Annotated in this window: 52 protein-coding genes, 2 tRNA genes and 1 rRNA gene; 52 read left to right on the top strand and 3 right to left on the bottom strand. The window is 39.2% G+C overall.

Annotated features, from left to right (window positions below):
• The first annotated feature begins 7 nt into the window (after positions 1-7).
• From rrf to rsmI, 11 genes are all read left to right on the top strand, one after another.
• A 5S ribosomal RNA gene (rrf, locus tag M3182_RS23245) occupies positions 8-123 on the top strand.
• Between the two features lie 428 nt (positions 124-551).
• Complete coding sequence (locus M3182_RS23240; RefSeq protein WP_251436136.1) at positions 552-755, top strand: sigma factor G inhibitor Gin; 204 nt, start codon at positions 552-554, stop codon at positions 753-755.
• Between the two features lie 201 nt (positions 756-956).
• The gene (locus tag M3182_RS23235; protein WP_251560286.1) at positions 957-2,399 is read left to right on the top strand and encodes an aminotransferase class I/II-fold pyridoxal phosphate-dependent enzyme; all 1,443 of its coding nucleotides are present in this window, start codon (positions 957-959) and stop codon (positions 2,397-2,399) included.
• 28 nt (positions 2,400-2,427) lie between these two features.
• On the top strand, positions 2,428-3,066 hold the full coding sequence (gene tmk, locus M3182_RS23230; protein ID WP_251560284.1) for a dTMP kinase: 639 nt from the start codon (positions 2,428-2,430) through the stop codon (positions 3,064-3,066).
• A gap of 145 nt (positions 3,067-3,211) precedes the next feature.
• Positions 3,212-3,541 (top strand): cyclic di-AMP receptor DarA, encoded by a 330-nt coding sequence (darA, locus tag M3182_RS23225; protein ID WP_251436129.1) that lies wholly within the window; start codon positions 3,212-3,214, stop codon positions 3,539-3,541.
• Between the two features lie 301 nt (positions 3,542-3,842).
• A complete protein-coding gene (holB, locus tag M3182_RS23220) occupies positions 3,843-4,841 on the top strand; it encodes a DNA polymerase III subunit delta' (RefSeq protein ID WP_251436126.1) in 999 nt (332 codons plus the stop codon).
• Position 4,842: 1 nt separating this feature from the next.
• On the top strand, positions 4,843-5,673 hold the full coding sequence (locus tag M3182_RS23215; RefSeq protein WP_251436123.1) for a PSP1 domain-containing protein: 831 nt from the start codon (positions 4,843-4,845) through the stop codon (positions 5,671-5,673).
• 13 nt (positions 5,674-5,686) lie between these two features.
• Positions 5,687-6,049 (top strand): DNA replication initiation control protein YabA, encoded by a 363-nt coding sequence (gene yabA / locus M3182_RS23210; RefSeq protein WP_251436121.1) that lies wholly within the window; start codon positions 5,687-5,689, stop codon positions 6,047-6,049.
• Positions 6,050-6,231: 182 nt separating this feature from the next.
• Positions 6,232-6,975, top strand: a complete 744-nt coding sequence (locus tag M3182_RS23205; protein ID WP_251436117.1) for a tRNA1(Val) (adenine(37)-N6)-methyltransferase — start codon at positions 6,232-6,234, stop codon at positions 6,973-6,975.
• The gene (locus M3182_RS23200; protein ID WP_251436114.1) at positions 6,962-7,249 is read left to right on the top strand and encodes a GIY-YIG nuclease family protein; all 288 of its coding nucleotides are present in this window, start codon (positions 6,962-6,964) and stop codon (positions 7,247-7,249) included. The genes M3182_RS23205 and M3182_RS23200 overlap by 14 nt, the downstream gene beginning before the upstream one ends.
• Positions 7,227-8,105 carry a 16S rRNA (cytidine(1402)-2'-O)-methyltransferase gene (gene rsmI, locus M3182_RS23195; RefSeq protein WP_251560290.1) on the top strand — a complete coding sequence of 293 codons (879 nt, stop codon included), beginning with the start codon at positions 7,227-7,229 and terminating at the stop codon, positions 8,103-8,105. Before M3182_RS23200 ends, rsmI begins: the two co-directional genes overlap by 23 nt.
• A 71-nt stretch (positions 8,106-8,176) precedes the next feature.
• Here rsmI and abrB read toward each other — a convergent pair whose 3' ends face one another.
• Positions 8,177-8,464 (bottom strand): transition state genes transcriptional regulator AbrB, encoded by a 288-nt coding sequence (gene abrB / locus M3182_RS23190; protein WP_251436111.1) that lies wholly within the window; start codon positions 8,462-8,464, stop codon positions 8,177-8,179.
• A 376-nt stretch (positions 8,465-8,840) separates the two neighbouring features.
• On the opposite strand from abrB, the gene metG reads away from it, so the two are divergent.
• From metG to M3182_RS23060, 26 genes are all read left to right on the top strand, one after another.
• Entirely contained in the window at positions 8,841-10,796 is a 1,956-nt protein-coding gene (metG, locus tag M3182_RS23185; protein WP_251560282.1) for a methionine--tRNA ligase, read from the top strand.
• Positions 10,797-11,217: 421 nt separating this feature from the next.
• Complete coding sequence (locus M3182_RS23180) at positions 11,218-11,985, top strand: TatD family hydrolase (protein WP_251560280.1); 768 nt, start codon at positions 11,218-11,220, stop codon at positions 11,983-11,985.
• Between the two features lie 237 nt (positions 11,986-12,222).
• On the top strand, positions 12,223-13,443 hold the full coding sequence (locus M3182_RS23175; RefSeq protein WP_251436164.1) for a resuscitation-promoting factor: 1,221 nt from the start codon (positions 12,223-12,225) through the stop codon (positions 13,441-13,443).
• Between the two features lie 363 nt (positions 13,444-13,806).
• On the top strand, positions 13,807-14,367 hold the full coding sequence (rnmV, locus tag M3182_RS23170) for a ribonuclease M5 (protein ID WP_251436102.1): 561 nt from the start codon (positions 13,807-13,809) through the stop codon (positions 14,365-14,367).
• Positions 14,360-15,241 carry a 16S rRNA (adenine(1518)-N(6)/adenine(1519)-N(6))-dimethyltransferase RsmA gene (gene rsmA, locus M3182_RS23165; RefSeq protein ID WP_251436099.1) on the top strand — a complete coding sequence of 294 codons (882 nt, stop codon included), beginning with the start codon at positions 14,360-14,362 and terminating at the stop codon, positions 15,239-15,241. Before rnmV ends, rsmA begins: the two co-directional genes overlap by 8 nt.
• A 313-nt stretch (positions 15,242-15,554) precedes the next feature.
• A complete protein-coding gene (gene yabG, locus M3182_RS23160) occupies positions 15,555-16,475 on the top strand; it encodes a sporulation peptidase YabG (RefSeq protein ID WP_432806641.1) in 921 nt (306 codons plus the stop codon).
• A 383-nt stretch (positions 16,476-16,858) separates the two neighbouring features.
• On the top strand, positions 16,859-17,122 hold the full coding sequence (gene veg, locus M3182_RS23155) for a biofilm formation stimulator Veg (RefSeq protein ID WP_251436093.1): 264 nt from the start codon (positions 16,859-16,861) through the stop codon (positions 17,120-17,122).
• Positions 17,123-17,748: 626 nt separating this feature from the next.
• Entirely contained in the window at positions 17,749-17,928 is a 180-nt protein-coding gene (locus tag M3182_RS23150) for a small, acid-soluble spore protein, alpha/beta type (RefSeq protein ID WP_251436090.1), read from the top strand.
• 265 nt (positions 17,929-18,193) lie between these two features.
• Positions 18,194-19,063 (top strand): 4-(cytidine 5'-diphospho)-2-C-methyl-D-erythritol kinase, encoded by an 870-nt coding sequence (gene ispE / locus M3182_RS23145; protein WP_251436088.1) that lies wholly within the window; start codon positions 18,194-18,196, stop codon positions 19,061-19,063.
• Between the two features lie 73 nt (positions 19,064-19,136).
• Positions 19,137-19,973 (top strand): pur operon repressor, encoded by an 837-nt coding sequence (gene purR, locus M3182_RS23140; RefSeq protein ID WP_251436086.1) that lies wholly within the window; start codon positions 19,137-19,139, stop codon positions 19,971-19,973.
• Positions 19,974-20,351 carry a 2-iminobutanoate/2-iminopropanoate deaminase gene (ridA, locus tag M3182_RS23135; protein ID WP_251436148.1) on the top strand — a complete coding sequence of 126 codons (378 nt, stop codon included), beginning with the start codon at positions 19,974-19,976 and terminating at the stop codon, positions 20,349-20,351.
• A 233-nt stretch (positions 20,352-20,584) separates the two neighbouring features.
• On the top strand, positions 20,585-20,872 hold the full coding sequence (gene spoVG, locus M3182_RS23130) for a septation regulator SpoVG (RefSeq protein ID WP_046525179.1): 288 nt from the start codon (positions 20,585-20,587) through the stop codon (positions 20,870-20,872).
• Between the two features lie 283 nt (positions 20,873-21,155).
• The gene (glmU, locus tag M3182_RS23125; RefSeq protein ID WP_251436084.1) at positions 21,156-22,529 is read left to right on the top strand and encodes a bifunctional UDP-N-acetylglucosamine diphosphorylase/glucosamine-1-phosphate N-acetyltransferase GlmU; all 1,374 of its coding nucleotides are present in this window, start codon (positions 21,156-21,158) and stop codon (positions 22,527-22,529) included.
• A gap of 15 nt (positions 22,530-22,544) precedes the next feature.
• Complete coding sequence (locus M3182_RS23120) at positions 22,545-23,501, top strand: ribose-phosphate diphosphokinase (RefSeq protein WP_251436082.1); 957 nt, start codon at positions 22,545-22,547, stop codon at positions 23,499-23,501.
• A 509-nt stretch (positions 23,502-24,010) separates the two neighbouring features.
• Positions 24,011-24,649 carry a 50S ribosomal protein L25/general stress protein Ctc gene (locus M3182_RS23115; protein WP_251436080.1) on the top strand — a complete coding sequence of 213 codons (639 nt, stop codon included), beginning with the start codon at positions 24,011-24,013 and terminating at the stop codon, positions 24,647-24,649.
• A 106-nt stretch (positions 24,650-24,755) separates the two neighbouring features.
• Positions 24,756-25,316, top strand: a complete 561-nt coding sequence (gene pth / locus M3182_RS23110) for an aminoacyl-tRNA hydrolase (protein WP_251436078.1) — start codon at positions 24,756-24,758, stop codon at positions 25,314-25,316.
• A gap of 90 nt (positions 25,317-25,406) precedes the next feature.
• A complete protein-coding gene (gene fin / locus M3182_RS23105; RefSeq protein WP_251436075.1) occupies positions 25,407-25,637 on the top strand; it encodes an anti-sigma-F factor Fin in 231 nt (76 codons plus the stop codon).
• Positions 25,638-25,773: 136 nt separating this feature from the next.
• Positions 25,774-29,319: a transcription-repair coupling factor gene (gene mfd / locus M3182_RS23100; protein WP_251560278.1), complete on the top strand. Its 3,546-nt coding sequence runs from the start codon at positions 25,774-25,776 to the stop codon at positions 29,317-29,319.
• A gap of 306 nt (positions 29,320-29,625) precedes the next feature.
• Positions 29,626-30,162, top strand: coding sequence for a stage V sporulation protein T (gene spoVT, locus M3182_RS23095; protein WP_285869316.1), 537 nt, complete (start codon positions 29,626-29,628; stop codon positions 30,160-30,162).
• A gap of 383 nt (positions 30,163-30,545) precedes the next feature.
• Positions 30,546-32,162 carry a putative polysaccharide biosynthesis protein gene (locus M3182_RS23090; RefSeq protein ID WP_251436070.1) on the top strand — a complete coding sequence of 539 codons (1,617 nt, stop codon included), beginning with the start codon at positions 30,546-30,548 and terminating at the stop codon, positions 32,160-32,162.
• On the top strand, positions 32,159-33,622 hold the full coding sequence (gene yabN, locus M3182_RS23085) for a bifunctional methyltransferase/pyrophosphohydrolase YabN (RefSeq protein ID WP_251436068.1): 1,464 nt from the start codon (positions 32,159-32,161) through the stop codon (positions 33,620-33,622). The genes M3182_RS23090 and yabN overlap by 4 nt, the downstream gene beginning before the upstream one ends.
• Before the next feature lie 10 nt (positions 33,623-33,632).
• Positions 33,633-33,899: an RNA-binding S4 domain-containing protein gene (locus tag M3182_RS23080; protein WP_251436066.1), complete on the top strand. Its 267-nt coding sequence runs from the start codon at positions 33,633-33,635 to the stop codon at positions 33,897-33,899.
• A gap of 77 nt (positions 33,900-33,976) precedes the next feature.
• Positions 33,977-34,279, top strand: a complete 303-nt coding sequence (yabP, locus tag M3182_RS23075; protein WP_251436064.1) for a sporulation protein YabP — start codon at positions 33,977-33,979, stop codon at positions 34,277-34,279.
• Positions 34,276-34,917 carry a spore cortex biosynthesis protein YabQ gene (gene yabQ / locus M3182_RS23070; protein WP_251436062.1) on the top strand — a complete coding sequence of 214 codons (642 nt, stop codon included), beginning with the start codon at positions 34,276-34,278 and terminating at the stop codon, positions 34,915-34,917. Before yabP ends, yabQ begins: the two co-directional genes overlap by 4 nt.
• A gap of 17 nt (positions 34,918-34,934) precedes the next feature.
• Positions 34,935-35,309: an FtsB family cell division protein gene (locus M3182_RS23065; RefSeq protein WP_251436060.1), complete on the top strand. Its 375-nt coding sequence runs from the start codon at positions 34,935-34,937 to the stop codon at positions 35,307-35,309.
• A 115-nt stretch (positions 35,310-35,424) separates the two neighbouring features.
• Positions 35,425-35,871: a S1 domain-containing RNA-binding protein gene (locus M3182_RS23060; RefSeq protein WP_251436058.1), complete on the top strand. Its 447-nt coding sequence runs from the start codon at positions 35,425-35,427 to the stop codon at positions 35,869-35,871.
• 385 nt (positions 35,872-36,256) lie between these two features.
• Here the strand turns inward: M3182_RS23060 and M3182_RS23055 are convergent.
• Positions 36,257-36,328 (bottom strand) — tRNA-Glu (locus tag M3182_RS23055).
• Between the two features lie 62 nt (positions 36,329-36,390).
• Positions 36,391-36,464, bottom strand: a tRNA-Met gene (locus tag M3182_RS23050).
• 199 nt (positions 36,465-36,663) lie between these two features.
• On the opposite strand from M3182_RS23050, the gene spoIIE reads away from it, so the two are divergent.
• The 15 genes from spoIIE (at position 36,664) to dusB (ending at position 51,974) form a co-directional block, all read left to right on the top strand.
• A complete protein-coding gene (gene spoIIE, locus M3182_RS23045; protein ID WP_251436056.1) occupies positions 36,664-39,135 on the top strand; it encodes a stage II sporulation protein E in 2,472 nt (823 codons plus the stop codon).
• 86 nt (positions 39,136-39,221) lie between these two features.
• Complete coding sequence (locus M3182_RS23040; protein WP_251436053.1) at positions 39,222-39,962, top strand: VWA domain-containing protein; 741 nt, start codon at positions 39,222-39,224, stop codon at positions 39,960-39,962.
• Entirely contained in the window at positions 39,931-40,908 is a 978-nt protein-coding gene (gene prkT / locus M3182_RS23035) for a serine/threonine protein kinase PrkT (protein WP_251560288.1), read from the top strand. Before M3182_RS23040 ends, prkT begins: the two co-directional genes overlap by 32 nt.
• 67 nt (positions 40,909-40,975) lie before the next feature.
• A complete protein-coding gene (gene tilS, locus M3182_RS23030; protein WP_251560276.1) occupies positions 40,976-42,403 on the top strand; it encodes a tRNA lysidine(34) synthetase TilS in 1,428 nt (475 codons plus the stop codon).
• Positions 42,387-42,935, top strand: coding sequence for a hypoxanthine phosphoribosyltransferase (gene hpt, locus M3182_RS23025; RefSeq protein WP_251436139.1), 549 nt, complete (start codon positions 42,387-42,389; stop codon positions 42,933-42,935). Before tilS ends, hpt begins: the two co-directional genes overlap by 17 nt.
• 106 nt (positions 42,936-43,041) lie before the next feature.
• Positions 43,042-45,018 carry an ATP-dependent zinc metalloprotease FtsH gene (gene ftsH, locus M3182_RS23020; protein ID WP_251560274.1) on the top strand — a complete coding sequence of 659 codons (1,977 nt, stop codon included), beginning with the start codon at positions 43,042-43,044 and terminating at the stop codon, positions 45,016-45,018.
• Positions 45,019-45,137: 119 nt separating this feature from the next.
• Entirely contained in the window at positions 45,138-45,917 is a 780-nt protein-coding gene (locus M3182_RS23015) for a type III pantothenate kinase (protein ID WP_251436045.1), read from the top strand.
• Between the two features lie 33 nt (positions 45,918-45,950).
• Positions 45,951-46,829 (top strand): Hsp33 family molecular chaperone HslO, encoded by an 879-nt coding sequence (hslO, locus tag M3182_RS23010; RefSeq protein ID WP_251436043.1) that lies wholly within the window; start codon positions 45,951-45,953, stop codon positions 46,827-46,829.
• Positions 46,830-46,852: 23 nt separating this feature from the next.
• Positions 46,853-47,725, top strand: coding sequence for a peptidyl-prolyl cis-trans isomerase (locus M3182_RS23005; RefSeq protein ID WP_251436040.1), 873 nt, complete (start codon positions 46,853-46,855; stop codon positions 47,723-47,725).
• A 151-nt stretch (positions 47,726-47,876) separates the two neighbouring features.
• Positions 47,877-48,800, top strand: a complete 924-nt coding sequence (gene cysK, locus M3182_RS23000) for a cysteine synthase A (protein ID WP_251436038.1) — start codon at positions 47,877-47,879, stop codon at positions 48,798-48,800.
• Between the two features lie 270 nt (positions 48,801-49,070).
• Entirely contained in the window at positions 49,071-49,913 is an 843-nt protein-coding gene (folP, locus tag M3182_RS22995; RefSeq protein WP_251436035.1) for a dihydropteroate synthase, read from the top strand.
• Positions 49,906-50,265, top strand: a complete 360-nt coding sequence (gene folB / locus M3182_RS22990; protein WP_251436031.1) for a dihydroneopterin aldolase — start codon at positions 49,906-49,908, stop codon at positions 50,263-50,265. Before folP ends, folB begins: the two co-directional genes overlap by 8 nt.
• Before the next feature lie 2 nt (positions 50,266-50,267).
• Positions 50,268-50,780 (top strand): 2-amino-4-hydroxy-6-hydroxymethyldihydropteridine diphosphokinase, encoded by a 513-nt coding sequence (gene folK / locus M3182_RS22985; protein ID WP_251436028.1) that lies wholly within the window; start codon positions 50,268-50,270, stop codon positions 50,778-50,780.
• Positions 50,732-50,950, top strand: coding sequence for a helix-turn-helix domain-containing protein (locus tag M3182_RS22980; protein WP_251436025.1), 219 nt, complete (start codon positions 50,732-50,734; stop codon positions 50,948-50,950). The genes folK and M3182_RS22980 overlap by 49 nt, the downstream gene beginning before the upstream one ends.
• Before the next feature lie 19 nt (positions 50,951-50,969).
• Entirely contained in the window at positions 50,970-51,974 is a 1,005-nt protein-coding gene (gene dusB / locus M3182_RS22975) for a tRNA dihydrouridine synthase DusB (RefSeq protein ID WP_251436023.1), read from the top strand.
• Positions 51,975-52,149: the final 175 nt, after the last annotated feature.

Genomic DNA, 52,149 nt, shown 5'->3' with positions numbered 1-52,149 from the left:
TAAATAGTCTGGTGACGATGGCGAGAAGGTCACACCCGTTCCCATGCCGAACACGGAAGTTAAGCTTCTCAGCGCCGATGGTAGTTGGGGGATTCCCCCTGTGAGAGTAGGACGTCGCCAGGCAAACTAAAAGACAACCGTTACTGGTTGTCTTTTTTCATTTGCAGAAGAACTGATACAAGGAAGCGAAGGAACATTCTAAGTGCTTTAATAAAAGGTAAATAGGTCAAGTTTGTATTAAACAGTCACACCCGATTCTGCATCGATATCTTGTTAACAACTATTCAATAATTTAAACAAGCTAACTCAATAAGCAATAAGCTTATGCTCTATTAACATCTAACCAAAAATATTTCTAACCTGTTCAAATCATTAAGGTTAGGAAATGCCCAACTTTTCTTGATATGAATACTAAATTTACATATAGACATACAATGAAAACTTGGCTGTTACATACAATATAAATCAAGTAATCTCTATAAATGATTATTCGAAAAATTGTATACAAAAGGGAGTGCCGGGGCAGAATAGGTGTATGGAGGTGGAGAATTATGGCTAGGTTATTAGCTACAGATCATCTGGGGGAATCTTGTGTCATCTGTGAACAAGTCAAGTCGACTGGTATACATCTATACACTTCATTTATCTGCGCGGAGTGTGAAAAGGGAATGCTACAAACTGATACAAGTGATCCAAAATATAAATTTTATGTTGAACAGCTAAGGAAAGTTACAAAGCCAGAGATATTTTCATAGAACATCTTCACTGAAAAAAGGAAGTTTAACTTACTAATTTCTAAAGATATAAATAAGGCTCAACATGAGCTTTATTTTTTTTGCATAATAATGTGAAAGTAATTACGACTTTAAATTTTTTATGGATAAGTCTCTTTTTGATTAATTCATATTTAGTTTTGATAAAATAAAGATTATGTCAATGAATGAGTTGGTGAATTAATGAGTCAAAGTCAGATGCCTTTACTTAACCGGTTAATCGCACATAACAATAATCACCCGCTTTCTTTCCATGTGCCAGGACACAAGAACGGGCAACTGTTTCAAGGGAATGGACGGGTCTATTATGAGTCTCTGCTTCATCTAGATGCAACAGAGCTTACGGGCTTAGATGACCTTCATGCTCCAGAAGGAGTAATTCATAGCGCGGAAGAATTACTTTCGGAACTTTATGGCGCCGGAAAGAGCTTCTTTTTGGTAAATGGGTCAACTTCAGGGAATTTAGCAATGATTCTAGCTACATTAAAAGAAAATGATGTTGTATTAGTACAAAGAAATTCTCATAAGTCGATAATGAATGGGATTCAACTTGCTAAAGCACATCCTGTTTACATACATCCCGAATATGATGACGAAACCATGGTGGCATCGGGGGTTGGACTAGAGACTGTTAAAGAAGCATTAAAGGCAAATCCTCATGCCAAGGCTTTAATTCTTACCTATCCGAATTACTATGGGATGGTTTACAATCTACAAGAAATTATTAAACTAGCACAAGATTCACAGATCCCTGTTTTAGTGGATGAAGCACATGGTGTCCATTTTGTGGCTGGAGACCCATTTCCTCCTTCGGCTTTGGAATTAGGAGCAGACATAGTGGTTCAATCTGCACATAAAACATTGCCAGCTATGACGATGGGTGCTTTTCTGCATTATAATAGTAAAGTTATCTCTTTATCGAGGGTAAGCTATTATTTACAGGTTTTACAATCAAGTAGTCCATCCTATCCTATCATGGGGTCTCTGGACTTTGCACGAAGCTATTTAGGAACTTTTACACTGGAAGATAAGCAATACTTATTAAATCAGCTAACTGCGTTTAGGAAAGAGGTTAACAACATTGAAGGCTTAAAGGTTCTTTGGAGAAAGAATGAAGACCCATTAAAGTTAGTGCTTCAATCCACGGATGGGTTAAGTGGATATGAACTTCAAAGCTTATTGGAATCACAAGGTATATATAGTGAACTGGCTGACCCCATTAATGTTTTATTGGTTCTCCCAATGGTAAAACAGGATTCTCCGTTTCCGTTCAATGTTGCAATAGAACGAATGAAGCAGGCAATGTTTAAAACTGGAAATTATCTGGATGGTGCCAGGCACCATCCAGATAATTTCCATGTCTTTAGGGGGGATTCTTTTAGCAGTTTGGCGGTATCGTATAAAGAAATGGAACAGATGCAGCAGGTTGGCATGTCTCTAGACATTGCGATTGGGGAGATTTGTGCGGAGACAATAACCCCTTATCCTCCGGGAATTCCGTTGCTTCTTCCTGGAGAAAGGATTCAACAGTTTCATATCAGCTACATAAAGCGTTTGTTGGAATTGGGAGCTAAGATTCAGGGTGGAGCTCAATTAATTAATAAAAAAATAAAAGTGCTAAAATAGAAATAGCATAATTTTTTGGAGGACTTAAATGAAGCAGGGTGTATTTATTAGTATAGAAGGTCCAGAAGGTGCCGGTAAGACAACGATTATTAATATGTTAACAGAACAGCTAGAACTCGAGGGGCAACAGGTTATTTCAACTCGTGAGCCTGGTGGGATTGATATTGCGGAACAAATCAGGGAAGTAATTTTAAATAAGAGTAATACGGCAATGGATTCCCGGACAGAAGCACTTCTTTATGCAGCTGCGCGCAGGCAGCATCTTGTTGAGAAGGTAAGGCCAGCATTAGCTGAAGGGAAAATGGTCTTATGTGATCGGTTTATTGATAGTTCCTTAGCCTATCAGGGGTATGCACGTGGGCTTGGGATAGATGAAGTCTATTCCATTAACAAGTTTGCCATTGAAAATATGATGCCGAGCATTACGCTATACTTTGATTTAGATCCACGAATTGGTTTGGAACGGATCAATAAAAATAAAGGAAGGGAAATAAACCGTCTTGACCTAGAGAATGTAGAGTTCCATGAAAAGGTAAGAGAAGGATATTTGCAATTAGTAGAGAGATTTCCTGAGCGTATGGTAAAAATTGATGCCTCTAAACCGGTAGAAGAGGTGTTTAAAGAAGCCAAAAAACGAATAGAACAATCAACTTTTAGAAAATCTTAAAGAGCATATCTTTAAGATTTTTCACTTTCTAGCTATTTATTTTGGGTGGAAATGGAATATTTTACTTCTCCCCTGCTTAGAAATAAAATTACTGTTATAATGAGCTTAAACATATCGGTAGAAAATGATAATGGAGGGAATCAAGTTGAAGCTAATTTTAGCTGTTGTTCAGGACCAAGATAGTAATCGCCTGTCAAAGGCTTTAGTAGATCACAATTTTAGAGCAACAAAGCTTGCCAGTACGGGTGGGTTTTTAAAGTCTGGAAACACAACCTTCATGATAGGAACAGAAGATATCCGTGTAGATAAGGCATTGCAAATTATACGAGATAATTGCCAATCGCGTGAGCAATTAGTTGCTCCTGTATCGCCAATGGGTGGAAATGCAGACTCTTATGTTCCATACCCAGTAGAAGTTGAAGTAGGCGGAGCCACTGTATTTGTTTTACCGGTTGAACAGTTTCACCATTTTTAAAGGCTTGTATTACTAAATACGAGTCATGGATATAAAGAGTAGATTTTTTGTATGTAAAGTAGATGCTATTTTTTCATTAAGATCTGTTTAAAGCTGACGTTGATTTCCACTGATAGGCACTTAGGGGGAGCTCCTATGGGGTTCGCCCTTGGTCTTGCAGTCTACGTTACGTACTTTCTGCTCTAATCAAATGATTCGAAATCAACACTATACCTTAAAACAGAAAAATAAATAGGCTATAAAAGCCAATGAATAAGGGCTATTTAAAAACATTATATAGAGCTAAGAGAGTGATGGCAGATTGGTAAAAACGTGGGAAGAATTAGAAACTCTTCAGCCTAGAGTGTTAAAAATGCTGAAAAATAGTTTGTTAAAGGGAAGAGTTGCACACGCTTATTTATTTGAGGGAATGAGAGGAACGGGTAAGAAGGATATTGGCTATTTATTGGCGAAGAGTTTATTTTGTCATGAACCAGTTGAGGGATATAAACCTTGTGAAAACTGCTCAAACTGCAAACGAATCAATCATGGAAACCATCCAGATCTTCACTTTGTAGAACCCGATGGACTTTCAATAAAAAAAGGTCAAATACACGATTTGCAAGAAGAGTTCTCAAAAACAGGGGTAGAATCAAAGAAGAAACTATATATGATTGTTCATGCAGATAAAATGACAACGAATGCTGCCAATAGTTTGCTAAAGTTTCTTGAGGAGCCGCATGCGGGGACAACCGCTATACTAATCACCGAACAAGTGCAGCAGATTTTGCCGACAATTCTTTCGCGGTGCCAAATTATTGGATTCACACCATTATCTCCTAAAAATTTGGAAAAACGCTTAGAGGAAAATGGAGTAAACCCATTAACCGCGCCAGTTCTCGCACAATTAACGAACAACCTCGAAGAAGCACTGGAAATCAATCAAAATGATTGGTTTGTACAAGCACAAAAAATAGTGGTAAAATTATATGAAGTGTTGCGCAAAAACCCGCTTGAAGCAATGGTGACGCTTCAGGAAGTTTGGTTTCCACACTTTAAAGAAAAGGAACAAATCGACCGAGGTTTAGATTTATTACTTCTTATTTTTAAGGATTTACTATATATCCAGCTTGGTAAGAAAGATCACATTGTTACCCTAAGCGAACGTTCCCGCTTGGAGCAGTATGCGCTACAGACATCTGGACGGCGTCTGACTGAACAAATGGCTGCAATTCTTGAAGCGAAGCGGAAATTGCATGCCAATATGAACCCCCAGCTTCTCATGGAAGAGCTGGTGTTAAAATTGCAGGAGGGATCTTGACTTGTATGATGTAGTCGGTGTCCGCTTTAAAAAAGCGGGGAAAATCTATTATTTTGATCCCGGTGAACTAGCAATTCAAAAAGACGACTTTGTCATTGTAGAAACAGTCAGAGGAGTGGAGTTCGGTAAGGTCGTTATCCCTAGAAAGCAAGTAGGAGAAAATGACGTCGTGCTTCCGCTGAAAAAGGTCGTCCGAATTGCAGATCAGAAGGATCGCCTTATAGTTGAGGAAAACAAAGCCGCAGCAAAAGAGGCTTATGAAGTTTGTGGCCAAAAAGTAAATGAACACCAACTAGATATGAAACTAGTGGATGTTGAATATACCTTTGATCGAAATAAAGTGATATTTTACTTTACAGCTGACGGAAGAGTTGACTTCCGCGAGCTCGTCAAAGATTTAGCAGCTATTTTTAGGACAAGAATTGAGTTGCGCCAAATCGGAGTAAGAGACGAAGCGAAAATGCTAGGGGGCATTGGTCCTTGTGGAAGAATGCTTTGTTGCTCTACCTTCTTAGGGGATTTTGATCCGGTCTCAATTAAAATGGCAAAAGATCAAAATTTATCATTAAACCCCACAAAAATATCAGGCCTCTGTGGACGCTTAATGTGCTGCTTAAAATATGAAAACGATGAATATGAATCAGCCAAAGAGATGTTACCGGATCTTGGTGAGTTTATTGAAACTCCAAATGGACGCGGAAAAGTGGTCGGTTTAAATATTTTGCAGCATGTGATGCAAGTTGAATTCCCAAATCAGGGACGTGTGCTCGAATATACACTTGAAGAAGTACTGAAGGAAGGCGCCGTTTCAATACAATCATCCACAGATTAATGAGGTGGAAAAAGTGGATAAAAAAGAGATCTTTGACTCAGTCAGTAATATGGAAACTCAAATCGGAAATCTTTATGTTCAGCTGGGTGAGTTAAAGCAGCATTTAGCGGAAATTCTTGAGGAAAATAACTCTTTAAAGCTTGAAAATGAACATTTAAGACGCCGTCTGGAGCAAACAACAGAAAAGAAAGTAATGAAGCCAATAAAAGGCTTTAAGTCGAAGAATGAAAATCGAAATTCAGTCGACATCGGAGAAGGGTATGACAATCTCGCGCGCCTTTACCAAGAAGGTTTTCATATTTGTAATTTGAATTTTGGAAGCCCTCGGAATGAAGGGGATTGCATGTTTTGCTTATCCTTTCTTAATAAAAAATAATCCGCAACCTTCCTCAAATTTGGGGAAGGTTTTTTTAAAAGGATAATATGCGAGGATTAATTAAAATAGGCTGTTTTCGTAAAGAATGCTGTTAAAATCCTAAGGCCGATTTTAACGAGAAATAAGCTTTTTTCTTCTTTATAAACGAATTTCGAATGGAATGAAAATTATGGAGGGTTGTTATGGTGGAATTAAAAGGAGATGAAAGACTAGATTATCTTTTGGCAGAGGACTTGCGCATCATTCAAAGCCCTTCTGTATTTGCCTTTTCACTTGATGCAGTTTTGCTTGCTAAATTTGTCTATGTTCCCATACAAAAAGGAAAACTTGTTGATTTATGCTCTGGAAATGGGGTTATCCCACTTTTTCTTAGTACGAGAACAAAAGGATCCGTCTTAGGTGTTGAAATTCAAGAGCGGCTTTACGATATGGCGGTTAGGAGCATTGAGTACAACAAGTTAGGTGACCGGATTTCAATGATTCATGGCGACCTAAAAGAAATGCCGCAGCAGCTCGGTTATGGAAAGTATGATGTCGTAACATGTAATCCACCTTATTTTCCAACACCACAAAAGAAAGAAATCAATGGGAATGAACATTTAGCAATCGCGCGCCACGAAATCCTTTGTACACTAGAGGATGCGATCAAAGCCTCAAGTCAGTTGGTTCGACAAGGAGGTAAGGTGGCATTTGTTCATCGTCCAGGAAGATTAATTGATATTGTTGAGCTAATGCGTAAATATCGTTTAGAGCCAAAGAGAATTCAGCTGGTTTATCCCAAGCTCGGTAAGGAAGCAAATACTCTCCTTGTTGAAGCCATTAAGGGTGGGAACCCAGACTTGAAGATAGAAAAGCCTCTATTTGTCTATAATGAAAACAATGATTATACTCCGGAGATACGAGAAATTTTGTATGGAGCAGAATGAGCATTATTTTTATGTACTTCTATGCCAAGATGGGAGTTATTATGCGGGTTATACGAACAATCTAGGACGGCGGATTCGGATGCATAATGAAGGAAAAGGGGCAAAATATACGAGGGGAAGAGGACCAGTAAAACTGATTTACTCAAAGTCCTACTCAACCAAAAGTGAGGCCTTAAAGGCAGAATATGCTTTTAAACAGCTGGCTAGAGCAAAAAAAGAAAAGTTTTTAACAAGAGAGTTGGGTGAAGAAATTGCAACAACAAAAGAGCTTTGAACGAGAAGAAGAAAAAGGAATTCTTTATCTTGTGCCGACCCCGATTGGCAATCTAGAAGATATTAGTTTCCGGTCATTAAGAATATTAAAAGAAGTAAATGTGATTGCAGCTGAGGATACACGAAACACAAAAAGGCTTTGCAATTACTTTGAAATTGATACACCTCTAGTGAGCTATCATGAGCATAATAAGAAGATAAGTGGTCCGAAGCTAATTGAACAACTAAAAGAAGGAACAAAAATAGCGCTTGTCAGTGATGCTGGCCTACCGACGATTTCTGACCCTGGTTACGAGCTAGTCTGTTTGGCAATCGAGGAGGGATTAACCGTTGTTCCTTTGCCAGGAGCAAATGCTGCACTAACAGCTCTTATCGCCTCAGGTATTCAAACCCAACCCTTTTTCTTCTATGGATTCTTACAACGAGGCAAAAAGGATAAACGAAAAGAACTAGAACAATTGGCGAGACAAACATCAACGTTAATCTTCTATGAGGCACCTCATCGCCTACGTGAAACATTGCTTGTTATGGCAGAGACACTAGGAGAAGAAAGAAAAATTACTCTATCGCGTGAATTAACAAAGAAATTTGAGGAATTTATAAGGGGAACGATTAAAGAAGCCGTTGTATGGGTAGAAAGTAATGAGGTACGAGGAGAGTTCTGTTTAATTGTTGAAGGTGGAAGCGGTGAACTTGTAGAAGATCAAAACTCTTGGTGGCAAGAGTTAAGCATTAACCAACATGTAGAGCATTATATACATACGAATAATATGACATCCAAAGCAGCAATTAAACAAACAGCTAAAGATCGGGATATGAATAAACGGGATGTTTATCAGGCTTTTCATATTGAGTAAGGTTAGCAAAACATCCTTATGAGCAAAAAAAAGAGCTTCTCCGTTTTTGGAGAAGCTTTACAATAGAATTTTTAAGCTTTTGCTGGTTCGAATGAACCTTGAATTTCCTTTAGTAATTGTTCGGCACCTTCGCGGCTTAGAACTAATTTTCCACCAGCAAGTGAAATGTTATTATCAGAAACTTCACCAGTAATATGGCAAGTCATGTTTGGTTTGTATTTTTTTAAGATGATGCGATCATCGTCCACATAAATTTCAAGAGCGTCTTTTTCAGCAATACCTAACGTTCTTCTTAACTCAATTGGAATAACAACACGACCTAATTCATCAACTTTACGTACGATACCAGTAGATTTCATTTGTAAATTTTCTCCTCTCTCAATTAAAAGTTTCTCTATGTTTTCGTCAATATTCGACATTTATTTTATAGTCTTAATAATACCAGCCATTCCCAAATACGTCAATTACTTTATTTTGGTTTATTCTAGAAAAATTTAACAAGTGCATAGAATGTGTTCATATCAAGTTTTTTTCTTAAGTTTCTACAAAAAGAACAAAGAAATAAAGTAAATACCACTGTAATAATGTTATTTATTCCATAACATTTCCAGTTCATGAATCGCCTCGGTTCGACAAAATTCGACAAATATGTCGACAACATGGAAATGATAAAGGAAGAATTGTATAATAAGACATTAGAATGATTCTGGTTCTTTAGCCAAGGAGGTATACAAAATGAAGGAAAATGGAAAGACGTTTTATTTAACGACGCCCATCTATTATCCAAGTGGGAATCTACATATTGGACATGCCTATACAACTGTTGCTGGAGATGCAATGGCACGTTATAAGAGACTGCGTGGTTACGACGTCATGTTCCTGACCGGAACGGATGAGCATGGCCAAAAAATTCAAAGAAAAGCAGAAGAAAAGGGAATTACTCCTCAACAATATGTTGATGAAATCGTAGCTGGTATTCAAGAGCTATGGGGGAAATTAGATATCTCTTATGATGACTTTATTCGGACGACTCAAGACCGTCATAAAGAAGTTGTTGAAAAGCTATTTGCTCGTTTAGTGGAACAAGGAGATATTTACCTTGATCAATATGAAGGTTGGTACTGTACACCATGTGAATCCTTCTATACAGACCGTCAGCTTGAAGATGGAAATTGTCCAGATTGTCATCGACCAGTTGAAAAAGTAAAAGAAGAATCATATTTCTTTAGAATGAGCAAGTATGCTGACAGACTACTTCAATTTTATGAGGAAAACCCTGAGTTTATCCAACCAGAGTCTCGTAAAAATGAAATGATCAATAACTTCATCAAACCAGGACTTGAAGACCTAGCTGTATCTAGAACAACATTTGATTGGGGAATTAAAGTCCCTGGGGATCCTAAGCATGTTATTTATGTTTGGATTGATGCATTGTCGAATTATATTACAGCATTGGGGTATGGCAAAGAAGACGATTCGAAGTATTTGAAGTATTGGCCGGCAGACGTCCATCTCGTTGGAAAAGAGATTGTTCGTTTCCATACGATTTATTGGCCAATTATGTTGATGGCGCTTGATTTACCTTTACCTAAGAAGGTTTTTGCTCATGGTTGGCTATTGATGAAGGACGGAAAAATGTCGAAATCTAAAGGGAATGTTGTCGACCCAGTTACACTTATTGACCGCTATGGACTCGATGCACTACGTTATTATTTGCTTCGTGAAGTTCCATTTGGTGCAGATGGAGTCTTTACACCAGAAGGCTTTGTTGAAAGAGTAAACTTTGATTTAGCCAATGATCTTGGAAATCTGTTGAATCGCACAGTAGCAATGATTGATCGTTATTTTGACGGGGTAATCCCTGTTTATAATGGCTCAAATGGTGAATTCGACAAATCACTGCTTGAAATGAGCCAGCAAACGGTGAAGAAATATGAAGAAGCAATGGAGAAAATGGAGTTTTCTGTCGCTTTAACAGCGGTTTGGCAATTAGTTAGTCGAACAAACAAATATATTGATGAAACACAACCATGGGTACTAGCGAAAGAGGAAGCGAATCTAGAGGTATTGGGAAGTGTAATGGCTCATTTGGCTGAATCATTGCGACAAACAGCTGTTCTGTTGCAGCCATTCCTGACTCAAACTCCAAAGAAAATCTTTGCTCAATTAAATGTCCTAGATGGGGAGTTAACAAGCTGGGAAAGTTTACAACAGTTTGGAGTGATTCCTGAAGGAACAAAGGTACAAAAAGATGAGCCAATCTTCCCGCGTTTAGATGTTGAGGCGGAAGTTGCTTTTATCAAGGAAAAAATGCAAGGTAGTGCACCTGTAGCAGAGGAGAAGCAGGAGGAAAAGCCTGAAACACTCCCTGAAATCACAATAGATGATTTCATGAAGGTGGAACTGCGTGTTGCTGAAGTAATTCATGCTGAGCCGGTTAAAAAGGCAGACAAATTACTGAAACTTCAATTGAACTTAGGGTACGAGAAACGTCAAGTTGTTTCGGGAATTGCGCAGCATTACAAACCAGAAGATCTCGTTGGTCGTCGCGTCGTTTGTGTAACAAACTTAAAACCAGTAAAATTGCGCGGTGAACTTTCGGAAGGGATGATTTTGGCAGGTTCAAAGGACGGCGAACTATCGCTTGCAACAATTGCTGAAGCTCTTCCGTTAGGAGCAAGAGTAAAGTAATCACCCCTTCACAATTTTATTAAAAGCTAAAGCCACTCATTAGAGTAATAAGGTTTCAATTAAACATAGAAATGTTTCATTTGTAACATTTCTATGTTTTTTTGTTAACTTTCACGATATTTAATTGACTTTGTACTTAGAAAATCGTTATGATTTTGTCAAAATTTTAAGTTTGTTTTGTGTCTTTCAATAACTGCCCATATTTGGAAATGAATATTTCAAGTAAAATAAGGACATAAATAGCAAACTAGATTAGAATAGTATATTGAGTTTGACTGTATTGTCTATCTAGAGAAATTGAAACATAAAAGTTTTTCAAAGAAAAAGTGCAAAGATTTTAATGAAAGAGGATTGTCTAGCTCTAGGCTATATGCTGCTGAGCAGGGCGCTTGCGCTTTTCTTATAAAAGGAGTTTTTCAAAATGCTATTTGATACGCATGTGCATCTAAATGCGGAGCAATTCAACGATGATTTGCAAGAAGTAATTGATCGCGCACAGGCGGAGGGTGTTTCTCGAATGGTTGTGGTTGGCTTTGACCGCCCAACAATAAAGAGAGCAATAGAATTATGTGAAACATATGATTTTTTATATGCAAGTGTAGGTTGGCATCCAGTAGACGCGATTGATATGACCCCTGAAGACCTTGATTGGCTGAGAGAATTATCCGCTCATCCGAAAGTAGTAGCTCTTGGAGAAATGGGGTTGGATTATTATTGGGACAAATCCCCAAAGGACGTTCAAAAAGAAGTGCTAAGGAAGCAAATCCAGTTGGCGAAAGAGGTCAAGCTCCCGATCATTATACATAATCGTGATGCGACAGCGGACATTGTTGAAATCTTAAAAGAAGAAGGTGCCGCTGAAGTAGGAGGAATTATGCACTGTTATAGCGGGAGTGTTGAAATTGCTAAAGAGTGTGTAGAAATGAATTTCTATATTTCTCTTGGGGGACCTGTTACATTTAAAAATGCAAAGAAACCTAAGGAAGTAGCTGAGGCAATTCCACTTGATCGCTTATTGATTGAAACAGATTGCCCTTACTTAGCGCCACATCCGAACCGCGGAAAGCGAAATGAACCAGCATATGTTAAGTTGGTTGCTGAACAAATTGCGGCCTTAAAAGGGATTACTTATGAGGAAGTAGCAGAAGCAACAACTTTAAATGCAAAAAAATTATTCGACATAAATTGATAGAAAATGCTGTCGTTTTAACGGAAGGCTTGTCTTATTTTTTCTTAAATTCATCGGTTCTACACCAAATCTTTGGTACATAGGATAACCATGTCGACAAGTCCTCCTTCCCTTTTTTAACAGAATCTTGCATAATAGGGCTTATCATTTGGGGAAGCTATTGGGTTGACACGTCGGCAGATAACTCTATATAATCACTCGAGAGAAAAGGAGGCGTTTTTCATAGCAACCGAGAATATGAAAAACCTGTTTTCCAAGTCTTTGAGTAAGAAAAAACTGGCAATTATTTCTGCTAGTTTGCTAGTGTTTGTTGGTGTTTTAGGAATCTTCCTTTACGAAGGAACCAAAAAGACCGTTGCACTAACACTAGATGGCCAAGAAAAAACTGTAAAAACACATGCAGATACAATCCAGGAATTATTTGAAGAACTAGAAATTTCTCTTGGCGAGGAAGACTATTTATCATTAGCTGCTACCTCAAAGGTTGAAAATAACCTTGAAATTGAGTGGAAGCCGGCAAAACAGGTACAGTTGGTAGAGGACGAGAAAAGCAAGACATATTGGACTGCTTCAGACACGGTTAAAGAATTCCTAGAAGAAAAAGATATTGCGTTAAAAGAACACGACAAGATAAGCCCAACCCCAGATACAGAAATTGAGCAAGACTTAAAAATTGATATTCAAAGAGCATTCACCGTAAAAGTAGTTGTCGGTGGAAAAGAACAAAAAGAATGGTCTACTTCGACTACGGTCGCTGACTTTTTATCACAGCAAGGAATTGAACTCAAAGATATGGACCGAGTTGAACCTGCACTTACAGAACCTGTAACAAGTGACACCTTAGTAAAGGTGATTCGAGTTGAAAAAGTCACCGATGTAGTGGAAGAACCAATTAAGTTTGCTACAGTTACGAAAAATGATGGCAGTTTAGAAAAAGGCCAACAAAAAGTTGTATCAAATGGTCAAGAAGGCTTAGTTGAGAAAAAATATGAAGTCATCATGGAAGACGGCAAAGAAGTATCAAGAGAATTGATTAGTGAAACGAAGGTAAAAGATAAACAAGATAAAGTAGTTGCAATGGGTACAAAAGAGATTGCACAACAAGTTTCAAGAAGTGCTCCCTCTAAATCGGCTAATACTCAAGCAAAAGCAGCTAGTTCTTCTGGTGGAAAAGAGTTTTATGTCAATTCCACAGCCTATACGGCGAATTGTAATGGATGTTCAGGAGTAACGGCGACAGGTATAAATTTAAAAGCGAATCCAAATGCAAAGGTCATCGCAGTTGACCCAAGTGTCATTCCATTAGGTTCTAAAGTCTATGTTGAAGGATATGGGTACGCAACAGCTGCCGATACTGGTTCAGCGATTAATGGCAATAAAATCGATGTCTTTTTCCCTTCGAAGTCTCAGGCTTATCGGTGGGGCAATAAACGTGTAAAAATTCAAGTAGTTAATTGATGATGCAGGGGAGAAATCCTCTGCATTTTCATTTTTTCAATTTAAGGTATAATAGGTAAAGTGATTCGTGATGATAATGGGAAGAGTAAATTCCTTCTATATATATATAGACGTTTATGTTTCAAAAATGTTTCAATTTTTTTATTTTTATCTCTTTTCTCGAAGATTGTTGCTTTTTAAAGGAAATATTGAATGGTTTAGCTATGATTCCATTCCAAAGTTCGTTTGCAAATTGAGGAAAGGGTTCACAAACTAGAGGTTCCGCAGAGAAAGGCTTATTTCTCGTTAAAAATGACTTTAAGATTGTAACAACAAACTTAACGAAAACAGTCTTATTTTTTTACAAAGGATGACAGAAACTATATGAAGATAAAAGAAGTTATTGTGGTTGAAGGGAAAGATGACACAACAGCAATTCGAAATGCCGTAGAGGCAGATACAATTGAGACGAATGGATCTGCGATCAATCAGGAAACAATTGAGATGATTCGTCATGCGGAGAAAACACGCGGAGTGATTGTGTTTACAGACCCGGACTTTCCAGGAGAAAAAATTCGAAAAACGATCGCAAAACAAATCCCTACTTGTAAACATGCATTTATTCCTAAGGAAAAGGCTCTCCCAAAAAGAGGACGCGGACTGGGGGTTGAACATGCTTCCCCAGATGTAATTCGTGAGGCGTTAAAAGATGCCCAAACAATGCAGGAGCATGTAAAAGAGGAGATAACGCGAGAGGATCTCCTTGATGCCGGCTTAATCGCTGGGGAAGGCGCAAAGGAGAGACGAGAAAAACTCGGGAAAATCTTGAAGATTGGATATACAAATGGGAAACAGTTACATAAACGTTTGATGATGTTTCAAATTACGGTCGAAGATTTTGCAAAGGCAATGACTGTAATTAGACAGGAGGAAGAGGATGCATAAGGATATAGCAACACCAGTTCGGACGAAAGAGATCCTAGATAAATATGGTTTTTCTTTTAAAAAGAGCCTTGGACAAAACTTTTTAATTGATACAAATATTTTAAACAGAATTGTCGATCATGCAGAACTAACAGAAAACTCTGCGGCTATTGAAGTAGGGCCGGGTATTGGGGCTCTAACAGAACAGCTAGCGAAGAGAAGCAAGAAAGTGATGGCTTTTGAGATCGACCAGCGCTTATTGCCCATTCTAGCCGATACATTATCTCCATATCCAAATGTGAAAGTGATTCATCAGGATGTGTTAAAAGCTGATGTTGAAAGCTATATTAAAGAAGAACTCGCAGGATTTGAGGATATTATGGTAGTGGCGAACCTTCCTTATTATGTTACAACTCCAATCCTTATGAAATTATTGGAAGAGAAATTGCCGATCCGTGGGATTGTAGGGATGTTGCAAAAGGAAGTAGCTGATCGAATTGCAGCAAAACCTGGTACTAAGGAGTATGGTTCGTTGTCCATAGCTGTCCAGTATTATACTACGGCTGAGACGGTAATGATTGTTCCTAAAACGGTCTTTATACCACAGCCAAATGTTGATTCAGCCGTGATTCGATTAATAGTAAGAGATGAGCCAGCAGTGAAAGTGATTGATGAATCGTTTTTCTTTCAAGTGACAAGAGCCAGCTTTGCACAACGGAGAAAAACCATTTTAAATAATTTAACAAGTCAATTGCCAGACGGAAAACAGAAAAAAGCTCAAATTATCACTGCGTTAAATCAAGCGGGAATTGAGGAATCAAGACGAGGAGAGACACTTTCCATTGAAGAGTTTGGGAGACTTAGTGATACGCTATATCCAATCTTCCATACGTAATGAAGCCCTTAAAGAGGGCTTTTTTTATTAGGCTCTTTTCTTAAGTATTGTTACTTTTTATAGAATAATCTAGCTATGATCCATTCCAAAGATTGTTTACAAGATGAGAAGGGAGCCGACAAACTAAGTTGTAACGCAGAAAAAAAGCTTATTTCGCATTAATAACAACATCAGGATTTTTACAACAAACCTTACAAAAAAACAGCCTATTATTCCGTAAGAGAGCATTGTTGATTACGGCGTTAGTACATTCTTCTCTAAAAAACGAAATGGGTTGTGGTTTCACATTCAAATGGGTGACTGCATAACTTAAATGAAGAACAATACTCTTAGGCAAAGCCGTTTTGGAGTGAAGAAATTGGGAATACAACTTAGGGATATAGTAGGTAGAATCTCATATAATTGTGATATTATTTTTCGCGTTACAGATATTCAAGAAGTAAATGGCGTAAAAATGGCCATTCTCTTCGGAGAGGATTTTCGCCTAGTCGCTGATGCTCCATATGAAGACTTAGTGAAGGTAAACCCAAGTGAGCGGAAGCGTTTAACTGAGGAAAGCCGCTCTCGTGAACAGCAATCTTATATTTTGTTCCAGCAGGATGTGGATTTACTTAAGCAAAAGCAAGAGTATGAAGCAACTGAATCATATAGCAATAACAGTGGCTATTTCCAGTTACCGGGAAGAGTACTGCACCTCGATGGGGATCCCAATTATTTAGAGAAATGTTTAATGCTATATGAGAAAATAGGTGTACCAGTTTACGGCATTCACTGTAGTGAAAAGGAAATGCCAAATAAAATTAGTGATTTGCTAGATTATTACCGCCCGGATATCTTAGTCATTACCGGACATGATGCTTATTCAAAAGCAAAAGGAAAGCCGGAGGATTTGAAGGCATATCGTCATTCAAGGCATTTCGTTCAAACCGTTCAAGCAGCCAGAAGGAAAGTGCCACATCTTGATCAATTAGTGATCTTTGCAGGAGCTTGTCAGTCTCATTTCGAGTCCCTAATTCAAGCGGGGGCAAACTATGCTAGTTCTCCATCACGAGTGAATATCCATGCTCTAGACCCTGTGTATATTGTTGCAAAAATAAGCTTTACACCATTCGTTGAAAGGGTTCATGTATGGGATGTTCTGAAAAACACACTAACTGGGGAAAAGGGTCTTGGCGGAATAGAAACGAGAGGCGTGTTAAGACTAGGGATGCCCTATCAACAGCCACAAGAGTAAAAGGGGATAGCCGCTTTGTAGAAGCGGCTCTTTTTTATGGATATTCATTCTGTCGCTGTCTCTCAGCCCAAAAGAGAAAGAGAGGCTTTTCTTGCTTCAACCTTTACATGTTATACCGTTTTAGAGATAGGAAATATTTATAAGGGATTCAATCCAATTTTCTTTTTTGAATCAACCTATCTTTGAAAACTACTTTGATAATAGCTTATTGAAACAATTTACATAATTTCTCTGTATATAGGATAAGCTATCATTGTTGAAAAATAGAAGAAAATGAAGAAGGAAATATGTTGACATTTAATTTTCAATCCTGTTATAATTTTATGTTTTGTTTGACGAAAAACATGTCAGTGTGTTATACTTGACATAGTGAGGTGGACAGAATGCCAAAAACATTATTGGACATTAAGAAAGCTCTTGATTCAAATTTAGGCAAAAGACTTTTGCTAAAGGCGAATGGAGGACGGAGAAAGACAATTGAACGTTCAGGTATTTTAGCAGAAACCTATCCCTCAGTCTTTGTTATTGAACTAGACCAAGAGGAAAATTCTTTCGAACGAGTATCATATAGTTATGCAGATGTTTTAACAGAAACGGTACAAATTACTTTCTATGAGGATACAGCAGGAAATATTGCTCTTAGCTAATAGAGCATAAACCAGGCAGTGGACAATTGTTTACTGCTTTTTTGTTTTCTAATAATATATACAATCCCCAGCTAAAACCCTAAGAATAACCTTATCTCAATTGGAGAGGTCCAGGCCATACGCCGCTGAACAGGGCGCTTTCGCTTTTCGAGGGATCTAAAGGGAGAGGGTTTTACTTAGAGAGTGTCTAGCTGCAGCACCCTAGCGGCTAGTGTCCTTCCCTCTCCGCCCTCCGATAAGTCAACATCGATTCGCCTCCGGCTCTTCGTGTTTCCTTTATCCCGTTCCAACGGGCAGTAAATGCTTAACTGCCCGTAAGAACCCGATTGATTATTCTAAGGGCTAAAGCCCTAAGAATAACCTTATCTCAGTTGGAGAGCTCCAGGCCATACGCCGCTGAACAGGGCGCTTTCGCTTTTCTTTGTCCAGCTGCAGCGGCTAGCCCCTCGAGTCGCTTCGGTCCGTCAGTTGAAGTCAAAGAACGACTTCATCTGCCGGCCCTCCAGCGCTTGTCGGGGCTGTACGAGCCGCCTCCGCTTTTCGAATTAGGATAATTTAGGATTACATAACTGGGTGAAATGGTACGATACTAATGTTACTGCAGCGGTGAAAGGAGCTGGTTTCTCGTGGGCAGAAGAAGAGGGATTATGTCTGATCAGTTTAAAGAAGAGCTTGCAAAGGAACTTGGTTTCTACGATGTCGTCCAAAAGGAAGGCTGGGGAGGAATTAAAGCAAAAGATGCAGGGAATATGGTGAAAAGGGCCATTGAACTTGCTGAACAGCAGCTCATGAATCAGCAGAAATAACTTTTCGTTTACAGGCAAGAAAGCCGTAATAGCCTTCTAGATCAAATCAAAGATACCGCTGCAGGATGGTCGGGGATGTTTCCCCGGCCTTTTTGCTAATTGGAAGGGTCATTAAAGCTTCTTCTAACTACGATTTTACTCAAAAAGTCGTGAAATCGTGTCAAATTCACGATTTCTTCTACCAAAATTCTTCCTTAGAGCGTTTTTATGGTAAAATAGGACAAAAAATGGACAGCGTTGAATTTTTTAAAAGTAGGTGGAAGGATTGAAGCTTTTAATAAAGGCACCGGCAAAAATCAATTTGTCGCTCGATGTACTACATAAGCGGCCTGATGGTTATCATGAAGTTGAAATGGTGATGACGACAATTGATTTAGCTGATCGGATCGAGATGAGTTTACTCGACCAAGATCGCATTAGGATAAATTCACAAAACCGCTTTGTTCCGGATGATCAACGGAATTTGGCCTATCAAGCTGCTCGGTTGCTGAAGGAAGAGTTTAATGTCAAACAAGGAGTTGCCATTGCAATTGAGAAAACGATTCCAGTGGCTGCTGGTTTGGCGGGTGGGAGCAGTGATGCTGCTGCGACTTTGAGAGGTTTAAATAAACTCTGGGGACTTGGCCTTAGTCTAGATGAACTGGCTACTCTAGGGGCTAAAATTGGCTCTGATGTTTCATTTTGTGTATATGGCGGAACCGCACTGGCAACAGGAAGAGGAGAAATCATCAAAGAGTTGCCTGCCCCGCCAACTTGTTGGGTCGTCCTAGCTAAGCCGTTTATTGGGGTTTCCACAGCAGAAGTTTATCGCCGGTTAAACATCGCTGGAGTGAATCACCCAAATACAAAGGAAATGATTCAGGCGATTGAGGAAAAGAATTTTCGGAGTGTCTGTGAAAATGTAGGAAATGTGCTAGAAGAGGTAACCCTTGACCTTCATCCTGAAGTCGCATTAATTAAAGATCAAATGAAGCGATTTGGTGCTGATGCGGTTCTTATGAGTGGGAGTGGTCCAACTGTCTTCAGTCTAGTTGAACATGATTCACGAATGCATCGGGTCTATAATGGACTAAGAGGTTTTTGTGACCAAGTTTTTGCGGTCCGGATGCTTGGGGAACGACACTCAATCGATTGATTTCTTCAAGGCTTGAAAAAATCCGTAAATTAATGATATATTTATTGATAATATTCGGATTTGGAGGTTATTCATGAAATTCAAGCGAAGTGAACGTTTGATTGATATGACGCATTATTTATTGGACCATCCACGTGAATTAGTTCCCCTTACCTATTTTGCAGACAAGTATGGTTCTGCAAAATCATCAATAAGTGAGGATTTGGGGATTATTAAGGAAACGTTTGAGGCTCGTGGTATCGGTGTTTTACAAACGGTTTCTGGAGCAGCTGGGGGTGTTAAATTCCATGTTCAAGTGACCGATGAAGAAGCCTTGAAGCTCATTGACCAGCTATGTAGCATCTTTGCAGACTCCGACCGTTTGTTACCTGGGGGGTATTTATATCTCAATGATATCCTAGGAGACCCTAAGATTGTAAAAGCGGTTGGAAGAGTGATAGCTTCCGCTTATGCGAACGCAGAAATAGATGCGGTGATGACAGTTGCTACGAAGGGGATTTCAATTGCCTATGCAGTCGCTGGGCACTTAAATGTACCTGTTGTCATTGTGAGACGCGATCCAAAGGTTACAGAAGGCTCAACCGTAAGTATCAATTATGTCTCAGGATCGACTAAGAGGATTCAAACGATGGTGTTATCAAAAAGGAGTATTTCTGAAGGGTCCAAAGTATTAATTGTGGATGACTTTATGAAAGCCGGAGGGACAATCAATGGAATGATTGACCTATTGCAAGAATTCAGTGCCACTGTTGCAGGAATCGCGGTTTTAGTTGAGTCGGAAGAAATTGAAGAACGATTAGTCGATGATTATCTCTCTTTGGTGCGTCTTTCAGATGTGAATGTAAAGGAAAAGAAAATAAGTGTAAGTCAGGGAAACTTTTTTACCATAAAAAATAAGGGGAGCGTGTAAATCGTGAAAAGTGTTCATACGAATCAAGCACCAGCAGCCATTGGGCCATATTCTCAAGGAATCATTGTGAATAATTTATTTTACAGTTCAGGACAAATTCCGTTAACTGCTGAGGGAGTAATGGTTGATGGAGATGTAAAAGAACAAACACATCAAGTGTTTAAGAACCTTATTGCTGTTTTAGAAGAAGCAGGGTCTTCGTTAGAATCCGTTGTAAAAGCAACTGTTTTTATTAAAAGTATGGACGAATTTGCCTTGATAAACGAGGTATACGGAGAATATTTTCACACTCATAAACCAGCTAGATCTTGCGTAGAAGTAGCTAGACTTCCTAAAGATGCTCTAGTCGAGATTGAAGTTGTTGCGCTCGTTAAATAATACGAGCGTTTTTTTATTATCAAAATTGGGGTTAAATTCGAGAGAAGTTGTATATAATCGATAAGGTTAATGAGGCTAATTACCTATATGGAAGAGATAAAAGAGTTCAACTTCCTGTATTTTATGAAAGTTGAGTATAAAATTAAAAATATTTTTTCTCAAAAGAAGGAAAATTGAATTGCCTGTTGAATTAGTTAACTAGAATTTTATCTTAATTGAAGGTGGTGAACGTAATGGAAGTTACAGATGTAAGATTGCGCCGTGTAAATACAGATGGACGGATGAGAGCGATTGCTTCAATCACACTTGATAACGAATTTGTTGTTCACGATATTCGTGTCATTGATGGGAACAATGGGCTTTTTGTAGCTATGCCAAGCAAACGCACTCCGGATGGAGAATTCCGTGATATTGCTCATCCAATTAATTCCGGTACACGCGGTAAAATCCAGGATGCTGTTTTGGCAGAATACCACCGTTTAGGTGAACTTGAAGTTGAGTTTGAAGAAGCAGGTGCATAGAAGAGTTTTCTTTTTTCAACAGGGGCCTACTCATAAGTAAGGCTCTTTTTTATTTACCCCGTTTACTCCACATTAAACCTATTCTCATCATTTTTTTTTAAAAGGCCCTAGTAATCGTTATCCAATATTGAGTTCAAAACAGGCAAAGCTGATGGTATAAACTAAGAATTAATAGATAAGAAATAACACTAACAAAAAATTCTCACTCTTCTCGTTATGTTGAAATGAATTGCAATTTAGGATATATTCTTAATGGATAAAAAGGTAAATTGGAGGCCTGTTGATGTCTAATCGTTATGCCATTATTTTAGCAGCTGGACAGGGAACAAGAATGAAATCAAAGCTATATAAAGTATTGCATCCTGTCTGCGGAAAGCCTATGGTTCAACATGTAATCGACCATGTAAAAAGCCTTAACATAAACGATATTGTGACAATTGTCGGACACGGTGCCGAAAAAGTAAAGGCTCAGCTAGGAGATTCAAGTATGTATGCTCTACAAGAAGAGCAGCTTGGAACAGCGCATGCTGTTATGCAATCTAAAGAAATGCTTGCAGGAAAAGATGGAACGACGATTGTTGTCTGTGGAGATACTCCCCTTATTAAAGGAGAAACCATGGAAGCGTTATTCCGTCATCATGAAGAAACTAGTGCCAAAGCCACGATTCTGACTGCGCGCGCAGAAGACCCTACAGGTTATGGAAGAATTATTCGCAATGAGCAAGCACTTGTAGAACGGATTGTTGAGCATAAAGATGCATCTGAATCAGAACGGGAAATCAACGAAATCAATACTGGAACCTATTGTTTCGATAATAAGGCCCTATTTGAAGCACTTGAGAACGTTGGGAATGATAATGTGCAGGGAGAATATTATCTTCCGGATGTCATTGAGATTTTAAAAGAACAAGGCGAAACGGTTTCTGCTTATGTAACGGACAGCTTTGAAGAAACGTTAGGAGTTAATGATCGAGTAGCTTTGTCAGAAGCTGAGCGGATTATGAGAAAGCGAATCAATGAAACGCATATGCGAAATGGTGTTACATTGATTGACCCTGCTAATACTTATATTGGTTCAGATGTAAAAATAGGTTCGGATACAATCGTCTATCCAGGAACGACGCTTTCAGGCGAAACGGTAATTGGATCAGATTGTAAAATTGGACCAAACACAGAAATCAATAATTGTGAGATTGGCGACCAGTCAGTTATTCGTCAATCATGCGCATTTGATAGTAAAATTGGTTCGGAAGTAAATATAGGACCATTTGCTCATATTCGACCACAATCCGAAATTCATGATGAAGTGAAAATCGGGAACTTTGTCGAGATTAAAAAAGCTACATTTGGAAAAGGAAGCAAAGCCTCTCATCTAAGCTATATTGGGGATGCAGAAGTTGGCAGTGACGTCAATATAGGATGTGGATCGATCACAGTCAATTATGATGGAAAAAACAAATTCCTAACCAAAATTGAGGACGGGGCTTTTATCGGTTGTAACTCGAACTTAGTGGCTCCTGTGACTGTTGGGAAAGGTGCCTATGTAGCTGCAGGCTCGACGATCACGGAAGATGTACCTGGAGAAGGTCTTGCAATTGCTCGTGCTCGCCAAGTGAATAAAGAAGATTATGTTGGAAAATTAAATTCAAAGAAATAACTTGGAGGTTCCATAATGACGAATCAGTATTTAGACCCAAATTTAAAGGTTTTTACGTTAAACTCAAATAAAGCACTTGCTGAAGAAATTGCAAAGGTAATCGGTGTAGAGTTGGGGAAATGTTCTGTTGCTAGATTTAGTGACGGAGAAATTCAAATCAATATTGAAGAGAGTATTCGCGGCTGTGACGTATATGTTATTCAATCGACAAGCGCTCCTGTAAATGAGCATATCATGGAGCTTCTGATTATGATTGATGCCTTGAAGCGCGCTTCAGCTAAGACCATCAATGTTGTGATTCCATACTATGGATATGCTCGTCAGGATCGTAAAGCTCGTGCGAGAGAACCTATTACTTCAAAGCTTGTGGCGAATTTACTTGAAACGGCTGGTGCTACACGTGTGATTACGCTTGATCTCCACGCGCCACAAATCCAAGGTTTCTTTGATATCCCGACAGATCAATTAATGGGTGTACCAATTTTAGCAGACTACTTCAAGAATCGTGAATTTGCTGGTGATGTGGTAATCGTTTCACCTGACCATGGTGGTGTGACAAGAGCAAGAAAGATGGCTGAGCGTTTAAAAGCTCCAATCGCTATTATTGACAAACGTCGCCCACGTCCAAATGTGGCAGAGGTAATGAATATTGTCGGTAATATTGAAGGGAAGACAGCGATTCTTATTGACGATATCATCGATACAGCTGGTACGATTACACTGGCTGCCAATGCACTTGTTGAAAACGGTGCAATTGAAGTGCTTGCTTGCTGTACACATCCAGTTCTATCTGGCCCAGCAATTGAGCGTATTCAAAATTCTCAAATCAAAGAATTAGTTGTGACCAATTCTATTGCTCTTCCAGCAGAGCGAAAGATTGATAAGATTGTTGAGCTCTCCGTTGCACCATTACTAGGAGAGGCGATCATTCGCGTCCATGAAGAGCAATCGGTCAGCACATTGTTTAATTAGGAATAAAGGTGAAAAGAAGGCTGTGGAAATAGCCTTCTTTTGTTATTATGGAAGACGTTTGCTTCTTTTGACATAATTTGTTTAGACTCTTTACTCAAGGCTTTTTTAGGAAAGGTTGTTGTTAAAATCCAAGTACCGATTTTAACGCAATAGTACCCATTTCGTATGTTTAATAAAGTTTGCAAACCCTTTTCTTATAAAAGAAGCTCTTTTTTGTATAACCTAGCTCATTCAGTCGCTTTTCTGTGTTCAAAAGCAACAAAGTTTGAGAAAAGAGCGTTTCTCAAAGATTTTTGCTTTTTAAAGGAAATATAGAATGTTTTTGCTATGATTCCATTCCTAAGTTTGTTTATGAAAACAGCCTTTGTTTATTATGATGAAAAGTAAAATGGAGGCTAGCTTTTCAAATTATTTCGTATCGAATTGAAATCACACGTTTAGATTCCAAGGTAATAGGGCATTTTTTTAATGATAAGCCAAAATTGCAATTTGGAAGGGGACGTATATAAATGAGTGCGATTTTAAAAGCCAATGACCGTAGTGAATTACAAAAATCAAGTTTGAATAAACTTCGTGCATCTGGTCAAATACCAGCGGTTGTTTACGGAAGCAATATGGAAAGTAAGCCTGTTTATGTAGAGAGTACTGAATTTGTAAAAACAATCCGTGAAGTTGGTCGAAATGGGATCATTTCACTTGATGTTGATGGGAAGCAAACAGATGTTATGTTAACGGATTATCAGCAAGATTCAATAAAAGGCCATTTTCTTCATGCGGACTTCTTTGCTGTTGATATGAAAGCAGAGCGTGAAGCAACAGTACGATTAGCACTTGTTGGTGAAGCGGCAGGAGTGAAGGATGGGGGCGTAATGCAACAAGCCGTACATGAAGTATCTGTTACAGCAACTCCAGCCAATATTCCACAAGCCATTGAACTGGATATCAGCGATTTACAAGTAAATGAAAATTTAACAGTTGCAGATTTGAAGAATAAGGGCGGAAGTTATACAATTAATGATGATGAATCATTAGTGTTAGTGACAATCCTTCCTCCGAAGCAAGAGGAAGAAATTAACTCTGGTGAACAACAAGAAGCAGGAACACCAGATAATGAGGAAGGTCGAGAGACAGAACCATCAGAAGGTTAGAAGAATAGACGTAACCAACTAGGTTGCGTCTTTATTTGCGATAGAGAGCAACACTATGTTTTTCTAAAGCTGATGTTGGTTTATTTTAGAAGCAGGTGGGGAAAAGATGAAATTAATTGTTGGTTTGGGAAACCCAGGGAAACAATATGAAAAAACACGGCATAATGTGGGTTTTGAAGTGATAGATGAACTTTCCAACCGCCTCAATATTTCCTTAAGTCAAGCCAAATTTAAGGGGATGTATGGAGCGGGAGTGGTAAATGGAGAAAAGATTATTCTATTAAAGCCGCTAACCTACATGAATTTATCAGGTGAGTCGATTGGTGCCGTAATGAATTATTATGATATTGATGTGGATGATTTACTAGTGATTTATGATGATTTGGATTTGCCAACGGGAAAAATCCGCCTTCGCCAAAAAGGTAGTGCAGGTGGCCATAATGGAATCCGTTCAACGATTGCTCATACGGGAACGCAGGAGTTCAAGCGGATTAGAGTAGGAATAAGTCGCCCGCAAAATCGAATGCCAATTACAGATTATGTGCTCGGAAAATTCTCAAAAGAAGAGCAGGCAGAAATCGATCAAGCTGTTGATAAAGCATGTAAGGCTTGTGAGGCGTGGGTGGACCTCCCATTTCTCCAAGTAATGAATCAGTATAATCAGTAATATCTAAAGGGAATGGGAATAAAATAGCAGTGAATAAGTTCCTCCAAATCCGTAAATAATAAGAATGACAGATTCGGAGGAGGGACTTGCATGGCTATGCATTATTATTGCCGTCATTGCGGAACAAACATTGGTACATTGGACAATACGCTTATTCAAAGTGAGTCTCTAGGCTTCCATAAGCTGACAGATGAAGAACGCCATGATATGATAAGCTATGAAAGCAACGGGGACATTCAGATAAAATCAATCTGCGAAGATTGTCAGGAATCATATGAACGAAATCCAAGCTATCATGAAAATGACTACTTGATTCACTGACACGCTTTGGACTACTAATCCAAAGCATTTTTCTGTTTCTATATGGATTCGTTCTATAACTTTGAAAACAAAGCTAGAATATTCTAGCTCCAGTGCAAACTCGCCTGGAGCATTCTTTAGTGAGGGAGAGGATGGGATGCAAGGGCTTAAAGCTCTTTTTAGTCAACAAGATGATGTCCATTCCGTCATATCGGGAATGGAGGTAGGCTTAAAAGAACAACTTGTAGCTGGACTATCCGGGTCAGCAAGGGCTGTTTTTTTAGCGTCTATTTATGAGAAAACAAACCGTTCTGTCCTTGTCGTAACACATAATTTACTTCAAGCACAGAAAATGTATGATGATTTAACGGGTTTACTCGGGGAAAATAATTTATACTTGTATCCAGCAAATGAACTGATTGCTGCAGAGTTAAGCATTTCGTCGCCGGAGTTGAAGGCTCAACGAATTGAAGCACTCAATTATTTGGCGAGTAACAATAAAGGAATTGTTATTGCCCCAATGGCTGGGTTACGCAAGATTTTACCACCAAAGCAAATGTGGATGCGTTTTCAAGTCTCCTTCTCGGTTGGGGATGAGATTGAAATTGAACAGCTGTTAAAACAATTTGTCGATATGGGATATGTGCGATCAGATTTGGTTGCCGCACCTGGAGAATTCAGCGTTCGCGGAGGAATTATTGATATTTATCCATTAACAGCCGTTGATCCATTTCGAATTGAATTATTTGACACGGAGGTTGATTCCATTCGTTCCTTTTCTTTAGAAGATCAACGCTCTAAAGAAAAACTTGATTCTGTTCAAATTGGTCCGGCAACTGAAAATGTTTTAGATCCTAGTCAGGTGGAGCAATTAATTACAGGCCTTGAATCTGGTTTGAGTAAGAGTCTAAAAAAGCTCAAAGACGAGAAAGCCAAAAGTCAACTAATGCAAAACATTGAGTATGAGTTGGAATTATTACGAAACGGTCAAAAACCGGATCAATTATTTAAATATTTGTCACTCGCCTATGGACAACCTCACAGTTTACTAGATTACCTGAGTGAAGAGGGGTTTCTTTTCATAGATGAAGTAGGTCGTGTTCAGGAAATGAATGAATCATTGAATAAGGATGAAGCAGAATGGTATACCGACCTTTTAAGCGCAGGGCAAATCATTCATGATATTCAAGTTTCACACCAGTTACCTGATTTGCTTCAAAAAACAAACAGATCGATCATCTATACGAATCTGTTTTTAAGGCATGTTCCAAATACAAACCCACAAAACATCGTCAATACTTCTTGTAAGCCAATGCAAAATTTCCACGGACAAATGAATGTGTTAAAAGGAGAAATTGAGCGTTGGAAGAAAGGCAATTATACGGTTGTCCTAATGGGAGCAGATGAAGAACGGGCTTTAAAACTTGAACGAGTTTTAGAGGATTATGAGATAGAGGCAATCCGCATCCCTGATTCTGAATCAATCTTGATGGAAAAGGTTCAGATTGTAGAAGGTAGCTTGAATACCGGATTTGAAATGCCAATCCAAAAGTTGGCTGTTTTGACGGAAGAAGAGTTGTTTAATAAAAAGGTTAAGCGAACTAAACGTCGTCAAAAGCTTTCCAATGCCGAGCGGATCAAAAGTTACTCTGAGCTTAAAGTTGGCGATTATGTTGTCCATGTAAATCACGGGATAGGAAAGTATCTAGGAATCGAGACGCTAGTAATAAACGGTGTTCATAAGGATTACCTAAACATTCGTTATCAGGGTACAGACCAGCTTTATGTACCGGTTGAACAAATTGATTTGATTCAAAAATATGTGGCTTCAGAAGGAAAAGAGCCGAAGATTTACAAACTCGGTGGGAATGATTGGAAACGAGTTAAGAACAAAGTTCAATCATCGGTCCAAAATATTGCAGATGACTTAATTAAACTTTATGCAGAGCGTGAAGCAAGCAAAGGTTATGCATTCTCTCCCGATGGTGATATGCAAAGAGAATTCGAAGCTGCATTCCCATACGAAGAGACGGAAGACCAACTACGTTCTATTCTAGAAATCAAGAAAGATATGGAAAGGGAGCGACCAATGGATCGCTTGCTTTGCGGGGACGTTGGATATGGGAAAACAGAAGTTGCTATCCGAGCTGCCTTTAAAGCCATTGCTGATGGGAAGCAAGTTGCTTTGCTTGTTCCAACGACCATTTTGGCTCAGCAACATTATGAAACGATGCGCGAAAGATTTCAGGATTACCCAATCAATATTGGATTGTTAAGCCGTTTTAGAACGAGAAAACAGCAAAATGAAACCATTAAAGGTTTAAAAGCTGGGACGGTTGATATTGTGGTTGGTACTCATCGTATTCTTTCAAAGGATATTACCTATCGAGACTTAGGTTTGCTGATTATAGATGAAGAACAACGCTTTGGGGTGACTCATAAAGAAAAGATTAAACAATTAAAAACCAATGTCGATGTATTAACACTTACGGCTACTCCAATTCCAAGAACTTTGCATATGTCAATGTTAGGGGTACGTGATTTATCGGTAATTGAAACCCCTCCAGAAAATCGTTTCCCAGTTCAAACGTATGTAATGGAATATAATGGTGGGCTTGTTCGTGAGGCAATAGAACGTGAACTTGCGCGAGATGGCCAAGTATATTTCCTCTATAATCGTGTTGAAGATATTGAACGAAAAGCGGAAGAGATCTCCATGCTTGTCCCTGATGCACGTGTGACCTATGCCCACGGGAAGATGACTGAGAATGAGCTCGAATCAGTCATGCTCGGTTTCCTTGAAGGAGAGTTCGATGTTTTAGTAAGTACTACCATTATCGAAACAGGGGTCGATATCCCGAATGTAAATACGTTAATTGTACACGATGCTGACCGGATGGGGTTATCGCAACTTTATCAGTTAAGAGGTCGTGTAGGTCGTTCAAATCGCGTTGCATACGCGTATTTTACGTATCGTAAAGATAAAGTTTTAACAGAAGTAGCCGAAAAACGATTGCAGGCCATTAAGGAATTCACTGAGTTAGGCTCTGGATTTAAAATTGCGATGCGTGATTTATCGATCCGTGGCGCAGGAAATCTTCTAGGGGCAGAACAACATGGATTTATCGATTCTGTTGGATTTGACTTGTATTCACAAATGTTAAAAGAAGCAATTGAAGAACGAAAGCCTGGTTATGAACAGAAGGTTCGTCGCACGGTTGAAATTGATTTAGAAGTGGATGCTTATCTTCCGGATAAGTATATTGCAGATGGTCATCAAAAGATTGAAATGTACAAGCGTTTCCGTGGCCTTGAAACGATAAAGGATATTGAGGAATTACAGGAAGAAATGATTGACCGCTTTGGTGATTATCCAGAGGAGGTTGAAAATCTCTTTAAAGTTTCTGAGTTGAAGATATTTGCGGAAATGGCTGGGGTCGACTCGATTAAACAAGCAAAACAAGATATCACCATTTTGGTGTCTGAAGATGGGACGCAACGCATCGATGGTCAAAAAATCTTTAAAATCAGCGATAAATACCGAAGAAATGTAGGTTTAGGAATGGACGGTAGTAGGTTGAAGATGGTGGTTCATACTAAGTCACTAAAGCAAGAAGAATGGCTATCGATTACGTTTGAAATGGTCAAAGGTCTTCATGATTCAATTCGAGATGAAGAAAGTTCGGTGACAAAATCAAGTTAATGGTTGGTTGTGAGTGCTCATTTCATAAATTGAACAGGACCAACTTAAGATCCTTACGAAGCGGCCTTGTAATCAAAATGTAAAACAGTTAAGGTTTCAAATTCTGATACGAGGGTATTAAATACTATCAGTTACAATGGAATGTTTAACCACTTTTGGGATTGAGTTAAGAGAAAATCTTCTCTGATGTGAATAGAACTTTCCAGATGAAAGATACTAAGTTCAATCATGGTAATGGTGGATAAAAAAAGGGGTTCAACCATCATTGTCAAAAACAATCATCAGATGAAAGTGAGGCAACGTTGGATGAAAGCAACTGGTATTGTTCGTCGTATCGATGATTTAGGTCGAGTGGTGATTCCGAAAGAAATTCGGAGAACACTAAGGATTCGTGAGGGTGACCCATTAGAGATTTTTGTTGACCGTGATGGCGAAGTTATTTTAAAGAAGTATTCGCCAATTAGTGAACTAAGTGATTTTGCAAAGGAATATGCAGAAGCTTTATATGATAGCTTGGGTAATCCGGTTCTTATATGTGACCGTGACTCTTTCATTGCTATCGCTGGAGGTTCAAAAAAGGATTATTTAAATAAAAACATAAGCGATTTAGTTGAAAAAACGATGGAAGAACGCTCATCTGTTTTGATGACACAACAAGGAACAGTCACACTTGTTGATGGTATTGAAGATGAGATTGCTTCCTATACAATTGGTCCAATCATTGCGAATGGTGACCCAATTGGATCTGTGATTATTTATTCCAAAGAAGGCTCCTTAGGAGAAGTTGAACAGAAAGCTGTTGAAACAGCAGCGGGATTCTTAGCAAGACAAATGGAACAATAAACATATGTTTTCGAGGTAGAGGAAAAGGGGGCTAATCCCAAAGGCATATAGCTTTTGGGGTTGGGCTCTTTTTCCTTTGGTTAAGCTCTTTTTTCAAACCTTGTTGCTTTTTAGATATTAAGAGAAAAATTTAGCTGTGTTTCACTGGACAGCAACGTTAAATCAGAAGAAAAGAACCAGTAAACCTAGTATGAACGCACAAAATGGCCTATCCTGCGTTAAAATCGACTTAGGATTTTACAACAATCCTTACGAAAATAGCCTTTGTTTAAATACTAGTAAGGGAACGATGAAAACAGTTCTCCAATTAGTTCCGCCGTCATTTTGCTTATCTCCTTTATGGTATAATACACTGACAATGAAGACTTGGAGGAAGTTGGGGAATGAAACCCATATCAGGTTCGCAGGAGTTGTTCAGGGGTGCAATGATTTTAACGGCAGCAGCCTTGATAACGAAAATTTTGAGTGCAATTTACCGTGTCCCATTTCAAAATATCGTCGGGGACATAGGTTTTTATATTTATCAGCAAGTTTATCCTTTCTATGGGATCTTGCTTATTCTTGCTACACAGGGATTTCCAGTAGTTATTTCAAAGTTATATAAAGAGACGCTAGCGTTAGGAGACCAATCTGGAGCCATAAGATTGTTATCCATTTCACTGTATTTGCTAACGTTTGTGGCACTTCTCCTTTTTTGCGTTTTTTTCTTCGGTGCTCAATGGATAGCCGTCATAATGGGGGATGAACAGTTAGCAGGATTGTTTCGTGTTATGGCCTTCCCATTCTTGCTTTTTCCGTTCACATCCGTGTTTAGGGGGTATTTTCAAGGTGCTGGGAATATGATCCCGACCGCAATTTCTCAGGTGGGGGAACAACTTGTTCGCGTCATGACCATTCTAATTCTTTCATACTTGTTCGTCCGTAATGGCTATTCTTTATATACAGCAGGAAGTGGCGCTGTGTTTGGTTCAGTGACAGGAGGAGTCATTGGATTCCTCATTCTAGGAACACTTTTCTTTCGATCGTCTAACGGTGTTCTTTTACATACCTATGAATTTAAAAAATTACGAACAGACTTTTGGCCGGTCTCAAAATCTCTGTTAGTTCAAGGATTTGCAGTAAGTGTGAGTGGCATGGTTTTAATCTTATTTCAGTTAGCAGATGCCCTCAATCTATTCAATCTTCTTTCTGCCACAAACTTGTCTCAAGAGGAGGCCAAGACTGCAAAAGGTGTTTTTGATCGTGGGCAGCCTTTAATCCAATTAGGAACTGTTGTGGCAACATCCATTGCTTTAACCGTTGTCCCAGCAATTACGGGAGTGAAAGATAAGAAGGTTGTCATTGAAAATATTCGAATTGCTCTAAAGTTAAGCATGTTGGTAGGGGCAGCAGCTGCAATTGGATTGGTGAGTATTATTGAACCAACGAATATTATGCTTTTTAAAAATAGTGAGGGAAGCCTCGTCCTTGGTTGGATCAGTTTATTAATTTTACCAGGTTCCGTTATTATTACATTGATTGGTATTCTTCAGGGAGTGAATCAGTTCCTTTACCCTGCGGTCATTGTTGCCTTTGGGTTTGGTTTAAAGTTCCTTTTGAATTACGTTCTGGTCCCTATAGGTGGAACAACAGGAGCGGCAATGGCTTCAATTATTGCTTCGCTTGCAATTATGATTGTTCTTATTATAAGAGTGAGAAAAACGGTGGGAGAGCGGCTGTTATCTACTAGTTTTCTATTGAAAACGTTGCTGGCTTCTGCTGTTATGGCTGGAGTGATATCTATTTATTTGCGTTTAACAGAGTTAATTGTTGTTTCCACTCTTCCGCTTCGATTGGTTGCCACCTTTCAAGCGTTAACCGCCGTAATGATCGGTGCGTTAGTGTATCTTGTTCTGGTTATGAAAACAAGATTATTGGGAGAAAAAGAACTTGAACTGCTTCCAATGGGGAGTAAGTTACTAGTCTTCATGCCAAAAAAGACAGGAGTCGATAAAAAGTGAAGAAAATTTTAGTGCTTGGTTTAGGAGCCGGTGATATTAACCAGATTCCATACGGGGTCTACAAACATTTAGTAGAAGCTGAGCATGTTTTTTTGCGAACAAAAGAACATCCAGTTGTTGCAGATCTTGAACGTGAAGGGATGAAGTTTACTTCGTTTGATTCTATATATGAAAAGCATAGCGATTTTCCTGCTGTTTATGAGGAGATTTGTGAAACACTCTTAGCGCAGGCAGAGAATGTTGATACAACTGTTTATGCTGTGCCAGGTCATCCATTAGTGGCTGAACGTACAGTACAACTCTTATTAGAGAAGGGACCTGAACGAGATGTTACAATTGAAGTTGGCGGAGGACAAAGTTTCTTAGATGCCATGTTCCAAGCGCTCAAAATTGATCCAATTGAAGGGTTCCAACTTGTTGATGGCACAGATTTATCTAAGGAAATGATGCATCTAAAAACACATACCATCATCGGACAAGTATATGATCGTTTTGTTGCCTCTGAGGTAAAGTTGAGTTTAATGGAAAAATTACCAGATGAGTATTCAATTGCTATTGTGACAGCAGCTGGTAGTAAAGAAGAGGAGATTATCTGGATCCCGTTATACGAATTGGATCACAAAGTAGAAGTGCATAACTTAACCTCTGTATATGTGCCACCAGTACAACAAGAACAAATCCTATACCGGGAGTTTAGTAAGCTTCGAGAGATTATTGCTGAGCTTAGAGGCCCTAATGGCTGCCCTTGGGATAAAAAACAAACGCATGTTTCGTTAAAAAAGTACTTAATTGAAGAAGCTTATGAATTGATTGAAGCAATCAATGAAGAAGATATTGATCATATGATTGAGGAACTTGGAGATGTTCTTCTACAGGTAATGCTGCATGCGCAAATTGGCGAAGATGATGGTTATTTTTCAATTGACGATATCATTGAGGGAATCTCAGCAAAAATGGTTCGTCGTCATCCCCATGTCTTTGGTGAAGTTGAAGCAGATAATGTCGAACAGGTTTTGCAAAATTGGGAGCAGATAAAACAAGAGGAAAAAGGAGGCAATATTCAAAAGTCACTTCTTGAAGGAGTGGGCAAAGGATTGCCGAACTTATTAAAAGCAGTTGAGTTGCAAAAGGAAGCAGCAAAGGTAGGTTTTGATTGGAAGGAAATAGGTCCTATTCTCGATAAAGTCAAGGAAGAGCTAAGAGAGTGGAATGAGGCAAAAGATAACCATGATTCAACTGAAATGGAACTTGAATTTGGAGACTTATTATTTGCTCTTGTTAATGTTGCAAGGCATTATAAAATTGACCCAGAAGAAGCCTTGTTTAAAACCAACGAAAAATTTAGTCGGCGTTTTCGTTATATAGAGGAAAAAGTGGCTCAAAATGATAAGCCATTCGCCGAATATTCACTTGAGGAACTGGATGCTTTTTGGGTAGAAGCAAAAAAACAAGGAAAATAGGTGAACTGTTGTGAGATTAGATAAATTTTTAAAGGTTTCAAGGTTAATAAAACGCAGGACAATGGCAAAGGAAATATCTGATCAGGGACGAATTTTGGTAAATGGCATAGCAGCAAAAGCTAGTACCAATGTTAAAGTAGGCGATGAGCTTACGATTCGTTTTGGACAAAAGCGTGTAACAGTGAAAATCGAGCAAATTGTTGAAACAACAAAGAAGGATGAAGCAGCAAATATGTATACAGTCGTGAAAGAAGAACGACTTTCCGAATCAGAGTAAAAGAGGCTTGTTCTATTTAGTTCCTCATAATCATACATATGTACAAACCGTGTATAACGCGATTGTGAGGGATGAAAATGAGCCAGTACTTTGAACCGAATCAACAAAAAAACAATGCTCCTGATCATGATGTCATCATGAGAGGGAGGCGAACACTGGAAATTTCAGGGGTAAAACAGGTAGAGAGCTTTGATAATGAGGAATTCTTGCTTGAAACGGTGATGGGGTTCCTCGCAATCAGAGGGCAAAACTTACAAATGAAAAACCTGGATGTTGATAAGGGAATTGTTTCGATTAAGGGAAGGGTCTTTGATTTAGTTTACCTAGATGACCAACATGGGGAGAAAGCTAAAGGGTTCTTTAGCAAGCTGTTCAGATGACACTGACAACCCAATTCCTTACCATGATTACCATGATTGGGATGGGCAGTCTCTTCGGTGCTTCGTTAGATACGTATAACCGTTTTCTTCAACGGCGCCGGAGAAAGAATTGGATTGTGTTCTTAAATGATGTTTTGTTTTGGATTCTCCAAGGGCTGTCCATCTTTTATGTTTTATTTATGGTAAATGAAGGTGAACTTCGATTTTATATTTTTTTAGCATTACTATGTGGATTTGCAGCCTATCAAAGCCTCTTAAAACGCGGGTATTTAAAATGTTTAGAGTGGGTCATCTCGCTGATGATTTCGACATATAAGATAACGGTTAATTTAATTCATAACCTTATCTATCGTCCACTCCGCTTTCTTTTATTATCAATTGTTTCTCTAGTCGTATTTACCGGCAAAGGACTATTCTTGCTATTGAAGATGATATTATCTATTGTTACTTGGATTCTTAAGGTAGTGTGGAAGCCGTTCGAGCTAATCTTTTCACTTCTTTGGAAACTTTTGCCGAAAAGGATTAAAAAAAACGTCGAGAAAATATATAATAAAATGGCAGGATTTACTCGTAAATTCAAGAAATACACAGTTAATATATTAAATAAGATAAAAACCATTATAAAAAGTAAAAAATAAGGGAGGACCGCGAGGAAATGAATGCCATCCGAAAACGGAAGATCGCCAAGATTGAAAATGAATATGTACAACAAAGTGAACAGGCTATGATTTTGGAGAAACGAAAACGAAAGATGCTATTCAGACGCCTCGCTGTCTTTTCTGTCTTTTTCTTGATTGTCTCCATTATAATGATTTCTACTTTTCTTTCTCGAACCTCAGCATTAGAGGAGAAATTAGCAGAGCGTGAGCAATTGGAACAACAATTAGCTAATTTAGAAAGAGAACAAAAACACTTAGAAGAAGAGATAGTCAAATTAAATGATGAAGAGTATATTGCGAAATTAGCAAGAAGAGACTACTTTCTTTCTCAAGAAGGCGAAATCATCTTTAATATCCCTGAAAAAGAGTAGGTAACCGTCCAAAAAGAGCAGTTATTGACACTCTTTTTCCTGCTTTTGTATAATATAAACTAAGTTTGATTTTTTAAAGTTTCACTTTATTTCTTTAAGGAGGATAAATCTTTTTATGTCAATCGAAGTAGGCAGCAAGTTGCAAGGGAAAGTAACAGGCATTACGAATTTCGGGGCATTTGTGGAGCTGCCGGGAGGATCAACAGGATTAGTTCATATCAGTGAGGTTGCAGATAACTATGTGAAGGACATTAACGACCACTTAAAAGTCGGTGACCAAGTTGAAGTGAAGGTTCTTAATGTTGAAAAGGATGGAAAGATTGGTTTATCAATTAAAAAAGCGGTTGACCGCCCAGAAAAACCAGCAAGATCAGAACGTTCTGATTCAAAGCCATATTCCCAGCGTCCTCGTCATGGTAGAACAAATGACCATCGTAATAGCCGCCCTGAAAATTTTGAAGCAAAAATGGCAAAGTTTTTAAAGGACAGTGAAGATCGTCTCTCTTCGCTTAAACGAAACACTGAATCCAAACGTGGTGGACGTGGAGCTAGAAGAGGGTAACTTGCTGCTGAATATTCTATATAGATGGAGCATTGAAAAGACAAGTCACGTTAGACTTGTCTTTTCATTTTACTCTAGAAATTATAATCATTAAGGAAAGTATCATAAGCAGCTCTAAATAAAAACAAAAGGCTACTTTTGTAAATATTGTTGTTAAAATCCTAAATCCGATTTTAACGCATAATTAGTCATATTGTGAGTCCATCCTAAGTTTACTGGCTCTTTTCTTCTGATTTAAAGTTGTACATTGAAAACATAGCTAATTCTTTTCTCTTTATCTAAAAGCAACAAAATCTGAGAAAAGGATCAAACAAAAAAAGACATAGAATCAATAGATTCTATGTCTTTTTTTGTAAGCGTACGGTCGCTTCCGCTTTTCTTATGATGACCCCTACGGGATTCGAACCCGTGTTACCGCCGTGAAAGGGCGGTGTCTTAACCGCTTGACCAAGGGGCCATAATTTTGATTTCGAAGCGCTCCAGTTCATACGTCGCTGAACAGTCGCCTTCGCATTTCTATAGCGGCGGAGGGGATCGAACCCCCGACCTTACGGGTATGAACCGTACGCTCTAGCCAGCTGAGCTACACCGCCAAAATATTCCTTGATAGGCACAAGTTATATAATACTGAGATTATATAAATCTGTCAATAAAAAATTGAAAGAATTTTGTCGTTGTTTTTTACAGAAACAGTCGAAAGAAAATAGCAGGTTTGTCCTTCTTTTTGACAAAATTTTGACAATCTCTTCTTTATAATTGAGGACAACTATCAAAATGCAAGGAGTGTATGGTATGCAAAATGTAGAAAGGACTGTGGTGAAGCCTGCAAGTGAAGCTAGTCTTGCCAAACCAAGACTTGTTTTTTCGGATATCTTAGTTAAACTTCAGACAGCAATCGAGAGCTTTTTCCTCAGAAAAGGATATATCTTTTTGATTATCGGTTTCCTCTTGGGACGTGCACTAATCTTAGCTAAGTTAACGCCGTTTAGCCTTCCCTTTTTTGCGGCTGTCTTTTTTATTCGAAGAGATCGTGCACCAATTGCCCTCCTTGGTCTCGTTGCGGGAGCTGCTACTCTATCATTGGGGGAGGCTGCTCTAACCTTTGGAACCATTCTTCTTTTCTTGGTTCTTTACCGCTTAACTGGTAAATGGGTGAAGAATGAACTGAAGGGGCTACCGGTATTGGTGTTTGTCACTATACTGACTATGGAAATGGTGCAGACGATTATAGTAGAAAGTGGATTGAGTGTTTATGGTGGTGCAATGGCAGGAATTGAAGCGGGACTTGGATTGATTCTTGCGTTTATTTTTTTTCAAGGTATTCCATTATTAACAGTTAACAAAAGAAAGCAAAGCATGAAAACAGAGGAAATTGTCTGCTTGATCATTATGTTGGCTTCGATTATGACTGGCACAATTGGTTGGACAGTTTATGGGATTTCAATTGAACATACATTCTCTCGTTATCTTGTTTTAGTCTTTTCTTTTGTTGCAGGTGCAACGGTAGGATCAACGGTCGGTGTAGTAACCGGATTAATTTTTAGCCTAGCGAATTTATCTAGCTTCTTTCATATGAGTTTACTAGCCTTTGCTGGTTTGCTCGGAGGACTTTTGAAAGAAGGCAAAAAATTTGGTGTTTCAGCAGGGTTGTTGGTGGCAACGTTGCTCATTGGTATGTACGGAGAAACAGGAACTGCTTTAAATCAAATGCTAATTGAGTCCGGTGTGGCAATCCTTCTGTTTCTATTAACGCCAATCTCGTTAACCTCAAGAGTGGCTAAATATATTCCAGGAACAGCAGAATATACTGCTGAACAGCAGCAATATATGCGGAAAATGCGTGATGTCACGGCGCGGCGAGTGGCTCAATTTTCTGATGTTTTCCAAGCTTTATCAAAGAGTTTTTCAACCATTGAAGAACAAACGGACCAAGAAGAGCCTGATCGGGATTTAGATTATTTCCTGAGCAATGTTACTGAAAAAACTTGTCAGACATGCTTTCGAAAGGATCATTGTTGGGCAAGGAACTTTAATACAACCTATGAATATATGAGCGATATTATGCATGAATTAGATCAAACAGGGGTAGTATCTCCACGGTTAGCTCGAGAGTGGGACAAGCATTGTACACGTTCGAAAAAGGTCAATGACATTATGCAGCAACAATTATCGTTTTATCAGGCCAATAGAAAACTAAAGAAACAAGTCCAAGAAAGTAGAAAACTAGTAGCAAATCAGTTGCTTGGTGTATCCGAGGTTATGGGCGACTTTGCCAAGGAAATCCAGCGTGAACGCGAAAATCACCATAAACAAGAAGAGCAAATTTTAAACGCGCTCCAGGAATTTGGAATCCATATCGAAAATGTGGAAATCTATAGCCTCGAGCAAGGAAATGTTGATATTGATATGACGATCCCTTACTGCGGTGGCCATGGTGAATGTGAAAAACTGATTGCACCGATGCTCTCTGATATTTTAGGAGAAACCATTCTCGTAAACTCCGAAGAATGCTCAACAATCCCAACCGGATTCTGTCATGTTACCTTTAGATCAGCGAAAGCTTATACCGTTATGACAGGGGTGGCTAATGCCGCTAAAGATGGTGATTTAGTCTCAGGAGATAGTTATTCCATGATTGAGCTAGGTGGTGGAAAATATGCGATTGCCATTAGTGATGGGATGGGGAACGGAGAGAGAGCACACTCAGAAAGTCAAGAAACATTAAAGCTTCTCCAACAAATCCTGCAATCAGGAATTGAAGAAAAAGTAGCAATTAAATCAGTGAATAGTATTCTATCATTGCGAACAACGGATGAAATCTTTTCAACCCTTGATTTAGCGATGATTGATTTACAGAATGCTTCCGCTCGCTTCTTAAAAATTGGTTCGACTCCGAGCTTTATCAAACGGGGAAATAAAATCTTGAAAGTACAAGCGAGTAACTTACCGATGGGAATATTACAAGACTTTGAAGTAGATGTTGTAAGTGAACAGTTAAAGGCAGGCGATTTGCTAATAATGATGAGTGATGGTGTCTTTGAAGGACCAAAGCATGTTGAAAATTATGATTTATGGATGAAACGAAAAATCAGTGAACTAGAGACCAATGACCCTCAAGCGATAGCGGATTTACTTATGGAAGAAGTAATTCGTTCCAGGTCAGGGATGATCGATGATGATATGACAGTTGTTGTAGCTCAAGTCAATCATAATATTCCAAAGTGGGCCTCAATTCCTGTACAACCAATGACGAAAGAGGCATAACGCTTATTTTATGTAGGTAAAGTATAATTTATCCGTGTCTCGTCGAAAATGGTAGTAAATTTTGCGCTACGAAGGGAGATTTTTCGATGAGAACGGGTACTTTGAAACAAATCCTGTTGATTACGGATGGTTGCTCCAACCAAGGGGAAGACCCAATCGCAATGGCAGCACTTGCTAGAGAGCAAGGAATGACCATCAATGTAATTGGAGTAATAGAGCAAGATGTTATTGATGATCAAGGATTAAAGGAAATCGAGGGAATTGCTTTAGCTGGTGGGGGAGTAAGTCAAATTGTATACTCTCAGCAACTATCGCAAACGGTTCAGATGGTTACGAGAAAAGCAATGACCCAAACTTTGCAAGGGGTTGTAAATAAGGAACTCCAACAAATTCTTGGAGGCTCGACTACATCAATGGAAGACTTGCCACCAGAAAAACGTGGCGAAATAATGGAAGTGGTTGATGAACTCGGAGAGACAGTCGAATTGGAAGTATTGGTTCTAGTTGATACAAGTGCAAGTATGAAACATAAACTGCCAACGGTAAAAGAAGCACTGCTTGACCTTAGCTTAAGCTTGAATGCACGTTCAGGATCGAACCGGTTTTCAGTCTTTGCATTTCCAGGGAAACGTAAAGAGGTCGAAAAGTTGTTAGATTGGACACCAAATTTAGAAACACTTTCTTCGATCTTTCCAAAGCTCACAACTGGTGGTATTACCCCTACAGGCCCGGCGATAAAGGAAGCAATGAGCTATTTTCAACAAAAACGTTCATTAAGGAGATTCCTTTCTAATGATGATGAACAATTCTTTGAAGAGTCTATCTAAAATACGCTCAGGGACGATCATTTCCGGCAAGTGGCATGGGAAACGATACACAATCATTAAAGAGCTTGGAGCGGGTGCGAATGGAGTTGTCTATTTAGTTCGAGCGAGTGATCGTCAAGCTGCTTTAAAGATAAGTGACAATCCATCTTCTATTACATCCGAAGTGAATGTTTTAAAGTCCTTTAACAAGGTCCAGGGATCTGCCCTTGGACCTTCTTTATTGGATGTTGATGATTGGAATCAAAATGGGCACCAATATAGTTTTTACGTGATGGAGTTTATAAAAGGGCCGGATTTTCTCTCATTTGTTCAACAGAAAGGTCCAGAGTGGTTGGAGGTGTTAGTGCTACAGTTGCTGTCTGATTTAGAAATTCTTCATCAGAATGGTTGGATATTCGGTGATTTGAAACCTGAAAATTTACTAGTAACAGGTCCTCCTGCTAGAATTCGTTGTATTGATGTCGGAGGAACTACACTAAACGGTCGTGCGATCAAAGAGTTTACCGAGTTTTATGATCGTGGCTATTGGGGAATGGGAAGTAGAAAGGCAGATGTAGGCTACGACTTATTTGCAGTTGCAATGATTATCATTAACACTGCATATCCTAAGCGCTTTAATAAAACAACTGGAGGAGAGTCTCAGTTGATGGAAATGGTGCGTCGAAAGCCTGAACTAAAACGGTTTGAACCGATGCTCAAAAAAGCTTTACTAGGAAAGTATGCTTCGGCGGCTGAAATGAAAAGTCATATGCTGGGTGCACTTCGTCCTAGTCAAAAGCAATCGGTGTCGTCTAGTACTCCAAAGTCGCGTACACAGTTACATCAGAAGAAATATCGAACCGCTGTTAGTAAGCCTAAAAAGAAAAGCCGTTTTTTAGAAACATTGCTACTCATTACGGCGGTCAGTATGATATACGTATTTTATCTTTATATTCAAGTGTTATAAAGGATGAAACTTTTTCGCGTTCTGTACGTATTAAAGGGATAGTTGATCAATAGAAGGAAGTAATGGGATGATAGAAAAAAAGGTTCAATACTTTTTAAAAAAACACGAATGTAATTTAACAAACAAATCTGTTGCTGTCGGGGTCTCTGGAGGTCCCGACTCCCTTGCCTTGTTGCACTTGCTTTGGAAGTATAAGCAAAAATTCCAAATGAATATCATGGCTATACATGTCGACCATATGTTTAGAGGAGAAGAATCTTATCAAGACGCTATGTTTGTTCATGAATTTTGTCAGGAGCGCGGGATTGCTTTTGAGATGACCCGAGCGAATGTCCCGCAGTATATGAAAAAGACAGGGAAAGGATCTCAACTAGCTGCACGTGAACTGAGATATGAATTTTATGCGGAGGTCATGAAAAAACATAGTATCCGGTATTTAGCCTTGGGGCATCATGCCGATGATCAAATCGAAACGATTTTAATGAGGCTTACACGTGGAAGTTCTGGTAAAGCAAGAGCGGGGATCCCATTTAAGCGGCCGTTTGCGAACGGTGAAATCATTCGCCCTTTTCTATGCTTAACAAAAAAAGAAATCGAGGATTATTGTCAATCTTATAAACTTCAGCCGAGGATTGATCCAAGTAATGCAAAAGAAATTTATAGTCGTAACCGATTCAGAAAAAACGTTCTTCCATTTTTAAAAAGTGAAAATCCCCATGTACATGAGCATTTTCAACGTTTTAGTGAAGAATTGGAAAGTGATGAACAGTATCTTACTGAATTAACTTTGGATAAAATGAATAAAGTAATGGAGAAAACCAATGGGAAAGTGACTCTTAATATTGCGGGTTTTCTCGAAATGCCAATGCCTTTACAAAGAAGAGGGATTAAACTAATATTAAACTATCTATATGAAGAACAACCTTCTTCTCTTTCCGCAATACATATTGAAAGCATTTTTTCAATGATTCAAAATCCTCATCCTTCCGGTTCGCTTGATTTTCCAAATGGGTTAAAGGTAGTCCGTTCATACGGGAACTGTACTTTTCATTCGAATCTGATTGAATCTGAGCCATACCATTTTGAATTGATTAGTCCAGGGGTCATTCAACTTCCTGGAGGTGGTTCAATAACGGCTAGATATGATTCTCCCGGATTAAGCGAAGATAAGACTTACGATTCCTTCTTGATTAATGTAGGAGAAACAGGATGGCCAATCATTATACGCTCAAGAAAAGCGGGTGATCGGATGTCATTAAAAGGGATGGCGGGAACAAAGAAGATAAAGGACATTTTTATTGATGAAAAGGTTCCTAAATCTGATAGGGACCGGTGGCCGGTCCTCACCGACCGAAATGGCACAATTTTATGGCTACCTGGTTTAAAAAAGTCTAGCCATTCAATTGAAAGTGCAAAAACCGGTGAGTTAATGCATCTAAGTATAAGCAATGATTTCTTCAGGGGGCACAGAAATAATGATGAAAAACGACATTGAAAAGGTATTAATTTCAGAGGAAGAATTACAAGAAAAAACGAAAGAATTAGCAGCAGGCTTAACAGAGGAATATAAAGACCGCTTCCCACTTGCGATTGGGGTTTTAAAGGGCGCAATGCCATTCATGAGTGATTTGTTGAAGCGAATGGACACTTACTTGGAAATGGATTTCATGGATGTTTCTAGTTACGGTAATTCAACTGTTTCATCGGGAGAGGTTAAAATTCTAAAGGATTTGGATACTTCTGTTGAAGGAAGAGATATTCTTATCATTGAAGATATTATTGATAGTGGACTAACTTTAAGTTATTTGGTGGAACTATTCCGTTATCGTAAGGCAAAATCCATTAAGATTGTGACACTTTTAGACAAACCATCAGGACGTAAAGTTGACCTTCAGGCTGATTATGTAGGATTTATCGTTCCAGATGAATTTGTTGTAGGTTATGGTTTGGATTACGCAGAAAAGTACCGTAATTTACCATATATTGGAGTGCTGAAACCTGAAGTTTATTCAACGAAGACAGAGTAGGAATTGGCTAAAACACTTACGTCTAACAAGGGTAATTCCTTGTGTAGCAATAATTTTATGTGATAATATTTAGTATAGTCTGTTGATTCGTGGGAGGAGGTAAGGGATGAATCGGATTTTCCGGAATACCATCTTTTATTTATTAATATTTTTAGTAATCATCGGTGTTGTCAGTTTCTTCAATGGAAGCAATCAACCTACACAACCAATTGCTTATCATGAATTTATTGATAACCTTGAGAACGGCCAAGTTGAGTCACTTACCATACAGCCTGAACGTGGCGTTTATGAGGTAAGAGGACAAATGAAAGGTGCCGAGGAAAACGAGTCGTTTATCACGTATGTTTGGAATAGCGAGGCACAGTTGGCAGAAATACGGGCCGTCGCTGAAACGGTTAATGTAGAAGTACTCCCGGCAAAAGAAACGAGCGGCTGGGTTACATTCTTAACGTCCATCATTCCGTTCGTAATCATCTTTATTTTATTCTTCTTCTTACTAAACCAAGCTCAAGGCGGCGGAAGTCGTGTTATGAACTTTGGGAAAAGTAAAGCGAAGCTCTATAATGATGAGAAGAAAAAAGTTCGCTTTAAGGATGTAGCGGGAGCGGATGAAGAAAAGCAAGAGCTTGTTGAAGTGGTAGAGTTCTTAAAAGATCCACGTAAATTTGCTGAATTAGGTGCAAGAATTCCAAAAGGAATTTTATTGGTTGGACCTCCTGGTACAGGGAAAACATTGCTTGCTCGTGCTGTAGCCGGGGAAGCTGGAGTTCCTTTTTTCTCAATCAGTGGTTCAGACTTCGTAGAAATGTTTGTTGGGGTCGGTGCGTCCCGTGTTCGTGATTTATTTGAAAATGCGAAGAAGAATGCACCATGTATTATTTTTATTGATGAAATTGACGCTGTTGGTCGTCAACGTGGAGCTGGGCTAGGCGGTGGACACGATGAACGTGAACAAACGTTGAACCAATTGCTTGTTGAAATGGATGGTTTTGGTGCAAACGAGGGAATTATCATCGTTGCGGCAACAAACCGCCCAGACATTTTAGACCCTGCATTATTACGTCCAGGGCGTTTTGACCGTCAAATTACCGTTGACCGTCCAGATGTAAACGGACGTGAAGCAGTTCTTAAAGTGCATGCTCGTAATAAACCGCTTGCGGATTCAGTCAATATGAAAGCAATTGCTCAAAGAACTCCAGGCTTCTCTGGAGCAGATCTTGAGAACTTATTGAACGAAGCAGCATTGGTTGCGGCTCGCCAAAATAAGAAGAAAATTGAAATGGAAGACATTGATGAAGCAACAGACCGCGTTATCGCTGGTCCTGCAAAGAAAACACGTGTCATTTCCAAGAAAGAACGAAATATTGTTGCCTTCCACGAGAGTGGACATACCGTTATTGGTTTGATCTTAGACGATGCAGATATCGTTCATAAGGTAACCATTGTACCGCGAGGTCAGGCTGGTGGGTACGCCGTAATGATGCCAAGAGAAGATCGTTACTTCATGACAAAACCAGAGCTTCTTGATAAGATTGTTGGGCTCCTTGGTGGTCGCGTTGCCGAAGAAATTGTCTTTGGTGAGGTAAGTACAGGAGCTCATAATGACTTCCAGCGTGCAACAAACATTGCAAGAAAAATGGTGACTGAATATGGAATGAGCGATAAGCTTGGACCACTTCAGTTCGGTCAGGCACAAGGCGGCCAAGTGTTCCTTGGACGTGATATTCACAATGAGCAAAATTATTCTGATGCCATTGCGTATGAAATAGATTTGGAAATTCAACGCATTATTAAAGAAAGCTATGCTCGTGCAAAACAAATCCTTACAGATAATCGCGATAAGCTTGATATTATTGCTAAAACATTGCTTGAAGTTGAAACACTTGATGCAGAGCAAATTCGACATTTAGCGGACCATGGAAAACTTCCTGATCGCAGCTCTACTCCTGTTGACACTGGAGATGATGACATGAAGGTCAACATCAACAAGAAGAAGGAAGAGAGCGGAGAAGAAGCACCATCAACAACTGAAGCGAAAACTTCTGAAGAGGAAAAGAATACTGACGAAAAACCGAAAGAGTAATATATGAAGGCGCCCTTGCTTTATAGGGCGTCTTTTTCTTTTAGGGTATAAAAAGTTATGGTATGATGTTTGCAGGTTTTACAGTTCGAAAAAATTTCATTAATAAAGTGGTGAGAAATATGATTTTTGTCATTGACGTTGGAAATACAAATATTGTTTTAGGTGTATATGACCAAGATGAATTGAAGTATCACTGGAGAATAGAAACGAACCGCCATAAAAGTGAAGATGAATATGGGATGTCTGTAAAGGCATTATTTGATCATGTGGATCTTAAGGCTACAGATATTGATGGGATTATTATATCCTCGGTTGTTCCCCCGATCATGTTTGCTTTAGAGCGAATGTGTCAAAAATATTTTCATATTAAACCTTTTGTTGTAGGACCTGGGATAAAAACAGGGTTAAACATTAAATATGAAAATCCACGTGAAGTAGGGGCGGATCGAATTGTTAATGCTGTTGCGGCCATCCATGAGTATGGAAGCCCGTTAATTATCGTCGATTTCGGAACTGCTACTACTTATTGTTATATAAATGAGCAAAAGCAATATATGGGTGGAGCGATTGCGCCTGGAATTGGAATCTCTACAGAAGCGCTGTATACGAAAGCGGCTAAATTACCGAGAATTGAAATTGCTCGTCCGGATGGGGTGATTGGGAAGAATACAGTTGCAGCGATGCAGGCTGGAATATTATTCGGCTATGTAGGACAAGTAGAGGGAATCGTTAAACGGATGAAAGCAATCAGCCCTGTCGCTCCAACTGTTATTGCAACTGGAGGACTAGCGAGCCTGATTGCCGACGAATCAACGGTAATCGATGTGGTAGATCCTTATTTAACGTTAAAGGGACTAAGATTGATTTATAAACGCAATCAAGATACTGCAAAAGGGTAGGCTAATAGTGACAACTAGAAAGGAGTTAACAGAATGAATGATTATTTAGTAAAAGCGCTTGCTTTTAATGGACAAGTTAGGGCTTATGCGGTAAAGAGCACAGATACAGTGGGAGAAGCGCAGCGTCGCCATTATACTTGGCCGGTTGCTTCTGCTGCATTAGGGCGGACGATCTCTGCTGGTGTCATGATGGGAGCAATGTTAAAAGGAGAAGAAAATTTAACGATTAAGGTAGAAGGTGGCGGACCGATTGGTTTAATCCTTGTCGACAGTGATGCGAAAGGACATGTTCGAGGATACGTTTCGAATCCACATGTTCACTTTGATTTAAATGAACATGGCAAACTGGACGTACGGAGAGCAGTTGGAACCGAAGGGTTGCTATCTGTTGTGAAAGATATTGGTCTTCGTGACTATTTTACAGGACAGGTACCAATCGTTTCTGGAGAGTTAGGGGAAGACTTTACTTATTATTTTGCTACTTCGGAACAAGTCCCTTCTTCCGTTGGAGTCGGCGTACTAGTCAATCCAGATAATAGTATTAAAGCGGCTGGAGGTTTTATTATTCAGCTAATGCCTGGAGCGGAAGATGAAACGATCACAATGATTGAAAATCGCCTTAATACTGTCCCACCAGTTTCAAAGCTAATCGACAGAGGTCTTTCTCCTGAAGAGTTGCTAAAAGAAGTACTTGGTGAAGAAAATGTCAACATTCTGGAGACGTTACCTGTAGCATTCACATGCAAGTGTTCGAAGGAACGGTTTGAAAATGCAATTGTTGGCCTTGGAGAAGAAGAAATTACAGCAATGATTGAAGAAGATGGGCAGGCAGAAGCACAGTGCCATTTCTGTAACGAAAAGTATCTATATACGCGAGAAGAGTTAGAGGAACTTAGAAAAGAAGCAAAATAGGCGGAAATCTGGGGGAACAGAAATTGGAGAACAAACAACTTAAACTGGTTGTTTTGGCCCTAGCTGTCTTATATGTCTTCACCGTTATTTTTTTCCTTACTTCTAATTGGAAAGCGAATAAAGAGAGCGTGGCAACCATTGCGGGTGAGGAGATTACAAGGCAAGAGTGGCTAAGTGAACTTGAGACAAGATATGGGGAAGAAACACTCCGCGACATGATCAATGCAAAGGTGATTGAAACATTAGCGAAAGAATATAAAATTAAAATACCTAAAAAAACTCTTGAACAAGAAATAACAATGTTTAAGCAATTGTATGGTACTCAAGGATATCAGTTAAGTAATCAAGAACTAGAAAAACAGGTTAAACTTAGCTTGCTGCTTGAGGAGATTTTAACCAAAGACGTTGTTGTATCCAAACAAGAAATGGAGTCATATTATCATGAGAACCGTGATTTCTACGAATTTCCTAGTTCCTATCATTTGTCACAGATTATTGTCAGCACATTAGAAGAAGCTGAAAAGACAATCACGGAGTTAGAGGACGGTTCCAATTTCGCAGCGTTAGCCATGGAACGGTCGATAGATGAGTTTTCAGCGAACCGTGGTGGAGATATAGGTGTCATCCGTGAAGATGATGAAGTCATCGGACCACTTACCGATACCGCAAAAGAAATGGACCCAGGCACGTGGTCTGATCCTATTCAGGTTAATGATGGCTACGCTGTAATCTATCTACATGAGAAAATAGCAGCAAAGACGTACACGTTTGAAGAAGTAAAAGATCAGATTCGCAGGCAATTAGCTTTAGAGCAAACAGATGTTCCTGTGTCGGCTCAAACTTTCTGGAGTGAGGCAGAAGTGGAGTGGTTTTATGGGAACGAGAGAAATCGTTAATATAAATGAAAGAGAGGCATAGACCAAAAGGTTTATGTCTTTTTTCATTTTTTTTACATAAATTACAGCCAAAGTGATTGACAATAAGTTTGACTATTGGTAAATTTTAATTAAACCAATAAAAATACTCGGAATAAAGAGAGGGATTCAAATGGCTCGAATTGCTAATTCAGTAACAGAATTGATAGGTCAAACCCCAATTGTTAAGTTGAATGGTTTTACAAATGAAAATAGTGCCGATGTTTATCTTAAGTTAGAGTATATGAATCCAGGAAGCAGTGTAAAAGATCGTATTGCACTAGCAATGATTGAAGCAGCTGAAGAAAGTGGCGATTTAAAAGCGGGAGATACCATTATTGAACCTACAAGTGGAAACACTGGTATTGGTCTTGCGATGGTAGCTGCAGCAAAAGGTTATAAAGCAATTTTGGTTATGCCAGAAACAATGAGCATGGAGCGCCGCAATCTATTAAGAGCTTATGGCGCAGAACTTGTGTTAACGCCAGGACCAGATGGAATGAAAGGGGCAATTAGCAAAGCAGAATCATTAGCGCAGGAAAATGGCTATTTTATGCCACAACAATTCAAGAACTTTGCTAATCCAACTGTTCATGAACGCACTACAGGGCCGGAAATCGTTGAACAAATGGGTGACCAATTAGACGCATTTGTTTCAGGAATTGGTACTGGAGGAACCATTACTGGTGCAGGAAAAGTTCTACGTGAAAATTACAAGGATATTAAAATTGTAGCAGTTGAACCAACGGATTCCCCTGTATTATCAGGTGGAAAGCCAGGTCCGCATAAAATCCAGGGAATTGGAGCAGGTTTTGTACCGGATGTCTTAGATACTCAAATCTATGATGAAATCATTCAAGTTCAAAATGAACAAGCTTTTGAATATGCGCGACGTGCAGCAAAAGAAGCTGGTGTTCTTGGAGGAATCTCTTCAGGAGCAGCAATATATGCAGCTGTCCAAATGGCTGAGAAACTCGGAAAAGGGAAAAAGGTTTTGGCAATTATCCCAAGTAATGGCGAGCGCTACTTGAGTACGCCATTGTTCCAATTTGACTAAATCAATAAACCAAAAGAGGCAGGCTACCAGCTGAGCCTCTTTTTTGTTAGCTTGATTTGAAATTGAATAGGGTGCGAGTGCTAACTTTCGTTATTATAATGAGAATGCGGTAGTGGAAATATAGCTATATCCATATATGTTGAATCTCCATAGTGAAAAAGTTGGAAGAGCTCTCGTTGAACAAATGAAAGTTAGTGTTACATCCTGTATGATGGTAGGGGATAAAAAAGAAACTAAACGAAAATGCATTATGGCAGCTAGGAGGACGAAATGGACCAAACACTAGGAATTATTCAGGCGGGAGCTTATCAATTGAATTATCAGCAAAAGACTTTAATCATGGGAATTTTAAATGTAACTCCTGACTCGTTTTCTGATGGAGGGAAATATACACAAGTTGAGGCAGCGGTGAAGCGTGCCCAGCAAATGGTTGAAGAAGGTGCCGATATTATTGATATTGGGGGAGAATCAACTAGGCCTGGGTATAAGAAAATATCGGATGAGGAAGAAATTGAACGGGTTGCACCAATCATTGAAGCGATTAGCCAAAATGTTGAAGTGGCCATTTCAGTAGACACTTATAAATCGGAAGTAGCAAAACATGCTTTAGAAGCAGGTGCTCATATTATTAATGACATATGGGGGGTGAAAGCAGACCCTAATATGGCAAAAGTTGCTGCTAAATATGATGTCCCAATTATTCTTCAGCATAATCGTGATAATACGGACTACCGTGTTTTTATGCGTGATGTGTATAGTGACTTATTTAAGAGTATTGGATTAGCTAAAATCGCTGGTGTAAAGCCTGAGAAAATGATTCTAGACCCAGGAATAGGGTTTGCAAAATCCCATGAACAAAATCTTGAAACGATGAGGAATCTCGAGACGATTGTACAACTTGGGTATCCGGTTCTTCTTGGAACCTCAAGAAAATCGATGATTGGACAAGTTCTTGATTTGCCTGTCCATGAGCGGTTAGAAGGGACGGGCGCCACTGTTTGTTACGGGATTCAAAAGGGAGTTCAAATGGTACGTGTCCATGATGTTAAAGAAATGGCACGAATGGCGAAAATGATGGATGCCTTAATGGGAAAGGAACAAAAAAATGGATAAAATACAACTTAACAAAATGGAATTTTACGGTTACCATGGGGTTTTTCCAGAAGAAACAAAGCTTGGACAGCGCTTTGCGGTTGACCTTACAGTAGAACTGGACCTATCTATTGCTGGGAAAAGTGATCGGTTAGAGGATTCAATAAATTATGCAGAGCTATATAAACTTTGTAAGGAAGTCGTTGAAGGTGAGCCATTCAAATTAGTAGAGGCTGTAGCTGAAAACATTGCCGCTAAAGCCTTAGAAAGGTTCAATATGATTGCACTATGCCATGTAAAGGTGATTAAGCCGGACCCACCTATACCTGGTCACTATCATTCTGTTGCAGTTGAAATCACAAGGGGTCGATAAGTGTGGAGAATACAGCATATATTGCAGTTGGTTCAAATATCGGGGACCGCTATCATTACCTGATGAGTGGAATTGACCAACTTGATCAGCATGAGAAGGTAAAGGTGGTAAATACTTCTTCCGTTTACGAGACAGATCCGGTTGGCTATACCGAACAAGATCTGTTTTTAAACATGGTTATTGAGATAAAAACAGATTTAGATCCATTTGAGTTGCTTGACGTATTGCTAAATATTGAATTGAAACTTGGGAGAAAAAGGGAAATAGTGTGGGGGCCACGGACATTAGACCTTGACATTCTTTTGTATAATCAAGAAAATATAGAATCAGAGAAGTTAATCGTTCCACATCCAAGGATGACGGAACGGGCTTTTGTGATGGTTCCGTTACTAGAGTTAGATTCACATATAAAGTTTCCAGGGATGGGGGAGTTAGATTCCGTTCCCGATAGAGAAGGAGTCCGAATATGGAAGCAGAAAAATGGGGAAGACGTATTCGCGCTTTTCGGAAGTTAAAAGGTTTTACTCAGGAAAGCTTCGCTAAAGAACTTGGTGTCTCTGTATCCGTGCTTGGAGAAGTAGAGCGAGGGAATCGTTTACCGGATGAAGGGTTTAAGAATCAAGTTGCTTCAATACTTAATATTAGTGTGGATGAACTAGCTCCACCTGACGAGGATAGGGAATAATCGTTAACAGGAGGTAGAAATGCTCAAAATTGGTGATGTTCAAATTGACAACCCTGTCGTTCTTGCACCGATGGCTGGGGTGTGTAACTCTGCGTTCAGACTAACTGTTAAAGAGTTTGGCGCGGGGCTTGTATGCGCAGAGATGGTTAGTGATAAAGGGATCGTATTTAAAAATGATAGAACAATGGACATGTTATATATTGATGATCGTGAATACCCGCTAAGCTTGCAAATCTTTGGTGGGAAGAAAGAAACGCTTGTTGAAGCTGCTCGTTTTGTTGATAAAAACACAAATGCAGCGATTATTGATATTAATATGGGGTGTCCTGTTCCTAAAATCACCAAATGTGATGCAGGGGCTAAATGGTTGCTAGATCCAAACAAAATCTACGATATGGTGGCAGCGGTTGTAGATGCAGTCGATAAACCAGTAACTGTTAAAATGCGTATGGGTTGGGATGAAAACCATATCTATGCTGTGAAAAATGCACAAGCGGTTGAACGCGCAGGCGGCAGTGCGGTCGCTCTTCATGGCCGAACGCGCGTGCAAATGTATGAAGGCACAGCAAACTGGGATATCATTCGTGAAGTGAAACAATCCATTAATATCCCGCTTATCGGGAACGGGGACGTTATGACGCCTCAAGATGCAAAAAGAATGTTAGATGAAACAGGTGTTGACGGGGTTATGATTGGACGTGCAGCTTTAGGAAACCCGTGGATGATTTATCGAACAGTTAAGTATTTAGAGACGGGTGAATTAATGGGTGAACCGTCTGTGCGTGAAAAAATCGATGTGTGCCTTCTTCATCTAGATCGCCTAATCGCGCTTAAGAATGAAAATATTGCAGTTCGAGAAATGCGAAAGCATGCAGCTTGGTATCTAAAAGGAATTCGCGGCAACGCAAAAGTTCGTAATGGGGTAAATGAATGCGAAACCCGCGACCAGCTTGTAACGTTATTAACGAACTATGTTGATGAAGTAGAAGCAAAGATGGAAGAACCAGAGTCAAAAGCTGTGTAATTTGACTTTTAAATTAAGTTTCCATATAATGCATGTGTTAAAGACAAGAGGGGCTGTCTGATAAGTCCCTAAATTAAAGCACGTGGAGAAAAACGAGATGTTTTTCCCAACGTGCTTTTGTATTTTTTTGGTTTTTTCCTGAAAGTAGCTGGCGGATGCCTGCTACTTTCAGGAT

Source organism: Mesobacillus maritimus, assembly GCF_023715205.1.
GTDB lineage: Bacteria > Bacillota > Bacilli > Bacillales > Cytobacillaceae > Mesobacillus_B > Mesobacillus_B maritimus_C.
Note: the sequence above shows the minus strand (reverse complement) of the source record. Positions and strands in the feature narration are given on the sequence as shown.

Bases quoted from the DNA above. Each gene is read 5' to 3' on its own strand.
- hslO (WP_251436043.1), top strand. From the start codon at position 45,951: ATGAATGATTATTTAGTAAAAGCGCTTGCTTTTAATGGACAAGTTAGG.
- M3182_RS23015 (WP_251436045.1), top strand. From the start codon at position 45,138: ATGATTTTTGTCATTGACGTTGGAAATACAAATATTGTTTTAGGTGTA.
- prkT (WP_251560288.1), top strand. From the start codon at position 39,931: ATGATGAACAATTCTTTGAAGAGTCTATCTAAAATACGCTCAGGGACG.
- rsmA (WP_251436099.1), top strand. From the start codon at position 14,360: ATGCATAAGGATATAGCAACACCAGTTCGGACGAAAGAGATCCTAGAT.
- glmU (WP_251436084.1), top strand. From the start codon at position 21,156: ATGTCTAATCGTTATGCCATTATTTTAGCAGCTGGACAGGGAACAAGA.
- M3182_RS23120 (WP_251436082.1), top strand. From the start codon at position 22,545: ATGACGAATCAGTATTTAGACCCAAATTTAAAGGTTTTTACGTTAAAC.
- M3182_RS23090 (WP_251436070.1), top strand. From the start codon at position 30,546: ATGAAACCCATATCAGGTTCGCAGGAGTTGTTCAGGGGTGCAATGATT.
- hpt (WP_251436139.1), top strand. From the start codon at position 42,387: ATGAAAAACGACATTGAAAAGGTATTAATTTCAGAGGAAGAATTACAA.
- cysK (WP_251436038.1), top strand. From the start codon at position 47,877: ATGGCTCGAATTGCTAATTCAGTAACAGAATTGATAGGTCAAACCCCA.
- M3182_RS22980 (WP_251436025.1), top strand. From the start codon at position 50,732: ATGGAAGCAGAAAAATGGGGAAGACGTATTCGCGCTTTTCGGAAGTTA.
- M3182_RS23180 (WP_251560280.1), top strand. From the start codon at position 11,218: ATGCTATTTGATACGCATGTGCATCTAAATGCGGAGCAATTCAACGAT.
- M3182_RS23175 (WP_251436164.1), top strand. From the start codon at position 12,223: ATGAAAAACCTGTTTTCCAAGTCTTTGAGTAAGAAAAAACTGGCAATT.
- folB (WP_251436031.1), top strand. From the start codon at position 49,906: ATGGATAAAATACAACTTAACAAAATGGAATTTTACGGTTACCATGGG.
- yabG (WP_432806641.1), top strand. From the start codon at position 15,555: ATGAAGAACAATACTCTTAGGCAAAGCCGTTTTGGAGTGAAGAAATTG.
- tilS (WP_251560276.1), top strand. From the start codon at position 40,976: ATGATAGAAAAAAAGGTTCAATACTTTTTAAAAAAACACGAATGTAAT.
- dusB (WP_251436023.1), top strand. From the start codon at position 50,970: ATGCTCAAAATTGGTGATGTTCAAATTGACAACCCTGTCGTTCTTGCA.
- M3182_RS23235 (WP_251560286.1), top strand. From the start codon at position 957: ATGAGTCAAAGTCAGATGCCTTTACTTAACCGGTTAATCGCACATAAC.
- yabQ (WP_251436062.1), top strand. From the start codon at position 34,276: ATGACACTGACAACCCAATTCCTTACCATGATTACCATGATTGGGATG.
- spoIIE (WP_251436056.1), top strand. From the start codon at position 36,664: ATGCAAAATGTAGAAAGGACTGTGGTGAAGCCTGCAAGTGAAGCTAGT.
- M3182_RS23040 (WP_251436053.1), top strand. From the start codon at position 39,222: ATGAGAACGGGTACTTTGAAACAAATCCTGTTGATTACGGATGGTTGC.
- mfd (WP_251560278.1), top strand. From the start codon at position 25,774: ATGCAAGGGCTTAAAGCTCTTTTTAGTCAACAAGATGATGTCCATTCC.
- purR (WP_251436086.1), top strand. From the start codon at position 19,137: ATGAAATTCAAGCGAAGTGAACGTTTGATTGATATGACGCATTATTTA.
- M3182_RS23060 (WP_251436058.1), top strand. From the start codon at position 35,425: ATGTCAATCGAAGTAGGCAGCAAGTTGCAAGGGAAAGTAACAGGCATT.
- M3182_RS23065 (WP_251436060.1), top strand. From the start codon at position 34,935: ATGAATGCCATCCGAAAACGGAAGATCGCCAAGATTGAAAATGAATAT.
- M3182_RS23205 (WP_251436117.1), top strand. From the start codon at position 6,232: ATGGTGGAATTAAAAGGAGATGAAAGACTAGATTATCTTTTGGCAGAG.
- spoVT (WP_285869316.1), top strand. From the start codon at position 29,626: ATGAAAGCAACTGGTATTGTTCGTCGTATCGATGATTTAGGTCGAGTG.
- M3182_RS23115 (WP_251436080.1), top strand. From the start codon at position 24,011: ATGAGTGCGATTTTAAAAGCCAATGACCGTAGTGAATTACAAAAATCA.
- yabP (WP_251436064.1), top strand. From the start codon at position 33,977: ATGAGCCAGTACTTTGAACCGAATCAACAAAAAAACAATGCTCCTGAT.
- rnmV (WP_251436102.1), top strand. From the start codon at position 13,807: ATGAAGATAAAAGAAGTTATTGTGGTTGAAGGGAAAGATGACACAACA.
- M3182_RS23240 (WP_251436136.1), top strand. From the start codon at position 552: ATGGCTAGGTTATTAGCTACAGATCATCTGGGGGAATCTTGTGTCATC.
- metG (WP_251560282.1), top strand. From the start codon at position 8,841: ATGAAGGAAAATGGAAAGACGTTTTATTTAACGACGCCCATCTATTAT.
- pth (WP_251436078.1), top strand. From the start codon at position 24,756: ATGAAATTAATTGTTGGTTTGGGAAACCCAGGGAAACAATATGAAAAA.
- ftsH (WP_251560274.1), top strand. From the start codon at position 43,042: ATGAATCGGATTTTCCGGAATACCATCTTTTATTTATTAATATTTTTA.
- folP (WP_251436035.1), top strand. From the start codon at position 49,071: ATGGACCAAACACTAGGAATTATTCAGGCGGGAGCTTATCAATTGAAT.
- M3182_RS23200 (WP_251436114.1), top strand. From the start codon at position 6,962: ATGGAGCAGAATGAGCATTATTTTTATGTACTTCTATGCCAAGATGGG.
- fin (WP_251436075.1), top strand. From the start codon at position 25,407: ATGGCTATGCATTATTATTGCCGTCATTGCGGAACAAACATTGGTACA.
- spoVG (WP_046525179.1), top strand. From the start codon at position 20,585: ATGGAAGTTACAGATGTAAGATTGCGCCGTGTAAATACAGATGGACGG.
- abrB (WP_251436111.1), bottom strand. From the start codon at position 8,464: ATGAAATCTACTGGTATCGTACGTAAAGTTGATGAATTAGGTCGTGTT.
- veg (WP_251436093.1), top strand. From the start codon at position 16,859: ATGCCAAAAACATTATTGGACATTAAGAAAGCTCTTGATTCAAATTTA.
- tmk (WP_251560284.1), top strand. From the start codon at position 2,428: ATGAAGCAGGGTGTATTTATTAGTATAGAAGGTCCAGAAGGTGCCGGT.